The 56,136-nt window shown below is 57.7% G+C and carries 55 protein-coding genes, 1 tRNA gene and 2 pseudogenes (1 of these 58 only partly in view); 27 read left to right on the top strand and 31 right to left on the bottom strand.

What is annotated here, in order from left to right; translation table 11 throughout:
- The 9 genes from ACFWW2_RS14420 to ACFWW2_RS14380 form a co-directional block, all read right to left on the bottom strand.
- Positions 1-600 carry the 5' portion of a branched-chain amino acid ABC transporter permease gene (locus ACFWW2_RS14420; RefSeq protein ID WP_393928920.1) on the bottom strand. 702 nt of this gene lie to the left of the window's left edge, so the window shows 600 of its 1,302 coding nt (coding positions 1-600); it begins with the start codon at positions 598-600; the stop codon falls past the left edge of the window.
- Positions 597-1,607, bottom strand: a complete 1,011-nt coding sequence (locus ACFWW2_RS14415) for a branched-chain amino acid ABC transporter permease (protein ID WP_393928918.1) — start codon at positions 1,605-1,607, stop codon at positions 597-599. The genes ACFWW2_RS14420 and ACFWW2_RS14415 overlap by 4 nt, the downstream gene beginning before the upstream one ends.
- Complete coding sequence (locus tag ACFWW2_RS14410; RefSeq protein ID WP_393928917.1) at positions 1,607-2,050, bottom strand: hypothetical protein; 444 nt, start codon at positions 2,048-2,050, stop codon at positions 1,607-1,609. Before ACFWW2_RS14410 ends, ACFWW2_RS14415 begins: the two co-directional genes overlap by 1 nt.
- Positions 2,047-2,874, bottom strand: coding sequence for an ABC transporter ATP-binding protein (locus tag ACFWW2_RS14405; protein ID WP_393928915.1), 828 nt, complete (start codon positions 2,872-2,874; stop codon positions 2,047-2,049). The genes ACFWW2_RS14410 and ACFWW2_RS14405 overlap by 4 nt, the downstream gene beginning before the upstream one ends.
- A complete protein-coding gene (locus ACFWW2_RS14400; RefSeq protein ID WP_393928913.1) occupies positions 2,871-3,029 on the bottom strand; it encodes a hypothetical protein in 159 nt (52 codons plus the stop codon). The genes ACFWW2_RS14405 and ACFWW2_RS14400 overlap by 4 nt, the downstream gene beginning before the upstream one ends.
- Positions 3,026-3,811 (bottom strand): ABC transporter ATP-binding protein, encoded by a 786-nt coding sequence (locus ACFWW2_RS14395; RefSeq protein WP_393928911.1) that lies wholly within the window; start codon positions 3,809-3,811, stop codon positions 3,026-3,028. Before ACFWW2_RS14395 ends, ACFWW2_RS14400 begins: the two co-directional genes overlap by 4 nt.
- An 89-nt stretch (positions 3,812-3,900) precedes the next feature.
- Positions 3,901-5,097: an ABC transporter substrate-binding protein gene (locus tag ACFWW2_RS14390; RefSeq protein WP_393928909.1), complete on the bottom strand. Its 1,197-nt coding sequence runs from the start codon at positions 5,095-5,097 to the stop codon at positions 3,901-3,903.
- Positions 5,098-5,265: 168 nt separating this feature from the next.
- Entirely contained in the window at positions 5,266-6,267 is a 1,002-nt protein-coding gene (locus ACFWW2_RS14385) for a GlxA family transcriptional regulator (protein WP_393928907.1), read from the bottom strand.
- 75 nt (positions 6,268-6,342) lie between these two features.
- Entirely contained in the window at positions 6,343-6,726 is a 384-nt protein-coding gene (locus tag ACFWW2_RS14380) for a VOC family protein (protein ID WP_393928905.1), read from the bottom strand.
- 159 nt (positions 6,727-6,885) lie between these two features.
- Between ACFWW2_RS14380 and ACFWW2_RS14375 the strand changes: the two genes are divergently transcribed.
- The gene (locus ACFWW2_RS14375; RefSeq protein WP_393928903.1) at positions 6,886-8,256 is read left to right on the top strand and encodes a class II 3-deoxy-7-phosphoheptulonate synthase; all 1,371 of its coding nucleotides are present in this window, start codon (positions 6,886-6,888) and stop codon (positions 8,254-8,256) included.
- Here ACFWW2_RS14375 and ACFWW2_RS14370 read toward each other — a convergent pair whose 3' ends face one another.
- Positions 8,257-8,898 (bottom strand): PAS domain-containing protein, encoded by a 642-nt coding sequence (locus ACFWW2_RS14370; RefSeq protein WP_393928901.1) that lies wholly within the window; start codon positions 8,896-8,898, stop codon positions 8,257-8,259. It lies immediately after the preceding gene.
- 198 nt (positions 8,899-9,096) lie between these two features.
- Between ACFWW2_RS14370 and ACFWW2_RS14365 the strand changes: the two genes are divergently transcribed.
- From ACFWW2_RS14365 to ACFWW2_RS14355, 3 genes are read left to right on the top strand one after another with little or no spacing between them, the layout of a single operon-like run.
- Positions 9,097-9,987, top strand: a complete 891-nt coding sequence (locus tag ACFWW2_RS14365; RefSeq protein ID WP_393929406.1) for a YicC/YloC family endoribonuclease — start codon at positions 9,097-9,099, stop codon at positions 9,985-9,987.
- Positions 9,988-9,991: 4 nt separating this feature from the next.
- Positions 9,992-10,630 carry a guanylate kinase gene (gmk, locus tag ACFWW2_RS14360; RefSeq protein ID WP_393928899.1) on the top strand — a complete coding sequence of 213 codons (639 nt, stop codon included), beginning with the start codon at positions 9,992-9,994 and terminating at the stop codon, positions 10,628-10,630.
- Complete coding sequence (locus ACFWW2_RS14355) at positions 10,627-11,148, top strand: gamma carbonic anhydrase family protein (RefSeq protein WP_393928897.1); 522 nt, start codon at positions 10,627-10,629, stop codon at positions 11,146-11,148. Before gmk ends, ACFWW2_RS14355 begins: the two co-directional genes overlap by 4 nt.
- Here the strand turns inward: ACFWW2_RS14355 and ACFWW2_RS14350 are convergent, their stop codons facing one another.
- Positions 11,149-11,544: a hypothetical protein gene (locus ACFWW2_RS14350; RefSeq protein WP_393928895.1), complete on the bottom strand. Its 396-nt coding sequence runs from the start codon at positions 11,542-11,544 to the stop codon at positions 11,149-11,151.
- Positions 11,545-11,705: 161 nt separating this feature from the next.
- Here ACFWW2_RS14350 and ACFWW2_RS14345 point away from each other — a divergent pair, with 161 nt between their 5' ends.
- From ACFWW2_RS14345 to phoB, 7 genes are all read left to right on the top strand, one after another.
- Positions 11,706-12,734 carry a sensor histidine kinase gene (locus ACFWW2_RS14345; RefSeq protein ID WP_393928893.1) on the top strand — a complete coding sequence of 343 codons (1,029 nt, stop codon included), beginning with the start codon at positions 11,706-11,708 and terminating at the stop codon, positions 12,732-12,734.
- A 114-nt stretch (positions 12,735-12,848) separates the two neighbouring features.
- Positions 12,849-13,883, top strand: a complete 1,035-nt coding sequence (locus ACFWW2_RS14340) for a substrate-binding domain-containing protein (RefSeq protein WP_393928891.1) — start codon at positions 12,849-12,851, stop codon at positions 13,881-13,883.
- Positions 13,884-13,950: 67 nt separating this feature from the next.
- Positions 13,951-15,153, top strand: coding sequence for a phosphate ABC transporter permease subunit PstC (gene pstC / locus ACFWW2_RS14335; RefSeq protein WP_393929404.1), 1,203 nt, complete (start codon positions 13,951-13,953; stop codon positions 15,151-15,153).
- Complete coding sequence (gene pstA, locus ACFWW2_RS14330; protein WP_393928889.1) at positions 15,150-16,469, top strand: phosphate ABC transporter permease PstA; 1,320 nt, start codon at positions 15,150-15,152, stop codon at positions 16,467-16,469. The genes pstC and pstA overlap by 4 nt, the downstream gene beginning before the upstream one ends.
- Positions 16,470-16,479: 10 nt before the next feature.
- Positions 16,480-17,280, top strand: coding sequence for a phosphate ABC transporter ATP-binding protein PstB (pstB, locus tag ACFWW2_RS14325; RefSeq protein WP_393928887.1), 801 nt, complete (start codon positions 16,480-16,482; stop codon positions 17,278-17,280).
- Between the two features lie 12 nt (positions 17,281-17,292).
- Complete coding sequence (gene phoU / locus ACFWW2_RS14320) at positions 17,293-18,000, top strand: phosphate signaling complex protein PhoU (protein WP_393928885.1); 708 nt, start codon at positions 17,293-17,295, stop codon at positions 17,998-18,000.
- 5 nt (positions 18,001-18,005) lie between these two features.
- Positions 18,006-18,692 carry a phosphate regulon transcriptional regulator PhoB gene (phoB, locus tag ACFWW2_RS14315; protein WP_393928883.1) on the top strand — a complete coding sequence of 229 codons (687 nt, stop codon included), beginning with the start codon at positions 18,006-18,008 and terminating at the stop codon, positions 18,690-18,692.
- Between the two features lie 26 nt (positions 18,693-18,718).
- Here the strand turns inward: phoB and ACFWW2_RS14310 are convergent, their stop codons facing one another.
- Both ACFWW2_RS14310 and gndA read right to left on the bottom strand, forming a co-directional pair.
- Positions 18,719-18,943: a hypothetical protein gene (locus ACFWW2_RS14310; RefSeq protein ID WP_393928881.1), complete on the bottom strand. Its 225-nt coding sequence runs from the start codon at positions 18,941-18,943 to the stop codon at positions 18,719-18,721.
- Positions 18,944-19,000: 57 nt separating this feature from the next.
- Positions 19,001-20,401, bottom strand: a complete 1,401-nt coding sequence (gndA, locus tag ACFWW2_RS14305; RefSeq protein WP_393928879.1) for an NADP-dependent phosphogluconate dehydrogenase — start codon at positions 20,399-20,401, stop codon at positions 19,001-19,003.
- A gap of 160 nt (positions 20,402-20,561) precedes the next feature.
- On the opposite strand from gndA, the gene ACFWW2_RS14300 reads away from it, so the two are divergent.
- From ACFWW2_RS14300 to ACFWW2_RS14280, 5 genes are read left to right on the top strand one after another with little or no spacing between them, the layout of a single operon-like run.
- Complete coding sequence (locus ACFWW2_RS14300) at positions 20,562-21,530, top strand: 3-oxoacyl-[acyl-carrier-protein] synthase III C-terminal domain-containing protein (protein ID WP_393928877.1); 969 nt, start codon at positions 20,562-20,564, stop codon at positions 21,528-21,530.
- Entirely contained in the window at positions 21,530-22,522 is a 993-nt protein-coding gene (locus ACFWW2_RS14295; RefSeq protein ID WP_393928875.1) for an NAD-dependent epimerase/dehydratase family protein, read from the top strand. Before ACFWW2_RS14300 ends, ACFWW2_RS14295 begins: the two co-directional genes overlap by 1 nt.
- Entirely contained in the window at positions 22,519-23,316 is a 798-nt protein-coding gene (locus ACFWW2_RS14290) for an MBL fold metallo-hydrolase (RefSeq protein ID WP_393928873.1), read from the top strand. The genes ACFWW2_RS14295 and ACFWW2_RS14290 overlap by 4 nt, the downstream gene beginning before the upstream one ends.
- Complete coding sequence (locus ACFWW2_RS14285) at positions 23,291-24,523, top strand: CoF synthetase (protein WP_393928871.1); 1,233 nt, start codon at positions 23,291-23,293, stop codon at positions 24,521-24,523. The genes ACFWW2_RS14290 and ACFWW2_RS14285 overlap by 26 nt, the downstream gene beginning before the upstream one ends.
- Complete coding sequence (locus tag ACFWW2_RS14280) at positions 24,513-25,649, top strand: hypothetical protein (protein ID WP_393928870.1); 1,137 nt, start codon at positions 24,513-24,515, stop codon at positions 25,647-25,649. Before ACFWW2_RS14285 ends, ACFWW2_RS14280 begins: the two co-directional genes overlap by 11 nt.
- Here the strand turns inward: ACFWW2_RS14280 and ACFWW2_RS14275 are convergent.
- The 15 genes from ACFWW2_RS14275 to ACFWW2_RS14205 form a co-directional block, all read right to left on the bottom strand.
- Positions 25,646-26,626, bottom strand: coding sequence for a Rieske 2Fe-2S domain-containing protein (locus tag ACFWW2_RS14275; RefSeq protein WP_393928868.1), 981 nt, complete (start codon positions 26,624-26,626; stop codon positions 25,646-25,648). The two genes, ACFWW2_RS14280 and ACFWW2_RS14275, sit on opposite strands and share 4 nt — an antisense overlap.
- Positions 26,623-27,720, bottom strand: coding sequence for a GNAT family N-acetyltransferase (locus tag ACFWW2_RS14270; protein WP_393928866.1), 1,098 nt, complete (start codon positions 27,718-27,720; stop codon positions 26,623-26,625). Before ACFWW2_RS14270 ends, ACFWW2_RS14275 begins: the two co-directional genes overlap by 4 nt.
- Positions 27,717-28,781, bottom strand: coding sequence for a cysteine protease StiP domain-containing protein (locus tag ACFWW2_RS14265; protein WP_393928864.1), 1,065 nt, complete (start codon positions 28,779-28,781; stop codon positions 27,717-27,719). Before ACFWW2_RS14265 ends, ACFWW2_RS14270 begins: the two co-directional genes overlap by 4 nt.
- A complete protein-coding gene (locus ACFWW2_RS14260; protein WP_393928862.1) occupies positions 28,778-29,512 on the bottom strand; it encodes a hypothetical protein in 735 nt (244 codons plus the stop codon). Before ACFWW2_RS14260 ends, ACFWW2_RS14265 begins: the two co-directional genes overlap by 4 nt.
- Positions 29,505-30,608: a phosphoribosyltransferase domain-containing protein gene (locus tag ACFWW2_RS14255; protein ID WP_393928860.1), complete on the bottom strand. Its 1,104-nt coding sequence runs from the start codon at positions 30,606-30,608 to the stop codon at positions 29,505-29,507. The genes ACFWW2_RS14260 and ACFWW2_RS14255 overlap by 8 nt, the downstream gene beginning before the upstream one ends.
- 98 nt (positions 30,609-30,706) lie before the next feature.
- The gene (locus ACFWW2_RS14250) at positions 30,707-31,279 is read right to left on the bottom strand and encodes a TerD family protein (RefSeq protein WP_393928858.1); all 573 of its coding nucleotides are present in this window, start codon (positions 31,277-31,279) and stop codon (positions 30,707-30,709) included.
- 117 nt (positions 31,280-31,396) lie between these two features.
- Entirely contained in the window at positions 31,397-31,975 is a 579-nt protein-coding gene (locus ACFWW2_RS14245) for a TerD family protein (protein ID WP_393928856.1), read from the bottom strand.
- Positions 31,976-31,988: 13 nt separating this feature from the next.
- Positions 31,989-32,966, bottom strand: coding sequence for a calcium/sodium antiporter (locus ACFWW2_RS14240; RefSeq protein WP_393928854.1), 978 nt, complete (start codon positions 32,964-32,966; stop codon positions 31,989-31,991).
- 15 nt (positions 32,967-32,981) lie between these two features.
- On the bottom strand, positions 32,982-33,431 hold the full coding sequence (locus tag ACFWW2_RS14235) for a tellurite resistance TerB family protein (protein WP_393928852.1): 450 nt from the start codon (positions 33,429-33,431) through the stop codon (positions 32,982-32,984).
- Positions 33,432-33,447: 16 nt separating this feature from the next.
- Positions 33,448-34,650 carry a TerD family protein gene (locus ACFWW2_RS14230; protein WP_393928850.1) on the bottom strand — a complete coding sequence of 401 codons (1,203 nt, stop codon included), beginning with the start codon at positions 34,648-34,650 and terminating at the stop codon, positions 33,448-33,450.
- 49 nt (positions 34,651-34,699) lie between these two features.
- Entirely contained in the window at positions 34,700-35,278 is a 579-nt protein-coding gene (locus ACFWW2_RS14225) for a TerD family protein (RefSeq protein ID WP_393928848.1), read from the bottom strand.
- Positions 35,279-35,387: 109 nt separating this feature from the next.
- Positions 35,388-36,893, bottom strand: coding sequence for a helix-hairpin-helix domain-containing protein (locus tag ACFWW2_RS14220; RefSeq protein WP_393928846.1), 1,506 nt, complete (start codon positions 36,891-36,893; stop codon positions 35,388-35,390).
- On the bottom strand, positions 36,890-38,026 hold the full coding sequence (locus ACFWW2_RS14215) for a PP2C family serine/threonine-protein phosphatase (protein ID WP_393928844.1): 1,137 nt from the start codon (positions 38,024-38,026) through the stop codon (positions 36,890-36,892). The genes ACFWW2_RS14220 and ACFWW2_RS14215 overlap by 4 nt, the downstream gene beginning before the upstream one ends.
- Positions 38,027-39,058: a TerY-C metal binding domain-containing protein gene (locus tag ACFWW2_RS14210; RefSeq protein ID WP_393928842.1), complete on the bottom strand. Its 1,032-nt coding sequence runs from the start codon at positions 39,056-39,058 to the stop codon at positions 38,027-38,029.
- Positions 39,059-39,070: 12 nt separating this feature from the next.
- Complete coding sequence (locus tag ACFWW2_RS14205) at positions 39,071-39,712, bottom strand: vWA domain-containing protein (protein WP_393928840.1); 642 nt, start codon at positions 39,710-39,712, stop codon at positions 39,071-39,073.
- 616 nt (positions 39,713-40,328) lie between these two features.
- Here ACFWW2_RS14205 and ACFWW2_RS14200 point away from each other — a divergent pair.
- From ACFWW2_RS14200 to ACFWW2_RS14165, 8 genes are all read left to right on the top strand, one after another.
- Positions 40,329-41,921: a phosphate ABC transporter substrate-binding/OmpA family protein gene (locus ACFWW2_RS14200; RefSeq protein ID WP_393928839.1), complete on the top strand. Its 1,593-nt coding sequence runs from the start codon at positions 40,329-40,331 to the stop codon at positions 41,919-41,921.
- A gap of 237 nt (positions 41,922-42,158) precedes the next feature.
- Entirely contained in the window at positions 42,159-43,583 is a 1,425-nt protein-coding gene (locus tag ACFWW2_RS14195; RefSeq protein WP_393928837.1) for a type IV pili methyl-accepting chemotaxis transducer N-terminal domain-containing protein, read from the top strand.
- A gap of 603 nt (positions 43,584-44,186) precedes the next feature.
- Positions 44,187-45,164 (top strand): tripartite tricarboxylate transporter substrate binding protein, encoded by a 978-nt coding sequence (locus ACFWW2_RS14190; protein WP_393928835.1) that lies wholly within the window; start codon positions 44,187-44,189, stop codon positions 45,162-45,164.
- An 86-nt stretch (positions 45,165-45,250) separates the two neighbouring features.
- Complete coding sequence (locus ACFWW2_RS14185; protein ID WP_393928833.1) at positions 45,251-45,742, top strand: tripartite tricarboxylate transporter TctB family protein; 492 nt, start codon at positions 45,251-45,253, stop codon at positions 45,740-45,742.
- A 12-nt stretch (positions 45,743-45,754) separates the two neighbouring features.
- Positions 45,755-47,269, top strand: a complete 1,515-nt coding sequence (locus ACFWW2_RS14180; RefSeq protein ID WP_393928831.1) for a tripartite tricarboxylate transporter permease — start codon at positions 45,755-45,757, stop codon at positions 47,267-47,269.
- A gap of 36 nt (positions 47,270-47,305) precedes the next feature.
- Complete coding sequence (locus ACFWW2_RS14175) at positions 47,306-48,835, top strand: acyl--CoA ligase (protein WP_393928829.1); 1,530 nt, start codon at positions 47,306-47,308, stop codon at positions 48,833-48,835.
- Positions 48,836-48,838: 3 nt separating this feature from the next.
- The gene (locus ACFWW2_RS14170; protein WP_393928827.1) at positions 48,839-49,822 is read left to right on the top strand and encodes a 2-dehydropantoate 2-reductase; all 984 of its coding nucleotides are present in this window, start codon (positions 48,839-48,841) and stop codon (positions 49,820-49,822) included.
- Positions 49,823-49,843: 21 nt separating this feature from the next.
- Positions 49,844-50,677, top strand: a complete 834-nt coding sequence (locus tag ACFWW2_RS14165; protein WP_393928825.1) for a universal stress protein — start codon at positions 49,844-49,846, stop codon at positions 50,675-50,677.
- Here ACFWW2_RS14165 and ACFWW2_RS14160 read toward each other — a convergent pair.
- Entirely contained in the window at positions 50,674-51,990 is a 1,317-nt protein-coding gene (locus tag ACFWW2_RS14160; protein WP_393928823.1) for an ATP-binding protein, read from the bottom strand. The two genes, ACFWW2_RS14165 and ACFWW2_RS14160, sit on opposite strands and share 4 nt — an antisense overlap.
- 41 nt (positions 51,991-52,031) lie before the next feature.
- Between ACFWW2_RS14160 and ACFWW2_RS14155 the strand changes: the two genes are divergently transcribed.
- From ACFWW2_RS14155 to ACFWW2_RS14145, 3 genes and pseudogenes are all read left to right on the top strand, one after another.
- The gene (locus tag ACFWW2_RS14155; protein WP_393928821.1) at positions 52,032-52,970 is read left to right on the top strand and encodes an MBL fold metallo-hydrolase; all 939 of its coding nucleotides are present in this window, start codon (positions 52,032-52,034) and stop codon (positions 52,968-52,970) included.
- 63 nt (positions 52,971-53,033) lie between these two features.
- A tRNA-Asn gene (locus tag ACFWW2_RS14150) sits at positions 53,034-53,108 on the top strand.
- A 263-nt stretch (positions 53,109-53,371) separates the two neighbouring features.
- Positions 53,372-53,896: pseudogene (locus ACFWW2_RS14145) on the top strand (IS30 family transposase); the annotation flags it as partial.
- Between the two features lie 510 nt (positions 53,897-54,406).
- Here the strand turns inward: ACFWW2_RS14145 and ACFWW2_RS14140 are convergent.
- Complete coding sequence (locus ACFWW2_RS14140) at positions 54,407-55,486, bottom strand: aminoglycoside phosphotransferase family protein (RefSeq protein ID WP_393928819.1); 1,080 nt, start codon at positions 55,484-55,486, stop codon at positions 54,407-54,409.
- A 548-nt stretch (positions 55,487-56,034) separates the two neighbouring features.
- Positions 56,035-56,136, bottom strand: a pseudogene (locus ACFWW2_RS14135) (integrase); the annotation flags it as partial.

The raw sequence follows: 56,136 nt of genomic DNA, 5'->3' as shown, positions 1-56,136 counted from the left end.
TTCGGCAATGCCCAGCGTGGCAATGGCAAGATAATCTGATCGCAGGCCAAGTGCGGTTTTCCCGATGATCCATGCGGCACCGGCGGCCAGTAGCCCGCCCACAGGCCAGGCGAGGAGCACAGGCAATCCAAGACCACCAAGGTAACCCGTCGCGGCGGGGTTCACGGCCTCGACCGCAGCAACGCCGGGGTCAAAGACAGCACGGAAGGTGAAGAAGCCGACAATCAGCACCCCGAGAGTGATAAAGGTGCGGCTGCGCCCCAGAAACCGCCTTTGCGCAAAGATGGCGGCGGCAATTGTCGCGGCCCCGGCGATCAGCCCAAGGATAACCCGGAGGCCACCTGCCGCCCAAGCCTCGCCCACGGGCGGCATAGAAATCAGGACGGTGGCGAGACCACCCAATGCGACAAAGCCCATGACGCCGATATTGAACAACCCCGCAAATCCCCATTGCAGGTTTACACCCAGCGCCATGATGGCCGAAATCAGGCCCATGTTCAGGATCAGCAGGGCAGTGTTCCAACCTTGGATAAGACCCGTTCCAAGGATCAGACAACCGACTAACGCGAAGAGTAGCGGGTTCTTGATGGCAGGGTTCATACGGATTGCCCCTTGAACAGGCCGGTCGGCTTAAAGAGCAGCACGATGATCAGGATCGCGAAGCTGACCGCAAATTTGTAATCAGTGGAGAGCAGTTGGACGAGGCCGTCCGGCTCCAGGCTTTCCGGCATCAGATAGACCAGTACCTTTTTCCAGGCGTAGGTGATCGTCACTTCGCTAAAGGCAATGACAAACCCGCCAGCAATGGCCCCAAGCGGATTGCCAAGCCCGCCCACAATGGCTGCGGCAAAGATCGGGAGCAGCAGCTGGAAATAGGTGAAGGCCTTGAAGGATTTATCAAGCCCGTAAAGCACGCCTGCGGTGGTGGCGAGTGCTGCCACAATCATCCAGGTCACCTTGACCACCCAATCGGGGTTGATGCCGGACAGCAGGGCAAGATCCTCGTTATCCGAAAATGCCCGCATGGATTTACCGGTGCGAGTCTTGTTGAGAAACCAGAACAGCAATGCGACCGCGATGACGGCGACCACCACCGTGATAGCTTGGGTCGTCTTGATTGCTAATCCTTCGCGCAGACCGGTCATATCGCGGAATTCGCGGGCGGTGATAATGAACCGTTCACCGTCGGCAAAGCGGATGTCATCCACCCCGATGATAAACCGCACGACCCCGTTCATCACGAACATCACACCCATGGAGACGATGACGAGGATCACAGGTTTCGCCTTTTGGTCACGGTAGAACTTGTAAATCAGCCAGTCGATGGCGAGAACCAGAAGGATCGTCATCCCGATCCCGACTGGCAGGGCGAGCAGGGCAGTGGGCAGCGGCCCGAAGGTGATGCCGACGGCCAATAGCATGTTGGTTGCAATGATTGTCATGGCCGTGCCAAAGGCCATGGTATCGCCATGGGCAAAATTGGAAAAGCGCAGTATGCCATAGATCATCGTGACGCCGAGGGCACCGATGGCCAGCTGCGCGCCATAGGCAAGGCCTGGGACGAAGACAAAGTTCGCAAAGGCGACGAGGGCGTTGAGAAAGTCCATCAGTAGAAATCCATGGCGGGGTGTATAAATCTGCAGGATAGCTTTACATAGCGGCCAAAACTGTGGGTTTTTTCGCGCCAATCAAAAACGGTGTGAAGGTCAAGGTTATATCCGATACCAGTTTCGCCCTTAGGCACGATGAAATAAGGAGAAACTGCCTCAGTGTTCGCCGAGTATGATCGCTGCGCAGCATCGACGTTCGGAAAGTCGCTTATTGCAAACGGCGCATTGCCAAATGTAGATGTATAGGAGTAACGCCCCTCATTCTGGAAAAAAAAGAGCGGACGAAAGGGCACAGACACATCGACGCATATCCCCCCATCGCATGCTTGACGCATCTGGCATTGCGCAGGAACCGTGCGTTCCGACAATTGTGCGTAAGCGTTGGTTGCCAAGGTAGCGGCGACAATAGCGCTGTAAACTAATATTTTTTTTCTACTCATCCGCCCAAGAAGCTCCGTCTGACTTCTGGATCAGCCAGCAGTTGCTTACCCGTCCCCGTATGCGCGTTCCGCCCTTGCACCAGAACATAGGCTTTGTCTGCAATTTCAAGCGCTTGGCGGGCGTTCTGTTCGACCATGAGGATCGGAATTCCGGTGCGGGCGACCTCGATAATCCTGTCGAATAGTTCGTCCATGACGATAGGTGAAACGCCCGCTGTGGGTTCGTCCAGCATCAGCACCTTGGGTTTGGTCATCAGCGCGCGACCGACCGCGACCTGCTGGCGTTGGCCGCCGGATAGCTCTCCAGCAGCCTGATTGCGTTTTTCCTTGAGGATCGGGAACAGGTCATAGACCTGCGCCATGGTATCCCGGAAATCATCACGGCGGATGAAAGCCCCCATTTCAAGGTTTTCTTCCACCGTCATCGACGTAAAAATGTTGGAAGTCTGAGGCACGAACCCCATGCCCTTGACCACACGCTGCTGCGGCGAGAGATGCGTGATATCCTCACCATCGAGCCGCACGGCCCCGTCATTGACGTTCAACATGCCGAACACGGCCTTCATTGCCGTGGATTTGCCGGCGCCGTTCGGGCCGACAATCACCGCAATCTCGCCCTTTTCGGCAGCAATCGTACAGGAATGCAGAATATCCGGACCTTTGCCATACCCCCCGGTCATCGCATCACCGATCAGGAACGGATCACCATGCTTTGCAGTGCTGTTGCCTGATCGCCGGTCAACCTTTTCGAGGGTGCTTCCTGGCTCCCTCGTGATCGACCGGTCCTTGTTGCCTCTGTCATCGTGGTAGGGGCTGTCGCTCACGGATTAACATACTCCGACAGGAAGGGCAGATAGGTGGTCAGCGTGTCGCGCATCAGCGCCTGTTCTGATGCATCCGCATAGTTGCCATAGATCCAATAAAGCGTGGCTGCGGCACCAAGAATGGCCCCCAGAAGGATGGTGAATAGGAATTTCATGTCGCACTTACCTTGTCTTTGTTCTTCAATCCGGTGCCGAGATAGGCCTCGATCACCTGTTCATTGGCCTTGATCTCTTCCAAGGTCCCTTCGGCCAGCACATGACCCTCTGCCATACAGATAACCGGGTCACACAGGCGGCCGATGAAGTCCATGTCATGCTCAATCACCACAAATGTATAGTTCCGTTCTTGGTTCAGGCGGATAATCGCGTCCCCGATTGTGTTCAAAAGGGTACGGTTCACGCCTGCGCCAACTTCGTCGAGGAAAACGATCCGGGCGTCGACCATCATGGTGCGCCCCAGTTCCAGTAGCTTTTTCTGGCCGCCTGACAGGTTGCCTGCCCTTTCTTCCTTCAGGTGGTCAATTGTCAGGAATTCGATCACTTCGTCCGCTTTGGCCTTGAGCGCGCGTTCTTCGTCAGCGATCCGCCTACGCCCGAACCAGGTATTCCAAAGCCGTTCGCCGGACTGGTCAGCAGGCACCATCATCAGGTTTTCCCGGACCGTCATCGACGAAAATTCATGCGCGATCTGAAAGGTGCGCAGCAACCCCTTGTGGAACAGGGTATGCGGGGGCAGGCCGGTGATGTCTTCGCCCATCATGGTCACACGACCCGATGTTGGTTTAAGAACGCCGGCAATTACATTGAAAAGCGTTGTTTTTCCGGCCCCATTAGGTCCGATTAATCCGGTGATCGTCCCTTCGTCGATCCGCAGGCTTGCATCATCGACCGCGTGAAAACCACCAAAGGTTTTCACCAGATTTTCAACAACAATCATATCGTCCCCTTACACGCTGTCCCGACGTGTATTCCTGTTGGCAAACGGCGCGGGAAAATCCCGCGCCGTCGACGTTTTTGATGGGCTGATCAGCGGTAGCCGATTGTCGAATAGACGCCATCGGCGAATTCGACTTCCTGATAGTTACCCGCAGATTCACCGGGTCCGATCAGTTCCACGGCAGATGCGCCGACATAGTCGATGTCTTCGCCTGCAGCCAGCAGCTCAAGACCCTTTTGCAGTTCACCGGGGAAGATCTCGGTGCCGGGGGCGTTGGCCACATCCATCACGTGATCCTTGAAGTCGGCAGAAGCCGACGACCCGGCCGCCTGCATGGCGAGCATGATCAGGGCTGCGGCATCATAGGATTCGGGGCTGAATGCACCTGTTCCGTCAAAACCGGCCTCGGATGCCATTTCAACAAACTTTGCAGCACCCGGGCTGTCCGTACCGGGATATGCACCGAAGGATCCGTTCAGTTCGTCACCGAAGTTTTCATTCAGCTTCACGCCGACCATGCCGTCAGGCACGTAGAACGTGTCGAACGCACCGGAGTCCAAGGCGGAACGAATAACGCCGGACCCACCTTGGTCAACGTAACCTGCAACAACCAGCACCTCACCACCGGCTGATGCCAGCGCGCCGACTTCGGCAGAGTAGTCGGCCTTGCCGTCCTCATGGGCAGCAGAGATGGTGACGGTGCCGCCAGCCTCTTCGAATGCCGCCTGGAACGAATCTGCCAGACCCTTGCCGTAGTCGTTGTTGGTATAGGTCAGGGCCACTTCGCTGATGCCACGATCCTGCAGGATTTCCGTCATGATCACGCCCTGGCGTGCATCAGATGGGGCGGTCCGGAAGAACAGGCCGTCATCCTCGGCGGTCGACAGACCGGGTGACGTGGCTGATGGTGAGATCATGACAACACCATTGGGGCGCGCCACGTTCTGCAGGATTGCACCAGTAACGCCGGAACAGTCAGCGCCCATGATTGCGTTCACATTGTCGGATGTGACCAGACGTTCGGCGGCTGTTGTGGCAGCACCGGCATCGATACATGTGCTGTCGCCGCGCACGGATGTCACCTTGGCCCCGCCCAGCAATGCGCCTGACTCGGTGACTTCGGCCATCGCCAGTTCCGCGCCGTCGCCCATGGCAGGTGTGATCGATTCAAGCGGGCCGGTGAAGCCCAGGATCACGCCGATCTTCACTTCTTCGGAATGGGCGTCAGCAAATGCGGCACCCGCAAGCATGGTCATGGCGGTTGTCGCCATCATTAGTTTTTTCATTGTCGTCTCCCTAGTGGATGTCTTTATCCTGCGGCGCAGATTAGCAGGCAGTTTCCAAAAGGAAAGCCGGAAGCCACGGGCAAATGACCTTAAAATTGGGGTTTTTGCGGGATGAAACCCCGTCTGTCGTGGGGGTTGAGACAATGGCAGCTGTGCCCCGTTATTTGTCTACACCGAAAGCCGCGCCGCATGGCTGCCCCGTTCCCGATAGGGTGTCGTGTCGTAATGTGACCGATAGCATTTCGAGAAATGTGAGGGGGATGCAAACCCGCAGGCGAGCGCCACATTAATTACCGTCATATCGGTCTGCATCAGCAAATTCCGCGCCTTTTGTAGCCGCAGTTCCATGTAGTATCGCTTGGGGCTGCGCGACAGATACCGCCGGAACAGGCGTTCCAGCTGACGGGTGGACATACCCACCTCTTTGGCGAGGATGGCGGGGCTGATGGGTTCCTCAATATTCTGTTCCATCATTTGAATGACGCGAGACAGCTTGGGGTGACGCACGCCGATCCGGGTCGGGATCGACAGGCGCTGTGTGTCCTGATCCGTGCGAATCGACGAATAAATCAGAATGTCGGCGACTGCATTGGCCAGATCTTCGCCATGATCATCGGCAATGATCTTGAGCATCAGATCAATTGAGGCCGTGCCGCCCGCAGTTGTGATCCGGTTTCCATCGACGACAAAGATTGATTTGGTCAGCTCGACCTCGTCAAATTCTTCGGCGAAACTATCCTGATTTTCCCAATGGATGGTAGCTTTCTTGCCGTCCAGCAAACCAGCCTTGGCCATGGTGTAACCGGCGGTACAAAGCCCGGCGACCGTTGCACCGCGCCGCGCCTCGCGGCGCAGCCAGTTCAGGGTGCGTTTGGTCGTGGCGCGTTGCACATCAACCCCACCACACAGCATGATCGTGTCATCGCGATCCAGCTCAATCAGATCGCCTTCGAGCCGGAAGGTGCAACCGTTCGAACACACAGCGTCTTCGCCGCCTTCGCCGATGATCTTCCAATCATAAAGTGTCTTGCCTGCGGTCCGGTTCGCAATCCGCAGGCTTTCCAGCGCGCTGGCGAAACACAGCATCGTAAAGTCCTGCATCAGCACAAACACAAAGCGGCGCGGTTTGCCACGATGGTCGACTTCAACGATTTGAGGTTCGATAGACATGATGCTGGGCCTGAAAAGCAGTTCGTCGCGGGACCTCAGCAGGTTTGTTGCTTGCGTTCAAGGGGGAAACCGCCGCTAGGCCTGCATCGGGGCTGTCGGCGCGCTGATATCAATGGCCGTGCCGTCAGGGTCCTCAACCAGCATGCGGCGTTGGCCATAGGGCATGTCCGTGGGGGGAGAGATGACCTTGGCCCCGATTTCTTCGGCTTTTCTCGCGACCTCGTCACAATCGGCAACGACGAATGTCACGATGACGCCGGAAGGTGCCGCTTGCAGCGGAGCTGGAACAATTTCGTGGTCCCGCTGCAGGATGCCGTATTCAAGGCCCGAAATATCGTGATGCGACATGATCACGAACCAATCCGCAGCAAAGTGGCGGTGCATGCCCAGTAGTTCTTCGTAAAATCGGGCTGACCGTTCCACGTTACCGCTGAGGATGTTGATAAAGCTTCTTTGCATAATCTCTGCTCCGTCAAATATGTGGTGCATCGCCCCCAGACATGGCCGAATGTCGCCCTAATCGCGGCAATTTGCCATTGGCGCCTCGCGCGGGGCGCGTTATAGGCTGCATTTGATAGCGTTAACTGCGATATCCACAACCTGATATGGAGCAAGACAATGACCAACTGGCAAAAATCTGACTGGCGCAACAAGCCCCGGGTTCAGATGCCTGACTATACCGATGCAGCCGCCCTGAAAGCTGTTGAAGGTCGTCTTGCTGGTTATCCACCGCTGGTCTTTGCAGGTGAGGCACGCAAGCTGAAATCGGAACTGGCTGCTGTCAGTCGGGGCGAGGCGTTTTTGTTGCAGGGCGGGGACTGCGCCGAAAGCTTTGCGGAATTCAGTGCGGACAGCATTCGCGACACCTTCAAGGTGATGCTGCAGATGGCCATGGTGCTGACCTATGGGGCCAAGGTGCCGGTTGTAAAGGTGGGTCGGATGGCGGGCCAGATGGCCAAGCCACGCTCCGCACCGACCGAGACTGTGGATGGGGTCGAACTGCCCAGCTACCGTGGTGATATCATCAATGGGTTTGAGTTCACTGAAGACAGCCGCATCCCCGATCCGGAACGTATGCTGCAGGCCTATCTGCAGGCGGCTGCCACGCTGAACCTGCTACGCGCATTTTCGACCGGTGGCTTTGCCAATGTCCATGAGGTCCATAAGTGGACGCTGGGTTTCACCGACGCAAACGAGGTGGCGAAATACAGCGATATGGCCAGCCGGATCAGTGACACCCTGGACTTCATGGAAGCCGCTGGTCTGACCACCGAGACAAATCACGAGCTGCAGACAGTCGATTTCTACACCTCTCATGAAGCTTTGTTACTAGAGTATGAAGAGGCGCTGTGCCGTCTCGACTCAACCTCCGGCAACTGGCTGGCCGGGTCCGGCCACATGATCTGGATTGGGGATCGCACCCGCCAGCCTGACGGCGCGCATGTGGAATTCTGCAAGGGTGTGCAAAACCCGATCGGTCTGAAATGCGGCCCCAGCATGACATCAGGGCATCTGAAAGCATTGATGGCGTCGCTGAACCCCAAGAACGAACCGGGCCGTCTGACCCTGATCGCGCGCTTTGGGGCCGGGGCCGTTGGTGAACATCTGCCGCGCCTGATCAAGGCGGTCGAGGAAGAAGGGGCCAACGTCGTCTGGACCTGTGACGCGATGCACGGCAACACGATCAAATCGACCACTGGTTACAAAACCCGACCGTTCGAAAGCGTGCTGCGCGAGGTCAAGGAATTCTTTGCCGTCCACAACGCCGAAGGCACGATCCCCGGCGGTGTGCATTTCGAGATGACTGGCAAGGACGTGACCGAATGCACTGGCGGTGTCCGTGCTGTGACGGATGAGGACCTGTCAGATCGTTATCACACGGCTTGTGATCCGCGCCTGAATGCGTCTCAGTCGCTGGAACTTGCCTTCTTGGTTGCCGAAGAATTATCGGCCCGTCGCAACAAGATGCAGCAGGCCAAAGCGGGCTGATTACACGTTATTGACCACCAAACGCAGCGCCGGGCGCGCATCGTTTGGCCCTGTTGCGTTTGTGGGGTAGATCATGCTTTGCACGCTGGCCAGTTGCAGGCCGAGCGTCTCGTGACGGATGCGGGCACCTTTGGCAATCTCGAACCGGCGGGGGCGTGTGCCAGTTTCGCCCTCTGTTACCATGGCGCCCAGAATGCGGGTCGTCTCGCCCTTGTTGTCCCGCAAGGGCAGCAGGAGCATTGTACCGGTCAGATGCGGCCGGATCAGGCTGCCGGGCGAATTCAGAGGCACACCGATGATCGCTGGCTCGGTAAACGTGGCCTCGACCAGTCTGGCGATATCGTCGCGGGCCTCTGGTGCGAAGAATGTGCTGAGCGGCATACCGCGCGCATCCATCTTCAGAAGGTCATGCAGTTTTTGGCCTGCGACGCGCATCCGGGCGATCCCCGGCGCGACCCGCTGCAGAATAAACGCATGGGGCAGGGCGCTGTCGATCTGGCTCGGCTCGATATCATTCCGCGAGGGGATCCGCTGGGCATGGCGCAATGCCTGCCAGTACCGCTCGAGGCTTTCAAGCGTCTCGTTTCCAGCGCCGGGTAGGTCTGCGCGGCGACGTTGTGGATTGTCCTCTACGATTTTCATGGCTCTTTCTACTTTCGCTATGGTTGCCGCAGCTGGTGCAAAACCATTTCATTTCGTTAGAAAGGTTTTAACAAAGATTACCCATAGATTCATTTAACAAAGTGTTAATGGGTTAATTTGAAACAAATCGCGATGGTTGCCTCGGCGTTTGGTTTTGCCTTAGGTGCAGGGAACAAAAATCTGACGGGGCAGCACGATATGATCCAATCCATGACCGCATTTGCAAGCCGGACCGGCACCCTTGGCCCGGCCTCCTGGAGTTGGGAAATGCGCGGGGTCAATGCGCGTGGCCTTGATTTGCGGCTGCGTATGCCGGACGGGATCGAGGGGCTTGAGGTGGCATTGCGCGCCGCATTAAGCAAGGCGCTCGCGCGGGGCAACGTGACAGTGAACCTGCGTTTGACACGCGAAGAAGCCGGAACTGCCCTTGCTGTGGATGAGACGCAACTGGATGCTGTGCTGACGGCGCTGGATGCGGTGCAGGACCGTGCATTTGCCATGGGCGTTACACTGGCGCAGCCGACCGCAGCCGATGTTTTGTCGCAGCGGGGTGTTCTGGTGCCGGCCAAACCGGATAATCTGGATGATGATCTGACCAAGGCGCTGATTGCGGATATCGCGCCGCTGGTCGGTGATTTTGTGAAGATGCGCCAAATCGAAGGACGTGCGTTACATCAGGTGATCACAGATCAACTGGCCCAGATCGAAACGTTGACGGACGCGGCAGCAGAAGCCGCAGCCGCCCGCGCGCCGCAGGTCAAGACCAACCTGACCACAGCGCTGCGACGTGTGATGGATGATGTCAGCGAGATCGAGGAGGCGCGCGTGGCGCAGGAACTGGCGCTTCTGGCGGTTAAGTCGGATGTCACCGAAGAGATTGATCGCCTGCAGACCCATGTCGTGGCAGCACGTGATTTGCTGGCCGATCAAAAACCGGCGGGACGGAAACTGGATTTTCTTGCACAGGAATTTAACCGGGAGGCGAATACCTTGTGCGCCAAGGCGCAGTCCGCCCCGCTGATCGTGATTGGTCTTGACCTGAAAGCGGTGATTGACCAGATGCGCGAGCAAATTCAGAATGTGGAGTAGCGTGATGTCCCGACGCGGTCTTTTGATTATCCTGTCATCCCCCTCAGGCGCCGGGAAATCAACATTGGCGGGGCGGTTACGGGTCTGGGACGATACGCTCCGCTTTTCTGTTTCCGCAACGACGCGCGCGCCGCGCGAGGGCGAGGTTGACGGGCAGGATTACTTTTTCGTCTCGGTGCCAGAGTTTCAGAAGCAGGTGGCCGAAGGCGAAATGCTGGAACATGCGCAGGTCTTTGGCAACTATTACGGATCGCCGCAGGCCCCGGTCCGGGAGGCCATCGACAGTGGGCGTGACGTGTTGTTCGACATCGATTGGCAAGGCGCGCAGCAAATCAGCAACTCGGCCTTGCAGGAACATGTGCTGTCGATCTTCATTCTGCCCCCTACTATAACCGAGCTGCACCGCCGTCTGGTCAACCGCGGACAGGACGCGCCTGATGTGATTGAAGGCCGGATGCAGAAAAGCTGGGATGAAATCAGCCATTGGGATGGCTATGATTATGTCCTGATCAACGACGATCTGGACGCGACAGAGGAACGGCTGAAGACTATCATCAGTGCAGAGCGACTGCGCAGATCGCAACAGCCGCAATTGGTTGATCATGTCCGCCGTCTGCAAACCGAATTCGGAGACCGAAGATGAGCCTCTATGCCCTGAACGATATTGCACCCACCGTTGCTGATGATGCGTGGGTGGCGCCGGGCTGCCATGTGATCGGCAACGTCATATTGGCAGCCAAATCATCGGTCTGGTTCGGTTCTACACTGCGGGGGGACAATGAGCCGATTACGATTGGTGAGGGGACCAATGTGCAGGAAAACTGTGTCATGCATACCGATATGGGCTTTCCGCTGATGGTTGGTGCGGGTTGTACGGTGGGGCATAAGGCCATGCTGCATGGCTGCACCATTGGTGACAACAGCCTGATCGGTATGGGTGCGACGGTACTGAACGGCGCTATCATTGGCGCGAACTGCCTGATCGGTGCGGGTGCGTTGGTTACAGAAGACAAAAAAATCCCGGACGGCTCACTTGTCATGGGCAGCCCGGGCAAGGTGGCGCGAGAACTTGACACGAACGCAATAAACGCGCTCAAGGCGTCGGCATTGCATTATCAGGAAAATGCAGCGCGTTTTCGTGACGGGCTCAGACCGCTTTGATCACTCCCCGGCCATGCGAGGCATCAAGAGCAGGTCAAAATCCAATTGCGGTGCAAAATTTCGCACTTCCTGCCGGATCAGATCCGCATCAGGCAGGTCGTCGGCAATGGCGCGATAGCGCCCCTGAAACCGCAATTCGATCAATTTGACTGCAACATCCACCGCATCGAAATCATCAGCCACCAGTGGCGACAGGATGATATCGGGCTCTTTCTCGTTTACGACATCGGCGTTCAGTGCCTCGATTTCGACAAACTGAAAACCGTCGAGTGGTGGGACAACGCGACCCTGCGCCCGCCAACGAGCCAGATCACCAATCACCAGCGTGTTGCTGGCAAGACCCTCGAGCGCGTCTGGAAACGGCGCGGTACGACCGCGTTCTACTTGGCCTGACATATGTGTTCCAATTCCGGAATTGTGAGTGGTTGAGTTAAGGTGATTTCGCTAAGAAAACGCCTGGTTGCCCAGGAATGTTCCAAATCGTTAAAGATTTATTTGCTTGGCAGGCACAAGTCTTGGGGAATAAAGAGCCTCAAACACGAAATGAGGTTGGCCGCGTGACATCCGATACACTTTCTGCTGTCACCGACGCATTGCCGATCCCGATTCTGGTCATTGGGCCTGATGATCGTATCCGCGCGGCAAACCCACCGGTTGAGGCTGTATTGGGGCCCGGAATTGTCGGTCGGCTTTATATTACCATCCTTCGGCAACCCGCATTACTCGAAGCGATTGCGAAAGTGCGGGAAGGTCTGGATGCTCAGACAACACGGTTTGCCGGACGCGACGGGACAAAGGATACCATCTACCGCGTGGTCATCGCCCGTGCTGGTACCGACATTGTTCTGTCTTTCGAAGATCAGACCGCCGCCGAAGAAGCAGGTCAAATGCGTCGCGATTTCGTGGCGAATGTCAGCCATGAATTGCGCACACCACTGACGGCCCTTCTTGGCTTTATCGAAACGTTGGGAGGAGCGGCCCGTGATGACGCCGCAGCGCGGGACCGGTTTCTGGGCATCATGCAAAAGGAGGCCAGCCGGATGACGCGGCTGGTCGACGATCTTTTGTCGCTCAGCCGTGTCGAGGAAGATGAGCGCGTGCGGCCGCGAGAAGATGTCGATTTGGCGGGAATACTGTCATCAGTCATCAAGGGCCTGGAACCACAGGCAGAGAAGGCGGGGGTGAAAGTATGTCTGCGCGCGCCGGAAGAGTCCGAAGTCGTGCCAGGTGATACGGGACAGCTGATACAGGTGTTCAGTAACCTTATCGAAAACGGCATCAAATACGGCGCATCAGGCGGTGTGGTCAATGTCACCCTGTTCAACCGCGAAGCTCACGCGCGTTTGCGGGGCGAAGGGGTGCAGGTCAGCGTGGCTGACCGTGGCGATGGCATTCCATCCCACCATATCGCCCGGCTGACGGAGCGATTTTACCGTGTGGACAATCACCGGTCCCGCGAGGTCGGCGGCACCGGCCTTGGCCTGGCGATTGTCAAACATATCGTGAATAGGCACAGGGGGCGCCTGGTCATCGAAAGTGAAGAGGGGCAAGGGACAGAAGTATCTGTGTTTTTGCCCACCCAATGACTGTCATAAAACTTTTACTTAACTGTCACAGAACGTTCAGGCGGCGACGCTAAACGGGCCGCAATGGTTGCGCGGCTCGCGCGCGGCCAATGTTTGACTGACAGGAGTGATTTGATGTCGATCATGAAACTGACCGCAACAACAGCGGCCATTGCCCTTACCACAACCGCTGCATTCGCCCGTGACAACGTTCAGGTTGCCGGGTCTTCCACGGTGCTGCCCTATGCGTCCATCGTCGCCGAGGTATTTGGTGAAAACTTTGACTTTCCGACACCCGTTATTGAATCCGGCGGCTCCTCTGCCGGCCTGAAGCGTTTCTGCGAAGGCGTCGGTGAAAATACCATCGATATCGCCAACGCATCCCGCGCGATCCGCCCGGCCGAGGTTGAAGCCTGCGCCGCAGCCGGTGTGACTGACATCATCGAAGTCCGCATCGGTTATGACGGCATCGTCTTTGCCTCTGACATCAATGGCAACGCGTTCGAATTCACCCCCGAAGACTGGTACAAGGCGCTGGCCGCCGAGCATTTCATTGACGGTGAGCTGGTTCCGAACACGCTATCGAACTGGAACGAAGTGAACCCCGATTTCCCCGACCAGCCAATTCAGGCCTTCATCCCCGGCACCAAGCACGGCACACGTGAAGTGTTTGAAGAAAAGGTGATCCTGGCGGGTTGTGAAGACGGTGGTTTCTTCCAGGCAATGCTGGATGCAGGCGTTGACGAAGACACAGCCGAAAGCACATGCATGGCGATCCGTACCGATGGCCGGTCCGTGGACATTGACGGTGATTATACCGAAACGCTGGCTCGGATCGACGCTGACAATAACGGTATCGGTGTGTTTGGCCTGTCGTTCTATGAAAACAACACCAACAAGCTGCAGGTTGCCACGATGAATGGTGTAGTGCCGACGACAGAAAGCATTGCTGCAGGCGACTACCCTGTGTCTCGCCCGCTCTATTTCTACATCAAGGCCGCCCATATCGGCGTGATCCCTGGTCTGAAAGAATTTGCAGAGTTCTTTGTCTCTGATGAGATCGCCGGTCCTGACGGTCCGCTGGCCGAATATGGTCTGGTGTCGGATCCGGAACTGGCGGACGTGCAGGAAACCGTTGCAGACGAAGTTGTTATGGGTTCCGGAACCTGATCCAAGATGAAAACAGAGGGGTGCGGTGCGCCGCACCCTTCAATCCAATGAAGACCTGGATACTATCATGCTGTCGCTGACGACCCCGCTTCTCATCATTCTTGCGCTGGCCGTCATTGGCTTTTTTTTGGCAAAGTCCCGTGCATTGCAGGTGGCAGGCGGTGACATTCGCGGTCTGGTATCGCTTCCCAGCCAACATGCCCTGAACACTGTGCTGGCCACGATTGTCCCCCCGCTGGCTGCGATCTTTCTGATATCCCTCTATGTCCGTATCACCGATGGCACCGGCTCATGGTTCTTTACCCTTGTTGTGATCGGCCTCGCGGTGACAGGCCTTGCTCTGTCACTGATTAGTATCAAGCAGGAAAGCCGTGCCCGGACCTATGCGGAACGGTGGATTTTGGGCCTGCTGATCTTCGCCTCGACAATTGCGATCATGACGACCGTAGGCATCGTGTTTTCGATGCTGTTCGAAACATTCAATTTCTTCGGACAGTATGACTGGCGCGATTTTTTCCTGTCGACCAATTGGTCCCCAAATTTCCGCGGTAATTCGGATCTGGGGATCATCCCGTTGCTCTGGGGTACGCTTTATATCAGCTTCATCGCGCTGGCCTTCGCGGTGCCAATCGGACTGTTCGCCGCCATTTATCTTTCGGAATATGCCGGGCCACGCATGCGATCCATCGCGAAACCCGCCATCGAAGTGTTGGCTGGTATCCCGACAATCGTCTATGGGCTGTTTGCGCTGATCACAGTCGGGCCCTTTCTGCGCGACTACTTCGCATCACCGATGGGTTTTGGTGAAAGCGCGTCATCAGTGATGACCGCCGGGTTGGTGATGGGCGTCATGCTGATCCCCTTTGTCAGTTCCTTGTCAGATGACATTATCAACGCTGTACCGCAGGCCATGCGTGACGGATCGCTGGGTCTGGGTGCCACCAAATCCGAAACCATCCGGCAGGTCGTCGTACCTGCCGCACTGCCGGGGATCGTGGGTGCCATCCTGCTGGCCGCATCCCGCGCCATCGGCGAGACGATGATCGTCGTCCTTGGGGCAGGGGCGGCTGCGCGTCTGTCTCTTAACCCGTTTGAGGCGATGACCACCGTCACCGTCAAGATTGTCAGTCAGTTGACCGGCGATACCGATTTCGCCAGCCCTGAAACACTTGTCGCCTTTGCTCTGGGTCTGACGCTCTTTGTCATCACCCTTGGGCTCAATGTCGTGGCACTTTACATCGTGCGCAAATATCGTGAGCAATACGAATGAAGACCTCCCTTCTGAAGCTGGACACACGGACAAAGAAGCGCAACGCGGCAGAGGCGCGGTTCAAGGCATATGGGCTTACGGCGATCATCATTGCCATGCTCGCACTGCTGATCCTGCTGACCTCGGTGCTGGGCAATGGTCTCAGCTCATTCCGGCAAACCTTTATCACGCTGAACGTGGAACTGGTCGAAGACAAGCTGGACAAATCAGGCGTGCGTGATCTGGAGGTCATGTCAAAGGTGACGACGATCAGCTACGCGCCGCTATTGCGCGATGCACTGATTGCGGAGTTGGATGAACGGGGTATCGAAAACCCGCTGTCGAACCGAGATCTGGGCGACATGATTTCCAAAGAGGCGGCGGCGACCGTGCGCAACCGCATACTGGCCAATCCTGATCTGGTGGGGCAGACGCTTAAATTTGACGTTCTCGCCTCAGGGCGCATTGACGCCTTCTTCAAAGGCGATGTCACAATGGAAAGTGCTGCGCTTGACAGCAACACCTCACCCGAGGCGTTGACCATCGCCCAGCAGCTTGCCGATGCCGGCGTCATCGAGACCAAGTTCAACTGGAACTTCTTTGTCTGGCCGGACGCATCGGTTCAGCGACCCGAGGCAGCGGGTCTGGGCGTCGCCATTCTGGGATCACTTTATATGATGATCGTGGTGCTGGTCCTGGCGCTGCCCATTGGCGTGGCATCGTCGATCTATCTTGAAGAGTTCGCACCGAAAAATCGCTGGACCGACCTGATCGAGGTGAATATCTCAAACCTCGCTGCGGTGCCGTCGATTGTTTACGGGATCCTGGGGTTGGCGATCTTCATCAACTTCATGGAATTTAACCAATCCTCGCCACTTGTGGGCGGTCTGGTGCTGACGCTGATGACCTTGCCCACGATCATCATATCGACTCGGGCGGCACTGAAATCCGTGCCACCATCAATCCGGGATGCGGCACTGGGGGTCGGGGCGTCAAAGATGCAGTCGGTATTCCATCACGTGCTGCCACTGGCGGCACCCGGCATTCTGACCGGCACGATCATCGGACTGGCGCAAGCCCTGGGTGAGACGGCCCCGCTCTTGCTGATCGGCATGGTGGCTTTTGTCCGCGAATATCCCGCCGCCTACACACCCGAGGCCGGACTGTTCGGTGAGGCGTCAACGGCGCTACCGGTGCAGGTTTTTAACTGGACACAGCGGTCTGATCCGGCCTTTGTTGAACGGGCCTCTGGCGCGATCATCACGTTGCTTGTGTTCCTTCTGATTATGAACGCGGTCGCGATTTACTTGCGCCGCCGCTTTGAACGGCGCTGGTAGGAGAGCCCAAATGGAAGATATGTATCACGCGGACCGGGCCATGAGCACACAGCAAGACACCAAGATCTCAGCCAAAGGCGTTCAGGTCTACTATGCCGATAACCACGCCATCAAGGATGTGAATGTCGAGATTGCAGATAAAACCGTGACCGCCTTTATCGGGCCTTCGGGATGTGGCAAATCCACCTTTCTGCGCTGCCTGAACCGGATGAATGACACCATCGATATCTGCCGGGTCGAAGGGGATATTCTGCTGGACGGCGAAGACATCTATGACCCCAAGGTTGATCCAGTGCAGCTGCGGGCCAAGGTCGGTATGGTGTTTCAGAAGCCGAACCCGTTTCCAAAGTCGATCTATGATAATGTTGCCTATGGGCCGAAGATTCATGGTCTTGCGCGCAACAAGGCAGAACTTGATGAAATCGTTGAGAAATCCTTGCGCAAGGCAGCACTTTGGAACGAAGCCAAGGACCGTCTGAATGCCCCCGGCACGGGCCTGTCAGGTGGTCAGCAGCAGCGGCTTTGCATTGCCCGGGCAATTGCGACCGCGCCTGAAGTTCTGTTGATGGATGAACCCTGTTCGGCGCTCGACCCAATTGCAACGGCGCAGGTTGAAGAACTGATCGACGAACTGCGCCAAAGCTTTTCGGTGGTGATCGTCACGCACTCCATGCAGCAGGCTGCCCGGGTCAGTCAGAAAACCGCGTTTTTCCACCTCGGGAATCTGGTGGAATATGACGACACGGACAAGATTTTCACCAATCCCGAAGACAGCCGCACGGAAAGCTATATTTCCGGTCGGATCGGGTAAGGAGCGCATATGATGCACGAACATATTTCATCGGCCTATGATCGCGATCTTGAGGGCATCACCACACTGATTATGACCATGGGCGGGCTTGTCGAGGACGCGATCCTCAAGGCCGCCAAGTCGCTGGCTGATCGCGATGTCGAATTGGCAGAAAAGGTCAAGGCGGGCGATAAGGCGATTGACGCCCTTGAGATGCAAATCAACGAAGAGGCCGCGCGAACCATCGCGCTAAGAGCGCCTGTTTCCAAGGACTTGCGATCCATTCTTACAGTTCTCAGGCTGGCCGCGTCACTGGAACGGATTGGCGATTATGCCAAGAATATCGCCAAACGCACCAGCGTGTTGGTCGAGATGAGCCCGGTGAACGGCTCTGATGCTGCGCTGCGTCGGATGGCGCGCGAGGTCGAGCAAATGCTCAAGGATACGCTGGATGCCTATGTGCGCGTTGACGCGGAACTGGCCGAGGATGTGCGCCAGCGCGATCACGAAGTGGACCAGATGTATAATGCGCTTTTCCGCGAGTTCCTGACCTTCATGATGGAAGACCCGCGCAACATCACGGCGTGCATGCATCTGCATTTCATGGCCAAGAATATTGAGCGGATGGGTGATCTGACCACCAATATGGCCGAGCAGGTGATCTATCTGGTGACTGGTGAAATGCCGGATGAGGCGCGGCCCAAGGGTGACAAAACAGCATATGTAACTGACCCCAGCTAAGACCAATGGCACAACAACCACATGTTCTTGTCGTGGAAGACGAACCCGCCCAAAGGGAGGTTCTGGCCTATAATCTGGAGGCGGAGGGATTTCGCGTTACACGCGCCGAAAATGGCGAAGATGGTCTGATTTGCGTGGATGAAGATACCCCCGATGTGATCGTTCTGGATTGGATGATGCCGCATCTGTCAGGCATCGAAGTGTGCCGGCGGTTGAAGATCAAGCCAGAGACCCGTGCGATTCCGATCATTATGCTGTCGGCCCGCTCAGAAGAGGTTGATAAGGTGCGCGGTCTGGAAACCGGTGCGGATGATTATGTGGTCAAGCCGTATTCTGTCTATGAACTGATGGCCCGCGTTCGCGCCCAGCTGCGCCGTGTGCGTCCCGCCACGGTGGGCCAGGTTTTGACCTATGACGACATTGTTCTGGATGCGGAAACCCATCGGGTGACACGGGGTGACAACCAGCTAAAACTTGGCCCAACAGAGTTTCGGCTGCTGACCACTTTCATGGAAAAACCGGGCCGCGTCTGGTCGCGGGATATGCTGCTTGATCGGGTCTGGGGCCGCGATATTTACGTCGATACAAGGACGGTCGATGTGCATGTGGGCCGGCTGCGCAAGGTACTGACGCAACATGGTGGCAGTGACCCCGTGCGCACCGTGCGGGGCACCGGATATGCGCTAGGGTAAGGGTGAAACAGCGGCAGCCGCCCCGATTATTCTGCCCCGTCGTTGATGGCGTTCACAGCAAGAAATGCCAACAGAATCCCCAGAACGACATAGCTTGCGTTGATGGACGATGATTTCGCGGCCTCCGATCCCCAGCTATCGGTGGCAGCGGCAGGTGCCTGTTGCACGTTCCCGTTCAGACCATCGGCCAGGGCGGGGTTGGTGGCGAAGATGACGGCGCTTGCCGCCGCTGCAGTGATCAGTTTACGCATATCGTTTCCTTTCGGTTTTGCCGGAACGCTAGCAGACCAACGCCCGGACGCAATTGCTCAGTTGCCCCATGGTCCGTGCTGACCGGTGCCACCATCCACCCGGTCAAACCCATGCGCGCCGAAGAAATCACGCTGACCCTGGATCATGTTGGCCGTGCCCCGTGCCGTGCGCATCGCATCAAAATACGCAAGGCCCGATGACAGGGCAGGCACGGCAAGCCCATGCAGCGCCGCCTGCGCCACCACGCGCCGCAACGCATCATGATTGGCTTTCAGCATATTAGCGAATTTGGGCGCGAACATCAGCGTGCGGTCCGCGTCCTCTGCCAGTGCAGTGGCCATGTCATCCAGCATCGCCGATCGGATGATGCAGCCTGCGCGCCAGACCTTGGCGATATCGGGCAATGGCAAGGCCCAGCCAAACGCGTTTGACGCTTTGGCAATCATGTCGAACCCTTGAGTGTAGCACAGGATCTTTCCGGCGATCAGCGCGCGTTCCAATGTATCGGTGGACAGGATGTCATGGGGCAGGCGATGGGGGGCGGTGCCAAACAGATCTTCGCCCGCCGCGCGCGCATCGCGCTGTGATGACAGGTTGCGGGCAACGACCGCAGCCTCGATCGCGGGGATGGGGGCGGCAAGGTGCTGCGCCTCGATCACGGTCCAGCGCCCGGTGCCTTTCTGGCCTGCCGCATCCACGATCACTTCGAGCATTGGTTTGCCTGTCTTGGGGTCGGTGGCGCCCGCCACCTTGCCGGAGATTTCGATCAGGTAGGATTTGAGCGGGCCGTTGTCCCAGCCTGAAAACGTGTCTGCGATGCTGGCATCATCCATGGCCAGACCATCGCGCATGATGCCGTAAACCTCTGCAATCATTTGCATATCGGCATATTCGATGCCGTTATGGACGGCCTTGACGAAATGCCCGGCACCTTCTTCGCCCATCCATGTGGCACAGGCCTCACCTTCGTGCTTGGCGGCGATGGCGTTGAGGATATGTGCGACCCGATCCCAATGCGCGCGCTTGCCGCCGCCCATGATCGAGGGGCCGAACCGTGCCCCTTCTTCGCCGCCGGACACGCCGATGCCAAGGAACGGTTTGTCGCCCGCGTCCCGCGCGCGCCGGTTGGTGTCGTGGAAGTTGGCGTTGCCCGCGTCGATGATCATGTCGTCGTCATCAAGAAGCGGGCGCAGTGCGTCGATCTGGTCATCGACGGGTTGTCCGGCGGGTACCATCAGGATGATGGCGCGCGGTTTTGCGATGGCATCGACGAGGTCCTGCAGTGTTTCCGTTGCCGTGATATGGTCCGCCAGATCGCCAGCATTTTTGTGGAAGTCCTGCGTTCTGGCGGTTGTCCGGTTCCAGACGGCAATATCAAATCCGTTATCCGCGATATTCAGCGCCAGTGCAGCACCCATTGTACCAAGGCCGATCAGGCCAATTTCTGCTTTGCTCATGTGGTGGGGTTCCCGGCCTGTTTTGTCATTTGTGGCCCGGTATAGGGAAAACGGCACGGGTTGAAAACGGCCCAAGGCAGGAAATCCTGACCTTTCGCCACTTGCAATTTCTCAAAACGTGAGCAATGTTCATGAATGTCCGGAAAGGAAGACAAACGTCATGAAGGTGTTGGGTATCGGTTCCTATCTGCCACGCGAGGCGAGGCCATCGGCATGGTTCGATGACCGCTTGGGTGTGCCACCCGGACAGGTAGAGAAACTGACCGGCGTACGCACCCGTCATTACTGCAGCGATGATGAAAATCAGATTACGATGGGTGTGGCCGCAGCCGCCCGCGCGGTTGAAGACGCAGGTGTGCGCCCGGAGGATATCGACCTGATTATTGGGGCGTCTGCGGTCCCATACCAACCCATTCCGGCAACGGCCCCCTTGTATCAGCGTGGTCTGGGCATTGCCGATGGGGCCGCCTATGCCTTTGATGTCAACAGCACCTGCCTGAGCTTTGTGACCGCGCTGGATGTTTGTGATGGATTGCTGCGCAGCGGGCGATACAGGCAGGCGCTGATCATCTCGTCCGAGGTCGCATCGCGCGCCTTGCCTTGGGATGAAAGGCCCGAGGTGGCCGGGCTTTTTGGTGACGGGGCGGCCGCGGTTGTGGTTGAGGCCGGGGATGACCCGTTGCAGACACGATTGCGCACGTATCCCAGCGTTTACGAATGCTGTGGCATCGGGGCCGGGGGCACCAGGTTCGATTTTCGCAATGAGGCAGAGGCGTTTGCCGCCCACAGTCTGTTCGACATGAATGGCAAGGATCTGTTCCGGATCACGACCAAGCATTTCGTACCCTTCGTCGATGATCTGTTGGCGCAGGCCGGTTGGACCCGTGATGCGGTTGATCTGGTGGTGCCGCATCAGGCGAGCCCCATGGCGCTGGCCCGGATGATCCGCCAATGCGGTTTTGCCGAAAGCAAGGTTGTCGATATCTGCGGGACGGTTGGCAACCAGATTGCAGCCTCGATCCCTTATGGGCTGTGCAGCGCCAAGGATCGCTTGAAACGGGGTGACAAGGTTTTGTTGCTGGGAACGTCTGCGGGCGTGTCCTTTGGCGGCGCGGCGTTGGTTTACTGATGACGGTTCTGGTGACGGGCGCGACGGGGTTTCTGGGGGCGGTTCTGGCCGCAGCACTGCATGATCAAGGTGCGGACGTGATTGCGACAGGGCGAAATCAGTCGGCGCTTGGCCGGTTGGCAACGCGCGGGGTCAGAACAGTGCCGATTGATCTGTCCCATCCAGTGCCGCGGTGCGATGCCGACCGGGTTGGTTCGCTTGATGCTGTTGTGCATTGTGCTGGGTTGTCATCGCCCTGGGGCAGTCGCACGCAGTTCACGGCTGGCAATGTGGATGCCACCCGGCACGTGGCCGATCTGGCGGAACGGGCGGGCGTTTCGCGTTTCGTGATGATCTCGACCGCCAGCGTCTATTTTCGCTTTGCCGATCAGGATCGGTTGGCAGAAACGCAGGTGCTGCCGCCGCCGGTCAATCATTATGCGCTGACCAAGCAACTGGCCGAGCAGGACCTGCTGCACCGGACCGGGCTGTCGCCGGTGGTGATCCGTCCGCGCGGCATCTATGGCGCGGGAGATACCGCCCTCTTGCCGCGATTGATGCGGGTTGCCGCCAAGCGCCCGCTTCCCCGGTTTGCGCAGGATGGCGCCACTGATATCACCCATGTTGATGATGTTGTCGCGGCGATTATCAAGGCGCTGCAGGCCGGGCCGGACTTGTCGGGTCAGATTATCAACATCACCGGCGGAGAGGGGATTGCCTTGCCAGACATCATAAAGGCCGCATGTGCCGCTACTGGGGTGCCGCTGCGCTGGCGTAGGTTGCCCTTTGGCCCTGTGCTGTCCGCCGTGCGCGCCATGGAAGCGGGCGCGAAACTGCTGCCGGGTCGACCGGAGCCACCGGTGACGGCCTATAGTCTGGGCATCCTGCGCTATCGCCAGACCCTTGATATCACAAAGGCCGCGACATTGCTGGGCTGGACCCCCGAAGTGTCGTTCGAGGATGGCTTGCGCCGCACATTCAAGGACGGGGCGATGCGCCCCGGCGTGATATGATCCGGCCCGTTTTCGGCAACACCGCCACCGTCCGGACACGGCGTGGTTTCGTGCTGCGTGGCGGTGGCTGGGGTGGTGTGCGGCTGCGCGTCCGCTGCGGGCTGATCAATCATCCCAAATGGGGTCCGGTCCTGATCGATGCAGGCTATGGGCCCCGCGCATCGCAAGGGCCGGGGCGGTCGTGGCCGCTGCGGGTCTATGCGCGGATGGTTGGCATGAAGCTCAACCCGTTGGAAAGCCCGCTGGCGATGCTGGCCGATCACGGGTTTCTGCCCGAAGATGTGAAACTGGTCCTGCTGACCCATCTGCACGCCGATCACGTGTCCTATCTGCGCGACCTGCCAGAGGCGCGTTTTGTTGTGGACACGCAGGTCACCGGACCATTGCGGCACGGCGTTTTCACGGAATTGCTGCCGGCTGATTTTGCGGCGCGGTGCGTGAACATCACCGATCACGCCACCGCCGATCTGCCATTCGGGATGGGGCAGGCGTTTGATGTGCTGGGCGATGGGTCCGCCCTTGCCGTGCCATTGCCGGGTCACCTGAAGGGTCATTACGGTCTCTGTTTTCCCGGTGACACACCGCTGCTTTATGCGGCCGACGTGCAATGGCTGCGCGATGCCGTGGTGCAGGACCGGGTGCCGGGGTTTCCGGCGTCACTGGTCGCTGACGACGCGAAAGCAGCCACGGAAAGCGTCGCCTTCGCCCGTCGCTTCGTGCGCGAAGGGGGCGATCTGGTGCTGTGCCACAACCCGGCAACAACGCCTTATGACTGGACCCCGACCGATGTTTGACCTGCGGCACGCGGCACTCGCCTATTGGCGGGCGCGGCAGATCACGACAGCGCAGCAGTTGCAGGCGGTCCATGACCGGCGGTTGCAGCACTGGCTGCGCCACGATGTCCCGCGCGTGCGGCAGTATGCGGGATTTTCAGGCACGCTCACCGATCTGCCGATTGTCGACAAGGCCACCCTGATGGCCGATTTCGCGGCATTCAACACCGCCGGTGTAACTGCCGAAATGGGCTGGGCCGCCTTTGCAGAGGACAGGATGGTTGGTGATTATGTCGTCGGCGCCAGCACCGGGACCAGCGGCAATCGCGGTCTTTTCGTGATCTCGCAGGCGGAACGGTTTCGCTGGCTGGGCACGATCCTGGCCAAGGCGCTGCCCGGGTTCTGGCGCGAACAGCATCGCGTGGCGATCCTGCTGCCGCTGAACACGCCGCTTTATGACAGCGCGAACCGGCTGCGGCGGCTGTCCTTAAAATTCTTCGATCTGTCAGGGGATTGGGCGACGGGATTGCAGGCTTTTGACCCGACGGTCATCATCGCGCCCCCCAAGATACTGCGCAATCTGGCAGAGCAGAAGATGCCACTGACGCCGCGCAAGATTTATGCCGGGGCCGAGCAGCTTGATCCGTTGGACCGGGCGGTCATCGAAGCGCATTTCGGCCTGACCCTTGGCCAGATCTACATGGCGACCGAAGGGTTGTTTGCCGTCTCCTGCACCCATGGCACGCTGCACCTGTGTCAGGACACGATGCATTTCGAACTGCCCGCGGTTGGCGACGGCGACCTGCGCGAGGTGATCATCAGTGATTTCAGCCGACAGGTGCAGATCATGGCGCGTTACCGGATGAACGATCTGGTGCGTCTGGCCCCCGATTGCCGTTGCGGATCGCCGCTACAGCCACTGGCAGAGGTGGTGGGGCGGATGGACGATTGCTTTGTCCTTGGGCCGGACAAGGTGATGCTGACCCCCGATGTGATCCGCAATGCGGTTGTGGACAGTGATCGGCGGATCACCGATTTTCGGGTGCTGCAAACCGGGAATGGCACGGTCAGTCTGCAAGTTCCGGTCGGGATGGAGGTGGCATCGGCCGCGTTGAAGAGGCTGTTTCAAAACAAAGGCTTGAATATCACAATTCAGCCCAATCACACACCGATCACCCTGCGGACCGACCGTAAACTGCGCCGCGTTGAAAACCGCCATGCGCGGTGAACGGGTTCTGATCACCGGTGCGCGCGCGCCCGCCGCCCTGCATCTGGCGCGGTTGCTTCATGGGGCTGGCTGTTTCGTAGCCCTTGGCGACAGCCTGCGCGCGGCTGTCAGCTTTGCCTCTACTGCCTGCGATGCGGTCGTCGTGCTGCCCTCTGCCACCGGCGGTGCTGCGGCCTATGGCGATGCGCTGGCGCAGGCGATCACCGAACACCGGATCACCCATATCGTGCCGACATGTGAAGAGGTGTTTCACCTTGCCGGGGTCTGGGGCACGCGGGACATGGGCGCGCGGCTGTTTGCCCCCGCTCTCGATCGGCTGGCACAGGTTCACAACAAATGGCAGTTCATCGAAATTGCCCGCGGTCTGGGCCTGCCGGTGCCCGAAACGCGACTGTTGCAGGGCGCCGATGATCTGGCCGCAGTGCAGGACCGGTCCACATCGCTTGTGTTCAAACCGGTCTGGTCACGGTTCGGGACCGATGTGCAGATCTGCCCGAAGACGCCTAAACTGAAGCCCAGCGCGCGGTTCCCCTGGGTCGCACAAGACCACGTCCCAGGCACCTTGGTCAGCGCCTATGCGGTGGCCCACCGGGGCCGGGTGACGGCACTGGCGGCCTACCATCCGCTTTACCGGGCCGGGCAGGGTGCCGGCACCGCCTTTGCCCCGGTCAGCGATCCGTCCATCGCGGATTTCATCGCCCGCTTTGTCACTGGCACCGAATGGAGCGGCCAAATCTCGTTCGATTTCATAAAGGATGGTGCGGCGTTGATGGCGATCGAATGCAATCCGCGTGCGACCAGCGGCATCCACCTGTTCACCGAACCCCACAGCTTTGCCGGGGCTTTTTTCGGCGGTGGCGCTGTGAAACCGGACGCCAGCGGCCTGCATGCGGTGAAACTGGCGATGATGATCTATGGTTGGTGGCCTGCACTGCGCAGCGGAACATTCGGGCGTTATCTACAGGACTTGCGTTCAGTCAATGACGTGATGGTCTGGCCCGGCGATGTGGCACCACGTCGCCAGCAATGGCGCGCTGTCGCAGAAATCGCGCGGATCGCCCTGCGGCGACGGGTCAGCCTGCAGACGGCGGCGACCGACGATATCGAATGGAACGGGCCTAATTAGAGTTCCATTTCGATCTGGCGCGGAGTTTCCGCCGCGCGGGGCAATTCGCCATTGATGATCCGCGCAATATCCTCGCGTAGAAAATCGAGCGGGCCGATGACCGGTTTGACCTTTGGGTCATCAGGTTTGTTATCCAACGCGGATTTCAGAATCTGCCGGTCCTGATGCATCCCGATATGCAGGAAGGGTTTAAAGAGCCAGCCCTTGATATGCCCCAGCCCGCCATTGCGCGGCCCGACGCTGAACCCGATCCCGTCAACCAGCCCCGGCCTGCTTTGGCGCAGATGGAACGCAGCACCCAGCGTGATGCCCTTGTCGCTCCAGTATTCCAGCTCCACGATGCCGGGATAGCGGAAGCGGCCGATGGATTTCGTCCGCGTCCCCTCAAGCAGTTTGGTGACAATACCCTGCTGCTGATCCTCGCCTGTATAACACGCCTCGACCCAGCCGGGCCCACCTGTGACGGCGACCTGCACCGTAAAGCGTTTGTTGTTCAGACCGCGCAGAAACCCCTTGTGGATGTAATGTGTGTGGGTCGCATCAAGGATGTTTTCAGCCGTGTCCGGCAAGGTCGAATTGCTGTGATTGGTAGCGTGATGGATGATGATATCACCCTCAGCAACCGGGTGCGTGTGCGGCGGGTCGTCGGGCTGGCCATCGGCGATAAAGACAACACCGTCGGCTTCGGTCGCCGCATAGGATTTCACGCGGATCGTGGGCAGATCACCGATATGCCCGGGGATTTTCCGGCAAATCCCCTGCTGCCCGAATTCCCAGCCATGGTAGGGGCAGGCGATGGCATCGCCCGTCACCCAACCCTCTGACAAGGGCGCAAACCGGTGCGGGCAACGGTCCAGCATCGCCTGCACGCCCTGGCTGGTGCGGAACAGGACAACAGGCTGATCGTTGAACCAGATCTTGACCGGTTTGCGGCGGATTTTCCGGGCAAGCGCCACGGCGACCCAGGTTGATTTCATAGTTTGAACTTTCGCAGAATGGGGACACCGATGACATCCAGCAACATCCTGGTGATCCGCGTCGCGATGCGCGCGCGCAGGCCAAGATGGGCGACATAGACCGCAGTATATTCGATGGTAGGCTTCGCCCCACGAAAGCGTTTGAAAGCGGCGGCCCCCGCGCTCATGTTGTAGAATTTCTGATGCTCGATGGCATAGCGGTGTCCAATCGCGTTCAGCATCCGGTAAAGGCCTGTTTTTTGCGGTTTGCTGGTATCATACCCGACAACCGGCATGGTCAAGGTGTTTCCGACATCGAACAGGCCGACCATGCCGTCAAGCTGATCGTCATCACCGCGCAGCCCGATGATCTGCAACAGCCCGATCTGATGGGCCTGCGCGAGATAGCTGGCAGTGTATTGCGGGTTCAGGGCGGTGTATTTGTCAAGATAAAGCATCTCGTAAAGGGACGCGGCGCGGCTGAAATCCTCTGCACTGAACGTGGCGGCAGGTGCGATCTGATAGGTGGTGTTTTCAAGCAGCTTGCGGTCGCGTTTGGCGTCTGCCGTCAGTGTCCCGCTGTCCTGCGGATCAAAGATGTAGATCTGCCGCGATGGCAACATCAGAAACCCGCTTGATCTGAGTGCGGTGATCGTACCGGTATCCGCAACCGGGTTCAGCGATCGGATGACGATGGCGCGGTCAGGATCGCTTTGCGTCAGGTCATCGCGCAGCGCCGTGGCATCCTGTGCAGTCAGGGCAGGCACCGGGTTGGTCGAAAACAGCCAGTTGTTGGGCTGTACCTGTCGGTGAAGTCCCGTTGCCCGGATCAGCGGGCGACAGGCACGGATCAGGGCGATCAGCGTCTTTTGCAGTATCGGATGGGTGGCAAGATTGCGTGTCTCTTCAATGGCATAGTCGACATAGGCGACAGTCGGACTGCAGATATAACAGGTTGGCGCATCACTGCGACTGATCGGCAGGGTCAGATCACCGATGCTGTAGCTGTCGATCTGCGCGGTCAGGTTGGTGATCAGGTCCGAGGAGGGCGCGCGGTTGAAGATTTTCGTCAGTTTGCCGACCAGATCCGGCTGGTTGGCAACGCCGCCTGTCATGACGTCTTTTCAATGATCGTGACCGCGCGGTAGCCCGCGATCATGTCGGGTGCGACCTCGTAAGGGACATCGTTTTCCCGGATAAGATGCATCAGCGGGGCGGTGTCGCGAGCTGTGTCGCTGGCCACATAGACCATATGCGGGCGGCGGCGCAGGACGGCGCGCGTGGCCTCCGCCAGGCTTGGCTTGATCCGGTTGAGGTTGCCGATGTTGTGCCATTTCGCCAGCGTGTCGATCGTGCGGCTGACCCGGGATTGGCGGATGATCCGGTCGGCCTTGCGCAGGGGGTTGCAGGGTGCTGCCTCCCACGGAAACTGCCGGGCGATGGCATCGACGAAGTCGCGGCTGACATCGTGACCGGCCAGATGGGGCAGGGTGGTGCAACCGTGATACCCGCCGCTGGACCGGATCGTGTCATTCAGAACGGTTCGACTGACAAGGCCGGAGACGACACCACCGAGGATGCCGGAGGGGATCAGCCAATCAGTATCTGTCGGGGCCATCCATGCAAAACCGCCGATATCGCCAAGGGTGGCCATACGTGGTTTTGGGATGCCGCAATCAGGGGCGGCCTTGGCCAGCTCACCCGCAATGGCACCTTTGCCCGTCCAGCCATCGACAAATACTACAGATTCAGCTGCGTGTTTGGACAGGATATGTCGCATTGCCACATGATCGAGGCCGCGATCACGGATGATGGAAATACCGTAGTGATGACATTGGCGGCCCAGTGTTTTCAGCGCACGTTTGAGCAGGACACCCACAGGCAACCCCGCCCTTGCGAGGCTGACCAGCGTGATTTCACCGTCAATCTGCCCGGCAATCCCCTTGGCGAGCGAAACGACAGATTGCGCCATCAGCGGCCCGTTCTCGGCGAGGGCCGCATCGTAGATACCCATGTATTGCGCCGTTGGCGGCGCCTCTGGCGCCAGCAATTCCGAATAATGCAATGTGCCGCTTTGGATCAGCGCCTCTTTCTGCGCCACAGGGGTGGGAGCCATATCGACCACCTGCAGCAACAGCGTCACGTCATCAGTCGCGTAAGAGCCGGAAAAACTCATAGTGCCGCCGCGATCTGGCTGCCGGTCGGTATCATCAGGATATCGGCAAGCTGCATGTAATGCAGATCGCTCAGGCTGTCGCCAAACCCCATTGTCGGGCGGCTTTCATCGGCGTTCAGATGGGCGTGCAGATATCTGGTGGCCACCGCCTTGCCTGATCCCGGCGGGATCAGGGCGAGCGTTTCGGAATTGAAATGGCGGGTCCAGTTGGTGACGGGCACGGGCAGGGTCTTCAGGGCTTGCAGGCTGTCTGGTGTCACCTCGTTCAGTTTGAACACCACATAAGTGGCAACCCCATCCTCTTCCACGATCCATGACCGCACGTCGATGCCGGCGGCCTGTGCCGCAATGCGGCCTTCGGTGAGGATCTGGTCCATCGTGTCGGCGAGCGGCGCAAGTTGGCGTTCCATCTGCACCTTCCACGGGGTGTGCGGTGTGCCGTCAGGTTCAAGGATCACCGCCCCATTGGAAATGATCGCCCAGGACCGGAACGGCAGATCAACGCGGGCGAACGCATCGCCGGACCGGGCGGTGACTGGGATCAGCTCCGTGGTAGCATTCAGCCATTCGAACAAGGCCGATTGCCGGGCGGTCATGAACGATGACTTGCGCGGGTCGCCATTGGCGGCGACGGCGACCTGCCGGTGCGGATCAGCCCCGTTCATCTTGCGCCGGGTCTGGAACAGCGTGTCGTCAAGATCGGCAAAGACGAGTGGTTTGGGGTCAGGCATAAAGGCTCAGAACCTCGGGGTTCAACGCATCCAGCAACACCGGATCAACGCTGCCTGGTGGGGTTTCGACGCACAGAATGATGCGGTCATAGGCGTCAGGATCGACGTTATAAAGGTAGTTGGGCAGGCCCAGCCCATAATTGTCCCGACACCGGATCAGATCGGTGATCATCAGTCCCTTGAAAATGGGTGATCGTCCGACGGCGGCAAATTTCACATCCTCGCCCGCATGGGCCAGATGTTCGGCCAGCAGAAAAGGCTGCCAGACAAATTCAGACGTGCCAAGGACAAGTGTCCGGCGCCCGGGCCGCGCGTCACTGTCCAGCATCCGGTGATTTTCGACAATGCCCTGCCGCCCCCAATCGGGATTGCGTGTCAGATCATAGGCGCCCTGTTCGGCCACATCATCGGGCAGGCGGGACAAGGCGACATTGTTGCTGGGCGTCCAGCTATAGCGGCCATTGGCCAGCGCGGTGCTGGTGACCTTTGCGTCTGGAAAAACAGATGCCACGGCGGCGGCGGCCTTGCCTGCGGACCAGTCCGTCAGGAAAGTGCAGATGATATGATCTGGGGCAATTCCCCGTTCATTCAGCGCACGGGCGAGGTTATGTAGCGTCTTGCCAGTTGTCGCCTCATCATCCACGAGAATAAGCGTCTTGGCATTCATCAGCATGTCACGATGGGTCGGATCGGACGGCATGTGCATCAGTTGATGGGTGGCGTGGCTGTGTTCTTCCTTGAAATGGGCAAGCATGTTGTCGCTGAGCGGGTGGCGCGTTGTTGGCAGGTATAGCGCATCATCGCGCCCCAGCGCATCATGCACACCCGCACCCATTCCGATGGCAGTTTCGGCCATGCCCACGACAAGGATCGGGCCGGGCAGGTCGGGGGGCATTTGCGCGGCAAGGTCCAGATAGGTCTGGCGCATCACCCGCGGGCAGACGGGCACATAGCGGCCCAGCACCTTGCTGACGAAAATGAACGCGCGTTTCGGGTTGCGCCGCTCTGCAAATCCGAACAAATCTTCGGGGGGCAGGAGGCTATTGAACACCTCAACCGCCGCACTTCCAGTTGTCATGTCGGCCGTCAGTTTCATCTGCATCCTCCTGAAAGTGTTGTGTTAAAATATTTGCGCGACCCGATTTGAAACGGATCGCGCGATTGTCAGGGCAGGACATCCCGCCCCGTAAGGCGTTAGCCGATATTCACACCATGCTGAGAGGCGAGCGCGCCCAGACCGCCTGAGAAGCCCTGACCCACGGCCTTGAACTTCCACTCGTCACCATGGCGATAAAGCTCACCAAAAATCATAGCGGTTTCGGTTGAATAATCCTCGGACAGATCGAAGCGCACGATTTCGGCGTTGCCGGAATTGTTGACCACGCGGACAAAGGCGTTAGAGACCTGACCAAAGTTCTGGCCACGGCTGTCGGCATCGTGGATCGTGACACCAATGACCAGCTTCTTGACGTCAGCAGGAATGCTGGGCAGTTCGACCTTGATCTGTTCGTCGTCGCCTTCGCCTTCGCCTGTACGGTTGTCACCGAGATGCTCAACACCGGCGCCCGTTTTGTTGTTGTAGAAGATAAAGTCCGCATCGGACCGCACCTTGCCGTCTTCACCGGTGATGAACATCACCGCGTCGAGGTCAAAATCCGCACCATCCGTGGCGCGCGTGTCCCAGCCCAGACCGACCATGGCAGAGGTCAGACCCGGAGCCTCCTTTGAGAGAGAAACGTTGCCGCCTTTGGAGAGGGATACACCCATGTTCAATTCCTTCTTTTTTGAATGATTGGCATTAAGCCGTTGAAGTTACGGGATATGATGTATGGTCATATCCTGCGGTTTTTAGGGGGAAGAAACTCGGATTGTCGTCAGATATGACTATCCGATATTCACACCAAACTGGTTACACATGGCCCCAAGACCCCCGGCATAGCCTTGCCCGACTGCCTTGAATTTCCATTCGCCGGCATTGCGGTAAAGCTCACCAAAGACCATCGCGGTCTCGGTCGAATAATCCTCGGAAAGGTCAAAACGCACGACCTCGGCACCGGTATCTTCGTTGACGATCCGAATAAAGGCATTGACCACCTGACCAAAGTTCTGGCCGCGACTGTCGGCGTCGTGGATCGTGACTGTGATGGCGATTTTTTCCACATCGGCGGCCATCTTGGACAGATCGACCTTGATCTGTTCGTCGTCGCCGTCACCTTCGCCGGTCCGGTTGTCGCCGGTATGGGTCACCGACTTTTCGGCGCTTTCCATCTGATTGTAGAAGATAAAATCGTGATCGCCGCGCACCTTGCCCGTGGCGTTAAGCAGAAATGCAGAGGCATCGAGGTCAAAGTCCGCCCCGTCCGTGCCCCGTTCGTCCCAGCCTAGGCCGACGACCATCCGCTGCATGCTCGGGTCTGTTTTGGTCAGGCTGAGGTTGCCGCCTTTTTGAAGTGAAAGTCCCATTTAATCCTCCTTTTTATGCTGTCATTTGCGGCACAAGATATTGCGCCGCGACGAATGCGGCATAGGCCGCGACCATGATGTAGCCCATCGTTTTGGTGATCTTGCCAATGGTCAGCATCCAGATGGCAAAGCCAACTGACACCCCGACTGTCGCCCACATCTGTATCCCGGTCAGGACCGGCACAACGTCAAGCGGTTTGATTATCGCGGTCAGGCCGATGATGGACAGGATATTGAACGTGTTGGATCCGATGATATTGCCCAGGATCAGGCCAAGCGACCGCTTGCGGGCTGCAGCGATACAGGTCGACAATTCGGGCAGTGATGTACCGAAGGCGACGACGGTCAAGCCTATGATTGCTTCGGGAACCCCGATGATCGTACCGGTGACAACCGCGCCCTTGACCAGCATTTCCGATCCGACAGCCAGTGAGACGAGCCCGCCGATCAGAAAGGCAACCGCGACACCCATGGTTTGGATGCTGCCACCTTCATCATCGTCGTCATCTTCCTCAAGCTCGAGGCTGTTCGTGGCGTATTGGTAGCCGACGAAAGCCACCAGAATACCGAACATGATCAGGCCGAGCACCAGTGAAAAGACGCCCACCATCATACCGTAGATCAGAATGCCGGTCGCCAGCAGCATCATGACGAGATCCTTCATCAGATCCTTGGCCTTGCCTTCGATCTGCAGGACAATCGCGGTCGCCCCCAGCACCAGCAGGATATTGGCGATATTCGAGCCCAGCACGTTGCCAAGTGATATGCCAGGAAAGCCCTGCAGGTTGGCGTTTACGGATGTGAAGAGTTCCGGCACCGACGTGCCGAAAGAAATGATGGTGGCCCCGATGAACAAAGGGGACAGCCCAGTACGTTCGGCCACAAAAACGGCCGCGTCAATCGTCCAATCGCCACCCTTGATCAGCAAATACAAGCCAAACAGGACGGCACCCGCCGACAATACGAAGAGTTCGTAGTTTGAGAGATCCAACAGATTCAGTCCTGATCAGAGGTCAAATTCGGACGGGGACAGGCCCAATTCCGTGCAGATTTCAGATACTACCTTGCGTTCGTCCGCGTCGAAATCGCCATCGGCGGCTCCGATCACACAGCAGACACGCACCATTGTCCGGGCGGCCTCATCATTGCCGCGCAGGCGGGTGATCTTTTTCATCGCCTCGATCTTGCCGATGGCCGCGTCGAATTCGAACCCTTCGACGATCTTGTTGAAGCTGGCGATGACCTTGGACATGTCAAACACGCTCAGCTCTTCAGAGCGGTTGATGAACGCCGCCATCTTCTGTTTTTCTTCGGAACTGATATTGCCATCCGCTGCGGCCACAAGGGCGCAACCGGCAACAACGGCTTCCATGAAATCGTTGTTCTTGTATTTCGCCACCTCGGTTTTCATCTTGTCCCGGGCGGCGGCAGCATTTGTTTTCAGCCAGTTCAGCATTGTCTTAATCCCCTTCTTATTTACGTCCGGCGCGCCATTGCAGCGGATACCGGTAGTGTTCGCTCATTTGTGGATGGGCCTGGAAGTATCTGACTTCCCTTGAAAATTTGATCCCACCATTGTCGTTCGTGATCTCGGCTATGGCGCACATACCAAGATTGCTGGCCTCGTCCAACTTGACCTCGACCGGGCCACTACCCGGAATATAGATCGTGATCACCCCGTCGGCAGAGGCCCAGTTCGGCACGCCTTCATAGATGAACGCGTAAACCAGCACCCGGCGCAGATGCTGCCATTGACTGCCGTTGATCCGCATCCATTCGCCACCTGCAACCTCACCCGTGCGGTCATCGCCTGCAAGTTCGATGAACGGTGCCTGTTCGTACCGCCCGAACGTGTTGCCCAGCGCCTGTACGGCGCCGACAGCACCATCTGACATTTCGAAAAAGCAGCCAAGGTCAAGGTCAATCGCTTTGCCGCGCGATCCGAATATCCCTTTCTTCTTGGCGCCGGTCTGGGTCCAGTTGAGGTTGATTTCAATCTGGCCAAAACCCTCGCTTTTCTTGGCGAGGCTGACTGATGGCTTGTCCTTGGTCAGCGTGACCTTTGACAGATTGACCGACGGTGCCGGGCTTGGCGCTGGCGGCGGTGTCGGGGCAGGGGGTGGCGTTGGTGCCGCGGCGGGCGCGGCATCAATCACCACACCGTAATTGGTGGCTAGCGGGGCCAGCCCGCCATTGAACCCTTGGGCCACCGCGCGGAATTTCCATTGGCTGTTACGCAGGTAAAGCTCACCCAGGATCAGTGCGGCCTCTGATGCGTCGCCCGTTGCGATATCAAAGACGACAGCCTCTCCGCCATTAGGGGCCGCTGTCACGCTGAGCGTTTCAAGCGCGCTGACCGGTCCAGCGGCCGTTGTGCCAACAATAGCGACAGATGTGACATCGCTGGCCAGCTTTGACAGATCAACGGCAAAGCTGGTTTTGCGTCCGACACCTTCGGCAACAGCAAGATCTTTTAACTGGACAGATCCGTCTTTTGATTGGCGCTGTCCGTAAAAGATCATGTCGTCGTCGCTGCGGACCTTCTTGGCGTCGGTCAGCAAAAAACAGGAGACGTCCAGTTCTTCGGCATTGGGGTTGCGGTCTTTCCACGCCACAGTCACCTGCAGCGTGGTCGAAGAAAGCGGGGCATTACCGCCCTTTGTCAAATTCACCATATCAATTCCCTATCAGACTTGTGCGTGCAAGTGCTGTGATTGTTGGGGTTCAGATATGCTGCAGGGCGTCAGGGACAAGCTCATCCGCTTTGCGGCCCACGCCGGGTGCGCCGACGGCCTTAAGCTGCCAATCACCACCGCTGCGTGACAGCACCGCCATCACCACGCCGGTATGTGCGCCCTGATCGGTCAGGGTGAAGCGGCAGAGTTCCTTCTGAGTGTCGTCGTCCATGATGCGGCAGAAGGCGTTATCAACTTCGTTGAAGGTCTGCCCACGATAGGAATTCACAAAGAAAACAAGCGTTTCGACGTTGCTGTCCAACCGGTCTAGGTCGATCTTGATCACCTCATCATCGCCGTCACCTTCACCGGTCAGGTTGTCGCCGGTATGCAGGATCGATCCGTCGGCTGACTGCAACTGACCAAAGAAGACAATGCCGGTGGGCTGTTTGGAAGCGTCAAAAGTGATTACAGAAGCATCAAGGTCAATATCTTTTGGACCGGTCAGCTTGGCAAAGAACCCTTTGGGCGCAACCGGGTCCCAGCCCAGCCCCATATGCACGCGCTTGAGGCCTGCAGATTCCTTTTTCAGGCTGATGGTTTGTCCCTTTGACAGAGAAATGGCCATTGATGTCTCCCTTTTATGATTGCTTGGAGGATATTTAGGACGTGACGTTCTGGTTTAAAGTGCTGTCTGGATGACTTGACAAGCGTTTAAGCGGGTAATCGCGACATAATCACGACAGTTCTGTGGCTGTGCCTGCCAGTTGCACCTGAATAAGGCGTCCGCCGTTTTGCGTATCTAGCAGAATGCGGGCATCGTCACCCAAAACGGTGCTGCCGCCAATGGGGATCGCGGTATCGGTGCCGATATCTTTCATATGCGGCAATCCTTCGTTGACCATGTGCCACTGACCGTTGTGTTTCTGGAAATAGGCCAGCCGCGCCCGGTCGGCGGGGGCAAGCCGTTCATTGGGCGATTTAAAGCGGTTGGCGTGCCAGGCATAAAGCCCGATCCCGTCATAAACCGTCACCCGGTAATTGTCGGGCCGGAAACTTTCGCCGGACCGGGCGGAGTACAGGTTCAGGATGGGCACGTCTTTCCCGCAAGGTGTCGCGCAGAATGGGCAGGTCGGTGTGGTGGTGTTGTCAAAGACGAACCATTTGCCGGTACAGTTGCTATTGGTGCAGGGCAGCAGCATGTCGGCGGTATAGACCAGCGCGCGTTCCCAATCATCCGCGCGGGGCCGCTGGGCGGGGTCATGCAACCCGTCGATAAAGGCCCGCTTGAACAGGTCCGTGATCAGTGGCCCGCAGAGTGACATCGGCATCTTGTCCGTATCCGCCCATGGCAATTCGCTTTCGCGGACATGGTCGATATTGATCCGGTTCGATGGATCATCGGGATGTTCGACAAAGAGCGCATGTTTGCCCATCGACAGCATATCATCGCGGGCGCTGTCGTTTACGTCATGGATCTTGCGTCCCTTCAGCGGATGGCGCAGCGTCAGATACATATAGATCAGCACTGCCAGCGCATGCAGATCGGTCTGCATGCTTGGCAGTTTGCGGCGTGGGTTGGTGATTTCCAGATGCTGGGTCGCGACCACCTCGGGGGCCACGAAGTCGGGCGTCCCCACTACCTCTGGCGGGAATTTGTCAGGCACCACCAGACCGTCGATATCGATGATGCAGGCATCACCCGTCAGTGGGTCGACGAGGACGTTTTTGTAGGACAGGTCTGAATGCGCAAGGCCAGAGGCGTGCAGGCGCCGCACCGCGCGCGCCAGCCGGATGCAGATCTTCAGATAACCCAGCCAATCGCCCGCCTCGCGCGGATCAAGGAACGTATTGCGGTTATGGGCCGAGGCGAACCACTTGCCCTCTTTCTCCTTGCCCTTGATCCGCAGCCGATCATTGTCGAACGATCCATTCTGGAAAAAGAACTGGCTGTCGAAGACCGGGACGACCACGCCCACAGTCCCGTTCCATTCGACAAGCGCCTCGGGCCAGCGGAACAGTCTGGCGAGCGTATCGCCACCGGCCCCTTCGAGGATTGATTTGCGATGAGCGCCGACGATGGCCTGCAACCGCTCCATCCCTTGCCGGTCGGGCTTCGTGCGGTAAAAACCGATCACGGCACGCCGACCTTCTATCCAATGGACGTTTTTCATCCCCCCTTGGGCGAAATGCTTGGGTTCAAAGGCGATATCGGTGCCGTCTGTCGTCTTGGTGCGGATCATTTCTTGGTCTCGGGCGGGGTCAGGATAGCGATGGTGCGGTCGTCATGTTCGCCTTTGACCTTGAAGTTCAACCACTCAAGCAGGGCGGTTTCATCAAGGTCTGCGATTTGATCGTAAAGGGCGATCCATGCGGCGGGGTCTTGTGTCGCCGCCTCTGACACGAACATCGGGTCGGATACGCCATCTGTCATCAGCATGAAGGCGGTGAAATCCGGCACGGTGCGATGGTGGATGCGGGCAGCGATGTTGGCTTTGTCAGCAAAAAGGTCGCTGCGCAGGAACGTCGTCTGGCCTGCGAATTCTCCATTGTCGGCGGACATCATCAAAGGGTTGTCGTCGGCGATAAGGCCGACTAGGCCGTCACCGACTGAGATGCTCGCGAAGAACCAGCCATCATCTGTTTTGCGAGCGATTCCGATCAGTAGTGTCGTGCTGAATGACTGCAGGCGCTGCCCGGTGTCGCGAGCGAGGTCATCAAGCGCGTCAGCGGCCAGACCAGCAGTGGCACCAAGCGTGTCATATAGCGCTGTGTCCAGATCGGCGTGGGTAGGATCGGCAAGATGGGTCGCCAGCAGATGTGGCAATTCGGTAGCGGCGGTTTCGACAACCGTTTGCGAGCCAAGGCGGGAGTACTCGGCACTGCCTGCACCGTCGGCCACTGCCAAGATATGCCAGCCGGTATCTGCATCGAAATAGATGCGCGTATCATCATCCCGCGGCAGCGCCTTGTGCGCGTGAGACCGGCCCCGGCGGCTCGCCGCAATCATCAGCCCATCGCCCTCGACCCGGAAACTGGCGGTATCGGGTTTGGGATAGGGCAGGGTGTCCCAATCGACGGGCAGGTCTTTCCATATCGTCCACGGGTCGGGGCTGGCGGGCAGGCGCAGGTTGACCGCCACATCCTTGTTATTGATCGTCCCGCGAAAGATGAACTCATACATCTTGGCGGTGTGAACCGTGCCGCTGATGATCCATTTGCCGGAAGTCTTGTCCTGTTCAAAGGTCAGATCGGCATCGTCCGGCCAATCCACTTCGATGCGTGTCAGCCCTGCGGGTTCCAGCAACTCGGCGGCAAAGTATTCGCCCACTGTCGCGGCCCGACTGAGCCGCCCTTCAAGATATCTCGGCGGCATCTATCCCAGACCGCGATTGACGTTGAAGCCTTCGCCGGGGGCGGAGGCGCCATATGTGCCAGCCCCGCCGCACCAAGGGCAGACCGCCTGTTTGGTGCGCACATCAAGGCAATGGATGCCGCCGCATTTGCCGCAATGGGCCATGGTGATTTCGTTCGGGCAGTGCGGGCAGGATGACCCGCCCATCAGGTTTTGCACATTCATCTCTTGCATGGCACCGCCATCTGCGCAGAGTTCAAAATACTGATTGCTGACCCCCTGCGCGGCCCGGAATTCATAGATGCCAGCCTGATGACGCGACTTCTCGTATTTCAGCAGGAAGGGCAGTTCGTTGGTTTCGCATTTGCCGATCACGACGGCATACCGGTCATCGGGCAGCCCGGCACTGATCCCGTCATCTTCGGCCAACTCGTCGGGCATGTTCTTGGACAGGTTCACGCCGTCACCCGCAGCGCCGATGCCAACGCTTTGGCTTTGAATGGTGATGGATTGAGTGACCCACGTAATCAGGTTGGCGAATGCATTGTCGCTGATGTCGTTCAGGATCATGGTCTTGTCTGAGATCTCGCGCAGGCCCTTGAGATCCGCACGACCACCGACGGAGATCGAGACCAAGCTGGCCTTGCGCGCGTAGTCTGATTTCCACCTTGTCATGGCAGACCCCGGATTATCAGTGGGCACGCCATCGGTCAGCAGGAACACGATGGGTTTCCAGTCGCCTTTGCGCTCGGGCGTTGTGGGGGTCACGTCGTGATCAATCCGCTCCATCAGCAGCTCAAGTGCGGCACCCAGGCTGGTGCCGCCGCCGATGGGCAGACGCGGTGGATAAAGGTTGGCCACCTCGACCATGGGTGTGATGACCTTGGCCTTTCCAGCAAAGGCGATGATGGACACCTGTGCGGTTTCCAGCGCTTCGGGAATGGTTTTCAGCGTGTCTGACAGCTTGGCCAGACCTTCATCAAGCTGGCGCATCGTGTCGCCAATCATCGATTCGGAGACATCGATCAGGAAATAGACGGGGAGCATCCGCATGGGACTGCCTCCTTAGATAACGATATTGATTTCGCGCGGGGGCGGGGGCAGTTCGGTGCCATCAGCCGCAGCTGCATTCTGGGACCGGCTGCCATCGGCAATGACATCACTGACCCATTTGAAAAACTGCTCAAACCCTGGACCGTCGAGCGTATCCAACATGGCGACTGAGGTGCAAAAGCGTTTGAGCGCCGTCACATCCGCTGAGGGGCCTGCGCCGCATCCTACCATGGCAGCGAATCCTGCGGATTTGATCGCCTCGACCTGTTCGTTAAAGACCATCGTGTCAGACGGCTTGCCATCGGTCATGACGAAAAGAAGGGGGGCCCAATCGCCCTTGCCTTCGTCAGAGCCGACGCGGACCTCCGATTTTACTTTCTGCTGCACCAATTTCAGCGCTTCGCCCAGGAATGTGGGGCCACTGTTCGGTGTTTCAAGCGTCACTTGCGGAAAGGCGTCGAGCGGCGTGAGTTCCTGCATCACGCGTGCCTCAAGATCGAAGGTGATCAGGCCGATATGGACCGTGTCCAGCGCATGTGGATCCTGCCGCAAGGTCGAAAGCAGGACCTGCATGGAGTTGTTGACTGCGTGAATCGGTTCGCCCCGCATGGAGCCGCTGGTATCAAGCAAAATGTAGACGGGAAGGCGGCGCATAAAATCTCTCAGCAATCAGTTACAATCAGGGGTATTGTTCGGCTCCAACGCAACCCTGAGATACCAATCGGGCAGAAGTTGGGCATCTGTCGTCTCCTTGTCGGGTTCTGGAGGCCGTGATAGAATAATATTCTAGGGTGGACAATGTACGACGCTGATCTGGTTTCGCCACGCATTGCACGCGACTTTTCTTTTTTGGCTGAGGCCCATGCAATACTGCGTGGCAAGTTTGGTTAATGTACGCCTTTAGTAAATATTAACCGCTTGTGCTTACTCCAACTTTGAACCCAAAGGAGAGTTTTTCACAATGTTATCAGTATCAAGGATCGACACCGTCCTGATCTGCATCGGTCGTGCGTGCGTTCGACTAGACACGTGCTAGGCATCCGTTTCGTCCGCCGAACGGCTGGTGCCAGATGGTGCCCGGCGGACATAAGCAAGGCAGCTAGCACCAAATTGGCCAAATTCCGCCTAAGTTTTTACTTAATGCGGATGGAGGTTGACGTTGTGTTGCGGAGTTGACCTCCGCGAAAAACAGTAATCTAAGTCCGACCATTCCACCGAGTAAATTTAGTTAGCCAGTATTTTGGAAAGGATCAATTTTCAGGAGAGAGATATGTCGAGTAGTGACGTCTCAAGAAAGCTTAGTCTGAAGTCCGCGCTCGCGCTATCCTGCGCGATGCTGGTTCCAGCGGCCAGTTTGGCCGGTGAAGTCACCCTGCGATCCGCTGACGGAACGGTGAACATCGTTGGTGAGTTCGTCGATTTCGACGACAACAGTTATGTTGTCAAAACGGCGCTGGGGGACCTGCGTGTTTCCGCATCACGGGTCAGTTGTATAGGCGAATCCTGCCCCACCTTCGGGACGGTCGAGGCTGACGTTACGATCGTTGGCTCTGACACCATCGGTGTTGGCGTGATGCCTTTGCTGTTATCTGGCTACGCAGCCTCAAAGGGCGCGCAAGCGACGATCACCTCGACCGGTGACGGCAACGGTGCGGTTGCCGAAATCGTCGGGGATCAGGGATTTGGCGACGTTTTGGGCGAATATCTCGTTTCATCCACAAGTTCGAACGATGCGTTTGAAGCGTTGCTTGACCAGACGGCCTCCGTCGGTATGGCGACTCGCCGCATCCTGCCGCAGGAAGCTCGCGCGCTGCGCAGCGATGGGGCCGGCAACATGATCGACCCCAGCCAGGAACATATCCTGGCACTTGATACACTGGTTGTGATCGTTAACCCGAACAATTCGGTGAGCGAACTGACGATGGATCAGTTGCGCGACATCTATAGCGGCCGCATCACCAATTGGTCCGAAGTGGGCGGTGCTAACGCGCCGATTACGCTTGTTTCCCGTGCCGAGGATTCTGATACACGCGACGTGTTCAAAAACGTGGTTTTTGGTGATGATGCCCCCCGTGATCCCGGTTCTGTCGTCATTGCGCGGGACAGCAACGAAATGGCTTTGGTCGTCAATTCGGACGTGAATGCGATCGGTTATTCGGGGTTCGCGTTCCAACGCGGCGCACAGCCGGTTACGTTGATCAACGAATGCGGGTTGAGCATGACACCCGACAGCTTCTCGGCCCGGACCGAAGAATACGCCCTGCAGCGTTTCCTGTATCTCTACAACCGCAGCGATACGAGCGATGAGTCGGTCACCGACTTTATCGAATACGCGCTTTCCGAACCCGCTGAAGAGGTCGTTTCAAAGGCTGGCTTTATCAGCCTCGGCGTTGATCGGCGGGCGCAGCCACTGGACGGTGATCGTGCCCGGCAGTTGCTGGATCCAAATGTCGATCCTTTCGAAGGCCTGCTGATGCGCGAGATGCTGTCGCAAATGGTCGATTATGACCGGCTGTCGACCACGTTCCGGTTCCAGACGGGTTCGCAGAACCTTGGACAGCGCGGGATGCTGAATCTGGCACGCCTGGCCGATTATCTGGAGAAGCAGCCTGACGGGACAAATGTACTGTTTGTCGGATTTACCGATGATGTCGGCGCGTTCGAAAACAACCAGCAGCTGTCTGTGTCGCGTGCCGAACGGGTACGGGCCAATCTGGAAGAATTCGCCGGTAACCGGTTGTCCAACATCACGATGGGTGTTGCAGGCTTTGGCGAAGTTGCGCCTGCTGCGTGCAACGTCTCTGACAGTGGTCGACAGATCAATCGTCGCGTGGAAGTCTGGATCCAGACGGCCAATGGCTGATTTGGCTGTCGGGAAACTGACGGCCGTCGTATCTGGCCTTGGAGGTGTCTTGGGGCAACGCGTGTCCCAAGGAAACCTCTCACAGTCATCATTTGACCTGACGCGTGCATTGCACGCATAAGGTGAAATGACTCGCAGATTGGTGAGCCCTATGCGGGCTGTGAAAATTGGCCTTGGAATGAATCTCTGCCGTGATGCAATACTTGTGTCAGGCAGACGACAAACAGGAACCAAAAGATGTTAAAGGTAACTCAACATGCAAGCGCGCTCGCGATGGCGGCATTGCTTGGAGCCTTCACTGCGCTGCCCGGTCAGGCAACAGCGCAAGTTTTCGACCCGGATCTTTACGAAGGTGGTAAGGCACGTGTCTATCTGTCTTCCAATCTGCGATCCCTCAGCGAGGCTGTCACCGCGACTAGCTGCCGGCTGAATGCAGGCATTCAGGAGGATGCCGCAAAATCCGATCTGGAAAGTATCCGGTCGGACTTCAACGCGATTCTGATGGGGCTGCGTGACGGTGATACCGCACTTGGCATCCCTACAGCGGAAAGCGACAACCGCAACCTGCAGGTGCTTCAACGGGTGACGGATGCGTGGTTGCCCATCCGCGCAGCCACCGAAAACATGTTGTCGGGATCGGCAACTGAAAACGACGCGCGGACAGTGCGCCAGAACTATCGGGATTTGTTTGAACTGACCGTCGTTCTGGCTTCTGACATTTCCGGCGTTTACTCTGACCCGCAGGAATTGCTGCAAAGCGACGCGACTGTGCTGAACTTTGCCAGCCGCCAGAAAACCTTCGTCAACCGTATGACCCGCGCCATGTGCGGCCTTGCGGTCAGCGCGCCGGAGCTTGGGACGGTTGAAGAACTGCGCGAAACGGTCGACTTGTTTGACCGATCGCTGGTCGCCCTGCGTGACGGTTTCCCGGATGCCGGGATCAACCCGCCGCCCAACGACGCGGTCAAGAACAGCCTGAGCGCGACTTATGATCTGTGGAGCGCCGAGAAGGGTGTTTTTGATGCCGCCCTTGCGGGTGACACCATCACCGCGGATATGGTCGCTGCCTCCAATGAGCTGACCCAGAAGCTGGAAGTTGACGTCAATAACGCGATCACGCTCTATCTGATTGCTGTTCCGGGGCAGGAAGGGGTGTATCGGGTGCCCCTGCAGGCCTATGCCGAAAACGTGCTGTCGCAATGGATCATTGATCCTGACCTGATTGACGCGATCAAGGCACAAAACGTCGAACATGCAGACCTGTCCGAGGACGATATCATTGCGCTTGACCAGACATGGCGGGCCGAGGCTGATGCGGGCGGCGGTCCACTGATCACCGAATTGTTGTCAGGGCCAGTTTCTGCCTGGTTGCTCGATCAGCAAAACGCCACAGCAGGCTTGGTGACAGAAGTATTCGTCATGGACAATAAAGGCCTGAATGTCGCGCAAAGTGTCGAGACATCGGATTATTGGCAGGGTGACGAAGCCAAGTGGCAAGAGACCTATGGCCGTGAAGATGGCGGGTTGCACATCAGCGATGTGGAGTTTGACGACAGCACAGGGTTCTATCAGACCCAGGCATCGCTTCCAATCGTCGACCCTGCTACGAACGAGCCGATCGGGGCCATCACCTTTGGCATCAATATCCAGAGCCTGATGTAAAAGACGAACCGTCACGCAAGCGCCATCCACTAAGCGCGTGTGCAGATCGGAGTACCAAATTGCGGGCGGTCGGTTTCATCCGGCCGCCCGATTTTTCGTTCTGATGGTGCAACTGTAAGGTGATCCGTTTGACTATCAATTTACTGACGACAGTCATCTCAAGCGTCATTCGATATCAACCTGAGGAATATATGATGCAAACCCCTGTCTCCCTGGGGTGGTTTCACCCAGGGATTGCCTTCAGAAATTATTGACATATCGAGACGGCCCTAGGCAGTACGGTGTTAGCGCATAAACAGGTCTTGTTACGCTCTTTTAAGGCACGTTCCCTCGCGTCAGGTGACGGTTAGCGTCATGCCTAAAAGTCAATTTAATTCAGTGGCTTAAAGACAAGATGCCCATAAAATAATCTTTCGTCCCATGAAAATGCGGTATGCGGCGGCATGCCTTCCTTACAAGTAGAGTCACAACCACACATTTCATTTTTGTAGTTGTAGTTTCGTTGAACTGGCCTAAGCTTGGTCGCAAGAGGCGCGGAGTTAGCCCCGTGACAAATTGACTAGTGAAGAAATGCTCGCCTCTATGTCATAGGGAGAACAATACATGACTTATAGTTTTATCCGTGGTCTTGGTTTTGCAGTTGCAGCATCCGCTGCGTTTTTCACCGCGACGACAAGTTCAGCACAAGACTGGGCACCCGATCGTCCTGTCGAAATGGTCATCATGGCCGGGCAAGGGGGCGGTGCTGACCGTCTGGCGCGTCTGTTCCAGTCGATCATCCAGAAAGAAAATCTTTCCACGATGCCGATCCTGCCCGTGAACAAGGGTGGCGGCTCTGGTGCGGAAGCATTGCGCTATCTGGCTGACAACGAGGGCGAAAACCATTTGATCATGGCGACCCTGAACAGCTACTACACAACGCCACTGCGCAATGACATTGGTGTCGACATTGAAGAGTTCACACCAATTGCACGTATGGCGCTTGATACGTTTGTGCTGTGGGTCAATGCCGACAGCGATATCGAAACGCTTGATGACTATGTCGAAGCTGTCCGCGCTGCTGGTGGAAGCTGGAAGATGGGCGGTACTGGCACGGGCCAGGAAGACAGCCTCGTGACAGCCATGCTTGAAAACGAGTTTGGCATTTCAGTCACATATGTGCCGTTCTCGGGCGGTGGTGATGTGGCACGTAACCTGGTGGGTGGCCATATCGATTCATCCGTGAACAACCCGTCTGAAGCGCTGGGCTTCTATCAGGCCGGTAACCTGCGCCCGATTGCAGCGTTCACGCCTGAACGCATTGGGGCCTTCCCCGACACCCCGACGATGGGTGAACTCGGCCACGATCTGGTTTACTGGATGCAGCGGTCGTTTGTTGCGCCAAAGGACATGGCGCCAGAGGCTGTGGCCTACTACACCAACATGTTTGAACAGCTCAGCCAGTCGGAAGAGTGGCAGACATACACCCAGGAAAAGGCGCTGATGGCGGAATTCCTGACAGGTGATGAACTGCAGGCCTACTTCCTGGAAGAGCGTGAAAAACATGCTGAGTTGCTGAATACGATGGGCGAAGGCTCCTAAGCCTTTTCCTAAACTTATCCAGTGGGGCGCGGTGATTTCGCTGCGCCCCAACACTCACCACTATCCAATAAAAACGAGACGAGATCATGTTGACGGCTGATCGAATGATCGCAGCGGCCCTGATGCTGTTGTCCCTGTACTTTATGTGGCATGCCATTGAATTGCCGATTGGTTGGAACGGCATGACAGGCGGTCCCGGAGGCGGCGCGTTTCCGTTCTGGCTGTCAGCGATCATGTTTCTGGCCGCGGGCGGCATTCTGATCAGATCGCTTCGCGGCAACTCGGCCTATTCCGGCGACTTTTTTGACCCCGAAACACTGCGCTCTGTCATCGGCGTGATTATCGCGCTTACCGCTACCGTTGCGCTGATCCCGTGGGGCGGGGCCTATATTGCATTGCCGCTTTTTTTGATCTGGTATCTGAAAATCTTTGGCAAGCATGGTTGGGTGCTGACGCTTTCATTGACATTGTCCACCCCGATTTTCCTGTTTTTCTTCTTTGAGGTGACCCTCAAGATATTGCTGCCAAAGGGGCTGACCGAGCCGCTATTTGTGCCGCTTTATGCGATGTTCTTTTAGGGGCGGCCGATCATGGAACTGTTAGGACATCTTGCGGACGGCTTTGCCACATCGCTGTCGCCGCTGAACCTGATGATCGTGATCCTTGGCGTCACCGCCGGGCTATTCATCGGGGCAATGCCGGGCCTTGGATCGGTCAATGGCGTGGCCATTGTGCTACCGCTGACATTCATTGTGCCGCCGTCCTCGGCGATTATCCTGCTTGCCGCGATTTATTATGGGGCGATGTACGGGGGCGCGATCAGTTCGATCCTTTTGGGCATACCGGGTGCGTCAACATCGGTCGCGACCACGTTTGACGGGCGACCGATGGCGCAACAGGGCAAAGCCGGGCTGGCCCTGATTGCCGCCGCAGTTGCGTCTTTTGTCGGTGGGACCGTATCGGTGGTCCTGTTTACGCTGTTTGCCGCGCCACTGGCCGATGTGGCGCTCGCCTTTGGACCGCCGGAGGAATTCGCGCTTGTGCTGCTGGCCTTTACGACCTTCGTTGGTCTGGGCGGCGATGACGTTCTGAAAACTATCATCATGATCTGCCTTGGGCTGATCCTGTCGACCGTGGGTCTTGACCTGATTTCCGGTCAGCCGCGCCTGATCTTTTTCGACCAGCCTGGATTTTATTCAGGCGTGAGTTTTCTGGTGCTTGCCATCGGGATCTACGGGGTGGGTGAGATCCTTTACACCATTGAGACGTCTAAATCGGCCCCAAGTGTCACACCGGCCAAACTGACCTTCAAAGAGCTCAAGCTGGGCATCCAGCAAATGAACAAGCTGTGGCGCACGATGAGTTTTGGATCAATCATGGGGTTCTTTGTTGGCATGTTGCCAGCAGCGGGCGCCACACCGGCCGCGCTGATGGCCTATGGCTTGTCCAAGCTGATGTCGAAAAAGCCCGAGACCTTCGGCAAAGGCAATATCGAAGGGGTGGCCGCCCCGGAAACAGCGAACAATGCCGCCTCGACCGGATCGCTGCTACCGATGCTAACCCTTGGCATTCCAGGATCGCCTACAACGGCGCTTCTGCTGGGGGGAATGGTGATGTGGGGGCTCGTACCCGGGCCGATGCTGTTTATCGAACAACCCGACTTTGTCTGGGGTCTGATCTCATCGCTTTATACTGCCAACCTTGCCGCCGTGCTGGTGAATTTGGCGCTGATCCCGGTCTTTGTCTGGGCGCTGCGGATGCCATTTACGGTGCTCTGTTCGATGGTGCTGATCCTGTGCATTGTGGGCGGCTATGCCCCCAGCCAGAAAATGCATGATGTATGGCTGATCGTTGGCTTTGGCGCCGCCGGTTACCTTCTGCGCAAGGCTGATTATCCGATGGCCCCATTGGTGCTCGCCGTTGTGCTGGGACCGCTGATGGAGAAAAGCTTTCGCCAGACGCTGATTTCCGAGCAGGGCAATGTGCTGGCATTTATCGAACGCCCGCTCTCTGCTAGCTTCATCGCGCTGAGCGTCGTTTTCTTCCTGTTACCGCTTCTGAAACATGTGCGCCGCTTGTTTCGGGGCAAGCGGGCCGAAGTCTGACCACAAGTTGAATATCGAATAACCAAGGACGAACCCATGTACACAACGATGAAAGAACTCTTGTCGGGTCACCCGGGCGATGCACCGGCGATCGGCGCACCGGGCAAAACATGGTTGAGCTACGACGCCTTGCGGGGGCTGACCGATGAGGTGGCAGCGTCGCTTCATGGGATGGGCGTGGGCAAAGGGGACCGGGTGGCGATCGTCCTGCCCAACGGACCCGAAATGGCGACGGCATTTGTGACCATCGCACTAGTTGCCACCACGGCGCCCCTGAACCCGGCCTATCGCGAGGAGGAATATGATTTCTACCTGTCTGATTTGAAAGCCAAGGCGCTTGTCGTCATGGCGGATGATGATGGCCCGGCGGTCGCCGCAGCGCAAAAGGCAGGCATGGCGATTGTACGGCTATCTGTGCCTGAGGGTGCAACGGCAGGGTATTTCAGCCTGTCCTCTGATGTGACGGGTGCTGCGGATGGCGGGGAACCATCCGCCGATGACGTGGCCCTGATCCTGCATACATCGGGCACAACATCACGCCCCAAGATCGTGCCGCTTTTGCAATCAAACATCGCGGCCTCTGCCGAACATATCCGCGCTTCGCTTGAACTGACGGCTGCTGATCGCTGCATGAATGTCATGCCGCTGTTCCATATCCACGGGCTGATTGCGGCGGTTACCGCATCGCTGGCGGCCGGTGCATCGATCTGGTGCGCACCGGGGTTCAACGCGCTGCAGTTTTTCACTTGGATGAAAGAGGCGCAGCCGACCTGGTACACGGCCGTGCCGACCATGCATCAGGCTATCCTGAGCCGGGCAGGGCGCAATGCCGATGTGATTGCGGAAACGCCGCTCCGCTTCTTGCGCTCATCCTCCGCCTCGTTGCCAGCGCAGGTGATGGTGGCCCTGAACGAAACCTTCAATGCGCCCGTGGTTGAGGCTTATGGCATGACGGAGGCGGCGCATCAGATGGCCTGCAATCCGCTGGCATCCGGCACCCAGAAACCCGGTGCGGTTGGCATTCCGGCAGGTCCGGCGATGCGGATCGCCCATGAAACCGAGAATAAGTTGATCGACGGGACAGGGGAGGTTGTGATCTCCGGCCCCAATGTCACGCCCGGATACGAAGGTAACCCAGAGGCCAATGCCAAGAACTTCTTTGAGGCCGATGGCGCACGCTGGTTCCGCACTGGTGATCAGGGGGCGTTTGATGACGAAGGATATCTGCATCTGACCGGCCGGTTGAAAGAGATCATCAACCGTGGCGGCGAAAAGATCAGCCCGTTGGAGGTGGATGGCGTATTGCTTGACCATCGCGATATTGCTCAGGTCGTCACCTTTGCATTGCCGCATCCGAAGCTGGGGGAAGAGGTCGCTGCGGCGGTGGTGCTGAAAGAAGGGTCGGAGGCGACCGATAAGGATATCCGTGCCTTTGCGGCGGACCGCATGGCGGATTTCAAGGTGCCGCGCAAGGTGATCATCATGGATGAAATCCCCAAAGGTGCCACCGGCAAGATGCAACGGATCGGCCTGGCTGAAAAGCTGGGCCTGATCGAGAAAGCGTAAGTTATGAAAATCTGTATTTTCGGGGCAGGGGCCATTGGCGGCTATATGGGTGTCAAGCTCGCGCAGGCCGGGGCTGACGTCAGCCTTGTGGCACGAGGGCCGCATCTGGCGACAATGAAGGACAAGGGGCTGACCCTGATCGAGGAAAACAACGATCCGGTGACCGTCCCGGTCACGGCCAGCGACAACCCCGCCGATCTTGGCCCGCAGGATTACGTGTTCGTCACGCTCAAGGCGCATTCGGTTCCACCCGTCGTGGACAAGATGCAGCCGTTGATCGGCGATGACACAACAATCGTCAGCGGTGTGAACGGCGTGCCGTGGTGGTATTTTCACAAGATTGGCACCGATCTGGAAGGCACGCGGCTAGAAACGGTTGATCCCGGCAATGCCCAATGGGACGGTTTTGGGCCGGATCGCGTGCTTGGCTGTGTCGTATACCCGGCCGCCGAGGTTTCAGAACCCGGCACCATCAAACATATCGAAGGCAACCGGTTTTCGCTTGGCGAACCCGATGGCAGCAAATCTGACAGGGCCATGGCCTTGTCAAAAGCGCTGTCCGCGGCAGGTCTGAAAGCACCGGTGCGCCCTCGCCTGCGTGACGAGATTTGGGTCAAGCTTTGGGGCAACCTGTCGTTTAATCCGATCTCGGCGCTGACCCATGCAACCCTTGATGTGCTTTGCACCGATCCCGGTACGCGCGCCGTTGCGCGCGGCATGATGCTCGAGGCGCAAGAGATTGCCGAGAAGCTGGGCGTGAAATTCCCGATTGATGTGGATCGCCGGATCGATGGCGGGGCCGCTGTCGGGGCGCACCGGACATCGATGCTGCAGGATCTGGATGCCGGGCGGCCCATGGAAATCGACGCGCTTGTCGGATCGGTTCAGGAACTGGGGCGCGTCACCAATACACCAACACCGACAATCGACACTGTTCTTGCGTTGATCCAGTTGCGCGGCAAATCGGCAGGTCTTTACGGACGTTGAGTGAACGGAAAGGGCAAAGTTGTGGCCATCAAAAACATTCTTGTTGCATATAACGGCTTTCCCGGCTCCGAAGCCGCGTTGTCGGGGGCTGTTCAGATGCAGGCCCATTATGATGCCCATCTGACCGGTCTTTTTGCCCATGGCGGGTCAAAACTGTCGCAACAGATCCAGCCCTGGATGCCGCAAAAGGTCAAAGACGCGATCATGGAGGTCGAGGAACAGTCGAACCAGAACATCAAGGAAAAGTTCGACGAGGCCAGCGCGCCGGTGCCCGCAGACAAGAGACACTGGATTGAAAGCGAGGGGCCCGTTCAGCGCACTATCGCCGCCTATGCAAGGCTTTATGATATCATTGCCTTGGGCATACACGAGACGACCCCGGAATACCGGCAATCCCATATCGAAATCTATCCGGACCGGATCGCACTTGATAGCGGGCGACCGGTGATCATCTTTCCATCGGGCAATGACAGCAAGGTTTCTGGTCGCCGCGTTGTGGTGGCATGGGATGGCGGGCGCGCGGCAGCGCGGGCGCTCGCTGATGCGATGGGCATTCTGGGAAAGGACGACAGGATCGAAATTGTTTCGGTCGGTAGGGCCCCGCTTGCCCGATCATTGCCGGGGTTTGACGTGTGCAAAGTGTTGGAGCGTCATGGGTTTTCTGTGACCCTGACAGAACTGCCACGCGGTCGCGATTCCGTGGCCGAGACATTGATCAAGCATTGCGAAGCGGTTGCCGCAAACCTGCTGGTCATGGGGGCCTATGATCACTCACCACTCCGTGAAGGGCTGATCGGCGGTGTGACGCAAGACATCGCCATCAAGACCCGAATTCCGGTCCTGATGAGCCACTAACGGCCCAGCACCAGTTCAGCCTTCAACCCTCCTAGTTTTTCACTATCGCTCAGCCGCAGCACGCCCCCGTGGGTGCGCGCAATGTCCGAGACGATGGACAGGCCAAGGCCTACGCCGCTGCCCTTGTCCTGATTGCGGGCCGGATCGAGCCGCACAAAGGGGTTGATAGCCTCGTCGCGCTTGTCCGCCGGGATGCCGGGCCCGTCGTCTTCGACGTAAAAGCGAACAGCCCTTTCTGTGACGCTGACCCCGACCTCAGCATGTGAGCCATAACGCAGGGCGTTGCTGACAAGGTTTTCCAACGCCCGGCGAATGGCCAGCGGTCGCAGGCCAACCTCTTCTCGTGGCCCTTCGATCACGCCGGCGCTTGCATTTTGCCCCATCCGTTTGGCATTCTCCAGCACGTCTTCGACCAATACCTGCGGAACAGTAGGCTCCATACTGTCACCTGCATCGCTGCGGGCAAAATCCAGAAAGGCGCTGACAAGCCCTTGCATGTCGTCCACATCACGCAAGAGCGGCTCGACATCCTTGTCATCGAGCATCGACAATCCCAGTCGCAGCCGGGTCAGCGGGGTGCGCAGATCGTGGCTCACCCCTGACAACATCAGCGTGCGGCTTTGCGTCTGGCGTTCCAGCCGGTTGCGCATATCCAGAAATGCCATGCCGGCTTCACGCACCTCAACGGCGCCGGTGGGGTTGAAAGGGACGACCCGGCCCTTGCCATAATCCGCCGCCGCTGCTGCCATCCGTTTAATCGGGCGCAGTTGATTGCGCAGGAACACATAAGCAATGGCCGTCATCACCGCGCCCATCACCGCCATGATCACCAAAAGCTGGTGCGGGTTGGATGCGGACACCCGCCTGCGGCTGAATTCCATCTGTAGAATGCCATGGCGGGTCTCGACCCACATCCGCACGCGGCGCCGATCCTCCAGCGAAATAGCGATCACATTGGCCACGCCCTGACGGATCGATTCAATTACCATCTGCCCGGTCAGATCGATCCGCGGCTTGATATCGGCATCACCCGGTGTGGCAGGCAGTAGCGTCAAGATTTCAAGGGGTGCATCCAGTCTTGAAATGGCTTCGCGCGCGCTTTGCAGATCAGGGGCGTCATTGACGCTGTCAATCAGGAAGCGCAGTTCAATATTGACGGCACTTGTCATCAGGCGTGTTACCCCGTCAAAGTGGCGCTGAATGAAAACCACAGAGACAAGCAATTGCAACAGCAGAACCGGCAGGACCAGGATCAGCGCGGCCCGGCCGTAAAGGCCACGGGGCATATAATTCTTGATCCAACGAAACAGCATGGGCGGAACCTACCGGCAGAATGCGCGAACGGAAAGCACGGATGAACGACGCAGCGGCGTCCTTTGCGCCTAGGACGGGTGTGCCTTTCCGGCTCGCACCGGATCTGGCGCTCGTTCTGGCCCCGAACCCGTCACCGATGACCTATCTGGGCACGAACAGCTATGTTCTGGGCAAGGACAAGCTGGTCATCATTGATCCTGGGCCCGATAATCCGGATCATCTGGCGGCGCTGCTGGATGCCATCGCGGGTCGTCCGGTGACCCACATATTGGTGACCCACACCCACCTTGACCATTCACCGCTGGCCCGCCCGTTGAGCGACGCTGTCGGCGCCCCGGTTCACGCATTCGGCAACAGCCGGGCAGGGCGCAGCGAGATCATGAACCAGCTTGCCGCCGAAGGCCTGACCGGCGGGGGCGAAGGCATCGACCGCAGCTTTGAACCGGATGCCATCCTGCGGGACGGTGACATGATTGATTTTCCGCAAAAGCCGATCACGGCACTGCATACACCGGGCCATATCGGCAATCATCTGTGTTTCTGCTGGGGCGATAGGGTCTTCTTTACGGGTGATCATATCATGGCTTGGTCCACATCGCTCGTGTCACCACCGGACGGTGATCTGACGGATTTCATGCGCTCCTGTGATCGCCTGCAAAACATGCCCGCAAGAATCTATTACCCGGGTCACGGGGCGCCGGTGACCGATCCCAAGGCGCGGCTGGCGTGGCTGATTGCACATCGGCGCAACCGCGAGGCCCAGATTATCAAGGCACTTGCTGACGGATCTGCGACCGTCAACGCTTTGACAAAAGTAGTGTATACCGATGTGGCGCAGGGGTTGCTCCCCGCAGCCGAACGTAACGTTTTTGCACATCTGATCGACCTCGCAGGGCGCGGTATTGTCGTGGCGCGGCCCGCGCTTGGCGTGGCCGCCGAATTCACGATCTCGGACGCCGCAGCTGATGACCAGACTTAATCCAAAAACCTGTCGAAACCTACTGGACGCGGCCAAAACGCATTGCTATATGGCCTCGAGTGTTCCGACGTAGCTCAGCGGTAGAGCAGTTGACTGTTAATCAATTGGTCGTAGGTTCGATCCCTACCGTCGGAGCCAATTAACGCTTGGTTGTAAAGCAAAAACGGCGATCCTCGGGATAGCCTTTTTTCGTTTTTGCAACGCAGGCGCGCTTTCCGGAGCTTGCTTCACGTTGTAGAAGACAGGCGACATTCGGTATTGTATCAAGGGCATGCCACCAAATATGGTTGGCGAAGCGCGCTGCTTTGCGTTAGTAAACTGCCAGTTCACCATTCCTGAATCATGGGAACGCAATGACAACATAACGGCAGGGGCAGGCGACGTTGAAGCGGAGTGGCTTGGGCAAGTTCAATGGCGCCGTTTCCATCCGCGACAGACCTGCTGACATTGAAGACCGTGCTGTATCAGGGCACTGGGAGGGCGATTTGATCACTGGCTCTGGAAACAGCTTCATTGCAACGCCGGTCGAGCGCAACACGCGCTTTGTGATGTTGGCAAAGATCACCAATAAAGACAGCCACAGCATCATTCAGGCGTTGATAAAGCAGTCCCGCAAGCTGCCAAAAGAGCTGTACCGCTCCCTGACATGGGATCGCGGCACCGAGATGGCAGGCCACAAGGCGTTCACTTTGGTGACCGATATCGATTTCTTTCTGTGCGAGCCTCACTCGCCATGGCAACGCGGCACAAACAAAAACATAAATCGTTTGCTACGCCAGTACCTTCCAAAGTGCACAGATTTGTCGATGAATAGCCAAGCAAAGCTCAGCGCTGTTGCAAGGCAGCTCAATGAGCGACCACGAAAAACGCTGGGATACCAAACGCCAGCAGAACGGTTCAACGCGTGTGTTGCAGCGATCCGTTGAAATCACCACCTTTTTCTGACGTTGGTGCAAATTGCAGCATCCCGTACCTTCGGGCTAGCAGCGAGCTTTCGCCGACATCGTTTAGATGTCTATCGTTCGGGATGTTTGTCAGCTTCGCTAGAACGATGTAATGGCTCGCGAAGTGCGGCTCAATGGTGTACGTTAATTCAACTGGCCGCTTTCAGGGTTTACTATCAAGGTCGGCTGCTTGTTCTACGACATGGCGCGCTCTATGGTCGCCCCGGTCTGCCCAATTCACTTGCAACCCGCTGATCTGACAGCTTGGTGTCTGCAACCTTTCGTCAATACGTCATAAGCAAAATCCAACGTCCTTCGCTAGTTTGTGTCTTGATCCTAGCTAACGCGAAATGAAGACATCTACCTGAGCTTTACCTTGTTCGTCAGTCGCAGCGTCGGCCATAGTGCGGGATTCTTTGGGGTTGTCCCTATAGTCGACGCGTTTGGGTGGGGGTTCAAGGGTGGCTGCTGGCAGCATGTGTCAGAGGGGCCTCAGGATACCGCCAGATCCAGAAGGGCCTCGAGATAGGCCTCCACAGTATCGGGCCCGTTTGGTGCTTTTTTGCCATTCATGACGCCAGCACCCCACACCACCGTGGCCCATTGCAGTATCCGTTGCCGATCAATGCCCGTGGCATCGGCAAAAAGCATCGCCCTGCGCGCAACACAATGGATGAAATCATCAACAGTGAGATCCCCAGAATCAGGTGTCAGTACAAGCCGATATTCCGCTGCCGGGTCGGCGCACAAGCCCTTTGGATCAAACAGGCGTGGCCCGTTGGGCGTGAGTATCGCGTGCTGAAACTGCAAGTCGCCGTGAATGACCGTCTCAACCTCGGTCGTTTTTAGCAGACCGTCCAGAATTTCCGCAACCTTTTTGCATAATTTCTGCCGCTGGCCAGTCTGGGCAGCCGCCGCCGCCTTGAAGGCATTTGGTGTACGGGCTTCGCGTATCTTGCGATAGATCAGGTGATTCTTAAATTTCACCTTTGCGAGCTTGGCGACCACATGTGCCAGATGCTCTTCGGCCTCAACTGTCTGTCCTTCGGCGATCAGCGTTGCGAGCGAAGGTCCATCGAGCCATTCCATCAAAACTGCGCGGCGCATTGGGCTCGCGCGATAGATTTTGAGCGCGATATCGTCGGGTAGCGCTTTGAGAAAGGGGATTGCGGCGCGCTCGCCAGAGAGGTGCAGTTTTCGATAGAGCTTTAACACTGCCGGTCCGTTTGCCGTCTCAACCTTGTAGACGGCACGCGATTTGTTATGTTGCAGCTGATCGCCTAGAGTGAGATCCCAGCGCGCTGCAATCCGAGATGCCCGATCTGTCAGTATATTGTGTTCTGGCATGATTTCGCCCAATGCGTCGTACTGGAGGGCGCGTGACAGATTGCCGGCGCCATTGCAAGTCAATGTCATAACACTTGAACTGCTACCCAGATAGTGCCCAGGCGCCGTGAGAATGGGTGGTATCTGCCGGAGTAAGGAGTAGTCCATGTCTTTGACGATCTTCTCGCCAGGGCTCTTCGTTGTCTTTCTCATCGTCCACTCCTCGGTGGCTACGATGAGCAACAAATCCTCTCTTAGTAAATAACCCTATTTAGACCCATAAGCGCTGACGTCAGACAAACCCAACCTTCTCGACAAATTCTCCCGCGCTGTGCGGAAAGCCATTGCCTAGAACTGAGGAATGGACTGCTCCGCACGTACGAGATATTCCACAAGCTGTTTTTTGCATTTGCAGCGAATGGCAGGAATGACGGGCAGCGGCACCGCATGCGGATTGGGTGGAGAGTGACCGCTATGCGCCGTAGGTCTCGGGGCAGGGCACTTTATGGGTCACCACGATTGAGGGAAGGACCTTGTTCCAGTAACTTGGTTGGCTAGAAAGCCATGTCGGCTGCGTTAGTATCCGACGCGTGCCAATGACGCAGAACGTAAAACCGCTTGCTGACATCAACGTGTAACGCATGGGTCAGAGAATTTGCTGAAAACCGTAAAAACACTAAGCCGTTGAATGCTAGGGGACATCAGTCTCAATTAACTCGGTCTCATTATTTACGTACTCCGACAGTGACGTCAGTTGTGAACTCACGCTGAAGTGCAGTTCCTGATATGTCGTTTTACTCCAATCGGTTCTGGATTTCCATCAGCTTGGTTTCGAAGATCTCGGCAGGGGTGTGATACCCGAGGCACTTGCGCGGTGTGGAATTGAGGCGGTGGCA

Origin of the sequence: Yoonia sp. R2-816 (assembly GCF_046762905.1) — a bacterium.
GTDB lineage: Bacteria > Pseudomonadota > Alphaproteobacteria > Rhodobacterales > Rhodobacteraceae > Yoonia.
The sequence above is the reverse complement of the archived record's forward strand: the minus strand, read 5'-3'. Positions and strand labels throughout refer to the sequence as shown.

Excerpts from the sequence above, each read along its gene's own strand:
- ACFWW2_RS14285 (WP_393928871.1), top strand. The coding sequence starts at position 23,291 with ATGACTGGACCCCGACCGATGTTTGACCTGCGGCACGCGGCACTCGCC.
- ACFWW2_RS14280 (WP_393928870.1), top strand. The coding sequence starts at position 24,513 with ATGCGCGGTGAACGGGTTCTGATCACCGGTGCGCGCGCGCCCGCCGCC.
- ACFWW2_RS14200 (WP_393928839.1), top strand. The coding sequence starts at position 40,329 with ATGTCGAGTAGTGACGTCTCAAGAAAGCTTAGTCTGAAGTCCGCGCTC.
- ACFWW2_RS14310 (WP_393928881.1), bottom strand. The coding sequence starts at position 18,943 with ATGCGTAAACTGATCACTGCAGCGGCGGCAAGCGCCGTCATCTTCGCC.
- ACFWW2_RS14195 (WP_393928837.1), top strand. The coding sequence starts at position 42,159 with ATGTTAAAGGTAACTCAACATGCAAGCGCGCTCGCGATGGCGGCATTG.
- gmk (WP_393928899.1), top strand. The coding sequence starts at position 9,992 with ATGTCCCGACGCGGTCTTTTGATTATCCTGTCATCCCCCTCAGGCGCC.
- ACFWW2_RS14340 (WP_393928891.1), top strand. The coding sequence starts at position 12,849 with ATGTCGATCATGAAACTGACCGCAACAACAGCGGCCATTGCCCTTACC.
- ACFWW2_RS14170 (WP_393928827.1), top strand. The coding sequence starts at position 48,839 with ATGAAAATCTGTATTTTCGGGGCAGGGGCCATTGGCGGCTATATGGGT.
- pstA (WP_393928889.1), top strand. The coding sequence starts at position 15,150 with ATGAAGACCTCCCTTCTGAAGCTGGACACACGGACAAAGAAGCGCAAC.
- ACFWW2_RS14185 (WP_393928833.1), top strand. The coding sequence starts at position 45,251 with ATGTTGACGGCTGATCGAATGATCGCAGCGGCCCTGATGCTGTTGTCC.
- ACFWW2_RS14415 (WP_393928918.1), bottom strand. The coding sequence starts at position 1,607 with ATGGACTTTCTCAACGCCCTCGTCGCCTTTGCGAACTTTGTCTTCGTC.
- ACFWW2_RS14375 (WP_393928903.1), top strand. The coding sequence starts at position 6,886 with ATGACCAACTGGCAAAAATCTGACTGGCGCAACAAGCCCCGGGTTCAG.
- ACFWW2_RS14160 (WP_393928823.1), bottom strand. The coding sequence starts at position 51,990 with ATGCTGTTTCGTTGGATCAAGAATTATATGCCCCGTGGCCTTTACGGC.
- ACFWW2_RS14255 (WP_393928860.1), bottom strand. The coding sequence starts at position 30,608 with ATGAAACTGACGGCCGACATGACAACTGGAAGTGCGGCGGTTGAGGTG.
- ACFWW2_RS14400 (WP_393928913.1), bottom strand. The coding sequence starts at position 3,029 with ATGAAATTCCTATTCACCATCCTTCTGGGGGCCATTCTTGGTGCCGCA.
- ACFWW2_RS14275 (WP_393928868.1), bottom strand. The coding sequence starts at position 26,626 with ATGAAATCAACCTGGGTCGCCGTGGCGCTTGCCCGGAAAATCCGCCGC.
- ACFWW2_RS14290 (WP_393928873.1), top strand. The coding sequence starts at position 22,519 with ATGATCCGGCCCGTTTTCGGCAACACCGCCACCGTCCGGACACGGCGT.
- ACFWW2_RS14355 (WP_393928897.1), top strand. The coding sequence starts at position 10,627 with ATGAGCCTCTATGCCCTGAACGATATTGCACCCACCGTTGCTGATGAT.
- ACFWW2_RS14385 (WP_393928907.1), bottom strand. The coding sequence starts at position 6,267 with ATGTCTATCGAACCTCAAATCGTTGAAGTCGACCATCGTGGCAAACCG.
- ACFWW2_RS14210 (WP_393928842.1), bottom strand. The coding sequence starts at position 39,058 with ATGCGGATGCTCCCCGTCTATTTCCTGATCGATGTCTCCGAATCGATG.
- ACFWW2_RS14410 (WP_393928917.1), bottom strand. The coding sequence starts at position 2,050 with ATGAGTAGAAAAAAAATATTAGTTTACAGCGCTATTGTCGCCGCTACC.
- ACFWW2_RS14155 (WP_393928821.1), top strand. The coding sequence starts at position 52,032 with ATGAACGACGCAGCGGCGTCCTTTGCGCCTAGGACGGGTGTGCCTTTC.
- ACFWW2_RS14245 (WP_393928856.1), bottom strand. The coding sequence starts at position 31,975 with ATGGGACTTTCACTTCAAAAAGGCGGCAACCTCAGCCTGACCAAAACA.
- ACFWW2_RS14215 (WP_393928844.1), bottom strand. The coding sequence starts at position 38,026 with ATGCCGCCGAGATATCTTGAAGGGCGGCTCAGTCGGGCCGCGACAGTG.
- ACFWW2_RS14180 (WP_393928831.1), top strand. The coding sequence starts at position 45,755 with ATGGAACTGTTAGGACATCTTGCGGACGGCTTTGCCACATCGCTGTCG.
- ACFWW2_RS14260 (WP_393928862.1), bottom strand. The coding sequence starts at position 29,512 with ATGCCTGACCCCAAACCACTCGTCTTTGCCGATCTTGACGACACGCTG.
- ACFWW2_RS14270 (WP_393928866.1), bottom strand. The coding sequence starts at position 27,720 with ATGACAGGCGGCGTTGCCAACCAGCCGGATCTGGTCGGCAAACTGACG.
- pstB (WP_393928887.1), top strand. The coding sequence starts at position 16,480 with ATGGAAGATATGTATCACGCGGACCGGGCCATGAGCACACAGCAAGAC.
- ACFWW2_RS14220 (WP_393928846.1), bottom strand. The coding sequence starts at position 36,893 with ATGATCCGCACCAAGACGACAGACGGCACCGATATCGCCTTTGAACCC.
- ACFWW2_RS14390 (WP_393928909.1), bottom strand. The coding sequence starts at position 5,097 with ATGAAAAAACTAATGATGGCGACAACCGCCATGACCATGCTTGCGGGT.
- ACFWW2_RS14350 (WP_393928895.1), bottom strand. The coding sequence starts at position 11,544 with ATGTCAGGCCAAGTAGAACGCGGTCGTACCGCGCCGTTTCCAGACGCG.
- pstC (WP_393929404.1), top strand. The coding sequence starts at position 13,951 with ATGCTGTCGCTGACGACCCCGCTTCTCATCATTCTTGCGCTGGCCGTC.
- ACFWW2_RS14380 (WP_393928905.1), bottom strand. The coding sequence starts at position 6,726 with ATGCAAAGAAGCTTTATCAACATCCTCAGCGGTAACGTGGAACGGTCA.
- ACFWW2_RS14250 (WP_393928858.1), bottom strand. The coding sequence starts at position 31,279 with ATGGGTGTATCCCTCTCCAAAGGCGGCAACGTTTCTCTCTCAAAGGAG.
- ACFWW2_RS14395 (WP_393928911.1), bottom strand. The coding sequence starts at position 3,811 with ATGATTGTTGTTGAAAATCTGGTGAAAACCTTTGGTGGTTTTCACGCG.
- ACFWW2_RS14230 (WP_393928850.1), bottom strand. The coding sequence starts at position 34,650 with ATGGTGAATTTGACAAAGGGCGGTAATGCCCCGCTTTCTTCGACCACG.
- gndA (WP_393928879.1), bottom strand. The coding sequence starts at position 20,401 with ATGAGCAAAGCAGAAATTGGCCTGATCGGCCTTGGTACAATGGGTGCT.
- ACFWW2_RS14365 (WP_393929406.1), top strand. The coding sequence starts at position 9,097 with ATGATCCAATCCATGACCGCATTTGCAAGCCGGACCGGCACCCTTGGC.
- ACFWW2_RS14235 (WP_393928852.1), bottom strand. The coding sequence starts at position 33,431 with ATGCTGAACTGGCTGAAAACAAATGCTGCCGCCGCCCGGGACAAGATG.
- ACFWW2_RS14370 (WP_393928901.1), bottom strand. The coding sequence starts at position 8,898 with ATGAAAATCGTAGAGGACAATCCACAACGTCGCCGCGCAGACCTACCC.
- phoB (WP_393928883.1), top strand. The coding sequence starts at position 18,006 with ATGGCACAACAACCACATGTTCTTGTCGTGGAAGACGAACCCGCCCAA.
- ACFWW2_RS14175 (WP_393928829.1), top strand. The coding sequence starts at position 47,306 with ATGTACACAACGATGAAAGAACTCTTGTCGGGTCACCCGGGCGATGCA.
- ACFWW2_RS14265 (WP_393928864.1), bottom strand. The coding sequence starts at position 28,781 with ATGAGTTTTTCCGGCTCTTACGCGACTGATGACGTGACGCTGTTGCTG.
- phoU (WP_393928885.1), top strand. The coding sequence starts at position 17,293 with ATGCACGAACATATTTCATCGGCCTATGATCGCGATCTTGAGGGCATC.
- ACFWW2_RS14295 (WP_393928875.1), top strand. The coding sequence starts at position 21,530 with ATGACGGTTCTGGTGACGGGCGCGACGGGGTTTCTGGGGGCGGTTCTG.
- ACFWW2_RS14205 (WP_393928840.1), bottom strand. The coding sequence starts at position 39,712 with ATGCGCCGCCTTCCCGTCTACATTTTGCTTGATACCAGCGGCTCCATG.
- ACFWW2_RS14300 (WP_393928877.1), top strand. The coding sequence starts at position 20,562 with ATGAAGGTGTTGGGTATCGGTTCCTATCTGCCACGCGAGGCGAGGCCA.
- ACFWW2_RS14225 (WP_393928848.1), bottom strand. The coding sequence starts at position 35,278 with ATGGCCATTTCTCTGTCAAAGGGACAAACCATCAGCCTGAAAAAGGAA.
- ACFWW2_RS14190 (WP_393928835.1), top strand. The coding sequence starts at position 44,187 with ATGACTTATAGTTTTATCCGTGGTCTTGGTTTTGCAGTTGCAGCATCC.